Source organism: Marinobacter sp. MBR-99 (genome assembly GCF_040547575.1).
Classification (GTDB): Bacteria; Pseudomonadota; Gammaproteobacteria; order Pseudomonadales; family Oleiphilaceae; genus Marinobacter.
This window is the reverse complement of sequence record NZ_JBEPPY010000005.1, coordinates 1-57,671: the sequence shown is the minus strand read 5'-3', so window position 1 is coordinate 57,671 and position 57,671 is coordinate 1. Positions and strand designations below refer to the sequence as shown.

At 57.8% G+C, this 57,671-nt stretch carries 49 protein-coding genes, 1 pseudogene and 1 riboswitch (1 of these 51 running past the window's edge); of the genes and pseudogenes, 25 read left to right on the top strand and 25 right to left on the bottom strand.

The genetic code is table 11. The features are described from left to right. A protein-coding gene (locus ABIE59_RS05695) for a VIT1/CCC1 transporter family protein (RefSeq protein ID WP_354445071.1) crosses the window boundary here: on the top strand, window positions 1-30 show its end. Its footprint begins 654 nt before the window's first position; 30 of the gene's 684 nt are visible here — the last part of the coding sequence; the start codon falls outside the window, past its left edge; it ends in the stop codon at window positions 28-30. 11 nt (window positions 31-41) lie between these two features. On the opposite strand, the gene ABIE59_RS05690 is transcribed toward ABIE59_RS05695, so the two are convergent. Genes ABIE59_RS05690 through ABIE59_RS05670 form a run of 5 tightly spaced genes read right to left on the bottom strand, consistent with a single transcriptional unit; the run spans window position 42 to window position 5,237 of the window. After that, window positions 42-710 carry a DNA-3-methyladenine glycosylase I gene (locus tag ABIE59_RS05690; RefSeq protein ID WP_354445069.1) on the bottom strand — a complete coding sequence of 223 codons (669 nt, stop codon included), beginning with the start codon at window positions 708-710 and terminating at the stop codon, window positions 42-44. A 2-nt stretch (window positions 711-712) separates the two neighbouring features. Beyond that, a complete protein-coding gene (locus ABIE59_RS05685; protein WP_354445067.1) occupies window positions 713-1,498 on the bottom strand; it encodes an ABC transporter ATP-binding protein in 786 nt (261 codons plus the stop codon). After that, window positions 1,498-2,472: a FecCD family ABC transporter permease gene (locus tag ABIE59_RS05680; RefSeq protein WP_502915333.1), complete on the bottom strand. Its 975-nt coding sequence runs from the start codon at window positions 2,470-2,472 to the stop codon at window positions 1,498-1,500. Before ABIE59_RS05680 ends, ABIE59_RS05685 begins: the two co-directional genes overlap by 1 nt. Further along, window positions 2,459-3,340 carry a cobalamin-binding protein gene (locus ABIE59_RS05675; protein WP_354445320.1) on the bottom strand — a complete coding sequence of 294 codons (882 nt, stop codon included), beginning with the start codon at window positions 3,338-3,340 and terminating at the stop codon, window positions 2,459-2,461. The genes ABIE59_RS05680 and ABIE59_RS05675 overlap by 14 nt, the downstream gene beginning before the upstream one ends. A gap of 34 nt (window positions 3,341-3,374) precedes the next feature. Beyond that, a complete protein-coding gene (locus ABIE59_RS05670; protein WP_354445065.1) occupies window positions 3,375-5,237 on the bottom strand; it encodes a TonB-dependent receptor plug domain-containing protein in 1,863 nt (620 codons plus the stop codon). 139 nt (window positions 5,238-5,376) lie between these two features. After that, window positions 5,377-5,593: riboswitch (cobalamin riboswitch) on the bottom strand. A 120-nt stretch (window positions 5,594-5,713) separates the two neighbouring features. Here ABIE59_RS05670 and ABIE59_RS05665 point away from each other — a divergent pair. From ABIE59_RS05665 to ABIE59_RS05650, 4 genes are all read left to right on the top strand, one after another. After that, complete coding sequence (locus ABIE59_RS05665) at window positions 5,714-7,591, top strand: putative nucleotidyltransferase substrate binding domain-containing protein (RefSeq protein ID WP_354445063.1); 1,878 nt, start codon at window positions 5,714-5,716, stop codon at window positions 7,589-7,591. After that, on the top strand, window positions 7,584-8,306 hold the full coding sequence (locus tag ABIE59_RS05660; protein ID WP_354445061.1) for a 3'-5' exonuclease: 723 nt from the start codon (window positions 7,584-7,586) through the stop codon (window positions 8,304-8,306). The genes ABIE59_RS05665 and ABIE59_RS05660 overlap by 8 nt, the downstream gene beginning before the upstream one ends. A 62-nt stretch (window positions 8,307-8,368) precedes the next feature. Further along, complete coding sequence (locus ABIE59_RS05655) at window positions 8,369-8,947, top strand: QsdR family transcriptional regulator (protein WP_354445059.1); 579 nt, start codon at window positions 8,369-8,371, stop codon at window positions 8,945-8,947. Window positions 8,948-9,067: 120 nt separating this feature from the next. After that, window positions 9,068-9,670 (top strand): hypothetical protein, encoded by a 603-nt coding sequence (locus tag ABIE59_RS05650; RefSeq protein ID WP_354445057.1) that lies wholly within the window; start codon window positions 9,068-9,070, stop codon window positions 9,668-9,670. Between the two features lie 81 nt (window positions 9,671-9,751). Here the strand turns inward: ABIE59_RS05650 and ABIE59_RS05645 are convergent, their stop codons facing one another. From ABIE59_RS05645 to ABIE59_RS05635, 3 genes are all read right to left on the bottom strand, one after another. Then, the gene (locus ABIE59_RS05645) at window positions 9,752-11,146 is read right to left on the bottom strand and encodes a sodium-dependent transporter (RefSeq protein ID WP_354445055.1); all 1,395 of its coding nucleotides are present in this window, start codon (window positions 11,144-11,146) and stop codon (window positions 9,752-9,754) included. Window positions 11,147-11,317: 171 nt separating this feature from the next. Then, entirely contained in the window at window positions 11,318-12,892 is a 1,575-nt protein-coding gene (locus tag ABIE59_RS05640) for a methyl-accepting chemotaxis protein (protein WP_354445053.1), read from the bottom strand. A 143-nt stretch (window positions 12,893-13,035) separates the two neighbouring features. After that, window positions 13,036-13,908, bottom strand: coding sequence for a carboxylate/amino acid/amine transporter (locus ABIE59_RS05635; protein ID WP_354445051.1), 873 nt, complete (start codon window positions 13,906-13,908; stop codon window positions 13,036-13,038). Between the two features lie 163 nt (window positions 13,909-14,071). Here ABIE59_RS05635 and ABIE59_RS05630 point away from each other — a divergent pair, with 163 nt between their 5' ends. Further along, window positions 14,072-15,511, top strand: a complete 1,440-nt coding sequence (locus tag ABIE59_RS05630; RefSeq protein WP_354445049.1) for an MATE family efflux transporter — start codon at window positions 14,072-14,074, stop codon at window positions 15,509-15,511. On the opposite strand, the gene ABIE59_RS05625 is transcribed toward ABIE59_RS05630, so the two are convergent. Continuing rightward, window positions 15,487-16,491 (bottom strand): GGDEF domain-containing protein, encoded by a 1,005-nt coding sequence (locus tag ABIE59_RS05625; RefSeq protein WP_354445047.1) that lies wholly within the window; start codon window positions 16,489-16,491, stop codon window positions 15,487-15,489. The genes ABIE59_RS05630 and ABIE59_RS05625 overlap by 25 nt on opposite strands. Window positions 16,492-16,735: 244 nt before the next feature. Here ABIE59_RS05625 and ABIE59_RS05620 point away from each other — a divergent pair, with 244 nt between their 5' ends. Then, a complete protein-coding gene (locus ABIE59_RS05620; RefSeq protein WP_354445045.1) occupies window positions 16,736-17,860 on the top strand; it encodes an HD-GYP domain-containing protein in 1,125 nt (374 codons plus the stop codon). Window positions 17,861-17,880: 20 nt separating this feature from the next. Here ABIE59_RS05620 and fghA read toward each other — a convergent pair whose 3' ends face one another. Continuing rightward, window positions 17,881-18,726, bottom strand: coding sequence for an S-formylglutathione hydrolase (gene fghA / locus ABIE59_RS05615; protein WP_354445043.1), 846 nt, complete (start codon window positions 18,724-18,726; stop codon window positions 17,881-17,883). 29 nt (window positions 18,727-18,755) lie between these two features. Continuing rightward, window positions 18,756-19,187, bottom strand: coding sequence for a CBS domain-containing protein (locus ABIE59_RS05610; protein ID WP_354445041.1), 432 nt, complete (start codon window positions 19,185-19,187; stop codon window positions 18,756-18,758). A gap of 198 nt (window positions 19,188-19,385) precedes the next feature. Here ABIE59_RS05610 and ABIE59_RS05605 point away from each other — a divergent pair, with 198 nt between their 5' ends. Both ABIE59_RS05605 and ABIE59_RS05600 read left to right on the top strand, forming a co-directional pair. After that, entirely contained in the window at window positions 19,386-20,747 is a 1,362-nt protein-coding gene (locus ABIE59_RS05605) for an alanine/glycine:cation symporter family protein (protein WP_354445039.1), read from the top strand. A 155-nt stretch (window positions 20,748-20,902) separates the two neighbouring features. Next, window positions 20,903-21,556: a peroxiredoxin gene (locus ABIE59_RS05600; RefSeq protein ID WP_354445037.1), complete on the top strand. Its 654-nt coding sequence runs from the start codon at window positions 20,903-20,905 to the stop codon at window positions 21,554-21,556. Window positions 21,557-21,641: 85 nt separating this feature from the next. Here the strand turns inward: ABIE59_RS05600 and ABIE59_RS05595 are convergent, their stop codons facing one another. The 3 genes from ABIE59_RS05595 to ABIE59_RS05585 all read right to left on the bottom strand — a co-directional run bounded on the left by ABIE59_RS05595 (window position 21,642) and on the right by ABIE59_RS05585 (window position 24,300). Continuing rightward, on the bottom strand, window positions 21,642-22,424 hold the full coding sequence (locus ABIE59_RS05595) for a MetQ/NlpA family ABC transporter substrate-binding protein (RefSeq protein ID WP_354445035.1): 783 nt from the start codon (window positions 22,422-22,424) through the stop codon (window positions 21,642-21,644). A 191-nt stretch (window positions 22,425-22,615) separates the two neighbouring features. Beyond that, window positions 22,616-23,293, bottom strand: coding sequence for a methionine ABC transporter permease (locus ABIE59_RS05590; RefSeq protein ID WP_354445033.1), 678 nt, complete (start codon window positions 23,291-23,293; stop codon window positions 22,616-22,618). Then, window positions 23,293-24,300, bottom strand: a complete 1,008-nt coding sequence (locus tag ABIE59_RS05585) for a methionine ABC transporter ATP-binding protein (protein ID WP_354445031.1) — start codon at window positions 24,298-24,300, stop codon at window positions 23,293-23,295. Before ABIE59_RS05585 ends, ABIE59_RS05590 begins: the two co-directional genes overlap by 1 nt. Before the next feature lie 210 nt (window positions 24,301-24,510). On the opposite strand from ABIE59_RS05585, the gene ABIE59_RS05580 reads away from it, so the two are divergent. Continuing rightward, window positions 24,511-25,932 carry an HDOD domain-containing protein gene (locus ABIE59_RS05580; protein WP_354445029.1) on the top strand — a complete coding sequence of 474 codons (1,422 nt, stop codon included), beginning with the start codon at window positions 24,511-24,513 and terminating at the stop codon, window positions 25,930-25,932. A gap of 27 nt (window positions 25,933-25,959) precedes the next feature. Here the strand turns inward: ABIE59_RS05580 and ABIE59_RS05575 are convergent, their stop codons facing one another. Continuing rightward, window positions 25,960-26,568 (bottom strand): hypothetical protein, encoded by a 609-nt coding sequence (locus ABIE59_RS05575; protein WP_354445027.1) that lies wholly within the window; start codon window positions 26,566-26,568, stop codon window positions 25,960-25,962. A gap of 142 nt (window positions 26,569-26,710) precedes the next feature. Further along, window positions 26,711-28,198, bottom strand: coding sequence for an amidase (locus ABIE59_RS05570; protein ID WP_354445025.1), 1,488 nt, complete (start codon window positions 28,196-28,198; stop codon window positions 26,711-26,713). Between the two features lie 95 nt (window positions 28,199-28,293). Here ABIE59_RS05570 and ABIE59_RS05565 point away from each other — a divergent pair, with 95 nt between their 5' ends. Then, the gene (locus ABIE59_RS05565) at window positions 28,294-29,061 is read left to right on the top strand and encodes a sulfite exporter TauE/SafE family protein (protein WP_354445023.1); all 768 of its coding nucleotides are present in this window, start codon (window positions 28,294-28,296) and stop codon (window positions 29,059-29,061) included. Here ABIE59_RS05565 and ABIE59_RS05560 read toward each other — a convergent pair. Further along, window positions 29,058-31,412 (bottom strand): diguanylate cyclase domain-containing protein, encoded by a 2,355-nt coding sequence (locus ABIE59_RS05560; RefSeq protein ID WP_354445021.1) that lies wholly within the window; start codon window positions 31,410-31,412, stop codon window positions 29,058-29,060. The two genes, ABIE59_RS05565 and ABIE59_RS05560, sit on opposite strands and share 4 nt — an antisense overlap. Window positions 31,413-31,566: 154 nt before the next feature. On the opposite strand from ABIE59_RS05560, the gene ABIE59_RS05555 reads away from it, so the two are divergent. From ABIE59_RS05555 to ABIE59_RS05525, 7 genes and pseudogenes are all read left to right on the top strand, one after another. Beyond that, on the top strand, window positions 31,567-32,352 hold the full coding sequence (locus ABIE59_RS05555; RefSeq protein ID WP_354445019.1) for a MotA/TolQ/ExbB proton channel family protein: 786 nt from the start codon (window positions 31,567-31,569) through the stop codon (window positions 32,350-32,352). Beyond that, complete coding sequence (locus tag ABIE59_RS05550; protein WP_354445017.1) at window positions 32,339-32,734, top strand: ExbD/TolR family protein; 396 nt, start codon at window positions 32,339-32,341, stop codon at window positions 32,732-32,734. Before ABIE59_RS05555 ends, ABIE59_RS05550 begins: the two co-directional genes overlap by 14 nt. After that, complete coding sequence (locus tag ABIE59_RS05545) at window positions 32,731-33,141, top strand: ExbD/TolR family protein (RefSeq protein WP_354445015.1); 411 nt, start codon at window positions 32,731-32,733, stop codon at window positions 33,139-33,141. The genes ABIE59_RS05550 and ABIE59_RS05545 overlap by 4 nt, the downstream gene beginning before the upstream one ends. Then, window positions 33,138-33,866, top strand: a complete 729-nt coding sequence (locus tag ABIE59_RS05540) for an energy transducer TonB (RefSeq protein ID WP_354445013.1) — start codon at window positions 33,138-33,140, stop codon at window positions 33,864-33,866. The genes ABIE59_RS05545 and ABIE59_RS05540 overlap by 4 nt, the downstream gene beginning before the upstream one ends. 296 nt (window positions 33,867-34,162) lie before the next feature. Beyond that, entirely contained in the window at window positions 34,163-35,011 is an 849-nt protein-coding gene (locus ABIE59_RS05535) for a formate/nitrite transporter family protein (RefSeq protein WP_354445011.1), read from the top strand. 30 nt (window positions 35,012-35,041) lie between these two features. After that, window positions 35,042-35,578 (top strand): annotated as a pseudogene (locus ABIE59_RS05530) (PP2C family protein-serine/threonine phosphatase); the annotation flags it as partial. Between the two features lie 378 nt (window positions 35,579-35,956). Continuing rightward, on the top strand, window positions 35,957-36,475 hold the full coding sequence (locus tag ABIE59_RS05525; protein WP_058092827.1) for an Hcp family type VI secretion system effector: 519 nt from the start codon (window positions 35,957-35,959) through the stop codon (window positions 36,473-36,475). A gap of 114 nt (window positions 36,476-36,589) precedes the next feature. Here the strand turns inward: ABIE59_RS05525 and ABIE59_RS05520 are convergent, their stop codons facing one another. From ABIE59_RS05520 to ABIE59_RS05510, 3 genes are read right to left on the bottom strand one after another with little or no spacing between them, the layout of a single operon-like run. Beyond that, window positions 36,590-37,006, bottom strand: coding sequence for a hypothetical protein (locus tag ABIE59_RS05520; protein ID WP_354445009.1), 417 nt, complete (start codon window positions 37,004-37,006; stop codon window positions 36,590-36,592). Between the two features lie 55 nt (window positions 37,007-37,061). Then, window positions 37,062-37,331 carry a type II toxin-antitoxin system BrnA family antitoxin gene (brnA, locus tag ABIE59_RS05515; protein ID WP_354445007.1) on the bottom strand — a complete coding sequence of 90 codons (270 nt, stop codon included), beginning with the start codon at window positions 37,329-37,331 and terminating at the stop codon, window positions 37,062-37,064. Beyond that, the gene (locus ABIE59_RS05510; RefSeq protein WP_354445005.1) at window positions 37,321-37,584 is read right to left on the bottom strand and encodes a BrnT family toxin; all 264 of its coding nucleotides are present in this window, start codon (window positions 37,582-37,584) and stop codon (window positions 37,321-37,323) included. The genes brnA and ABIE59_RS05510 overlap by 11 nt, the downstream gene beginning before the upstream one ends. Before the next feature lie 175 nt (window positions 37,585-37,759). Here ABIE59_RS05510 and ABIE59_RS05505 point away from each other — a divergent pair, with 175 nt between their 5' ends. Then, window positions 37,760-38,458 (top strand): hypothetical protein, encoded by a 699-nt coding sequence (locus ABIE59_RS05505; protein ID WP_354445003.1) that lies wholly within the window; start codon window positions 37,760-37,762, stop codon window positions 38,456-38,458. 7 nt (window positions 38,459-38,465) lie between these two features. Here the strand turns inward: ABIE59_RS05505 and ABIE59_RS05500 are convergent, their stop codons facing one another. Then, window positions 38,466-41,141, bottom strand: a complete 2,676-nt coding sequence (locus ABIE59_RS05500) for a nitrate reductase (RefSeq protein ID WP_354445001.1) — start codon at window positions 41,139-41,141, stop codon at window positions 38,466-38,468. 486 nt (window positions 41,142-41,627) lie between these two features. Between ABIE59_RS05500 and ABIE59_RS05495 the strand changes: the two genes are divergently transcribed. The 3 genes from ABIE59_RS05495 to ABIE59_RS05485 all read left to right on the top strand — a co-directional run bounded on the left by ABIE59_RS05495 (window position 41,628) and on the right by ABIE59_RS05485 (window position 45,052). Further along, window positions 41,628-42,992 carry a CmpA/NrtA family ABC transporter substrate-binding protein gene (locus ABIE59_RS05495; RefSeq protein WP_354444999.1) on the top strand — a complete coding sequence of 455 codons (1,365 nt, stop codon included), beginning with the start codon at window positions 41,628-41,630 and terminating at the stop codon, window positions 42,990-42,992. An 11-nt stretch (window positions 42,993-43,003) separates the two neighbouring features. Further along, window positions 43,004-43,996 (top strand): ABC transporter permease, encoded by a 993-nt coding sequence (locus tag ABIE59_RS05490; protein ID WP_354444997.1) that lies wholly within the window; start codon window positions 43,004-43,006, stop codon window positions 43,994-43,996. 192 nt (window positions 43,997-44,188) lie between these two features. Further along, window positions 44,189-45,052 carry an ABC transporter ATP-binding protein gene (locus ABIE59_RS05485; protein WP_354444995.1) on the top strand — a complete coding sequence of 288 codons (864 nt, stop codon included), beginning with the start codon at window positions 44,189-44,191 and terminating at the stop codon, window positions 45,050-45,052. A gap of 49 nt (window positions 45,053-45,101) precedes the next feature. Here ABIE59_RS05485 and ABIE59_RS05480 read toward each other — a convergent pair whose 3' ends face one another. Beyond that, a complete protein-coding gene (locus ABIE59_RS05480; RefSeq protein WP_354444993.1) occupies window positions 45,102-46,400 on the bottom strand; it encodes a nitrate- and nitrite sensing domain-containing protein in 1,299 nt (432 codons plus the stop codon). Between the two features lie 364 nt (window positions 46,401-46,764). Between ABIE59_RS05480 and ABIE59_RS05475 the strand changes: the two genes are divergently transcribed. The 3 genes from ABIE59_RS05475 (at window position 46,765) to nirD (ending at window position 51,073) form a co-directional block, all read left to right on the top strand. Beyond that, a complete protein-coding gene (locus ABIE59_RS05475; protein WP_354444991.1) occupies window positions 46,765-47,994 on the top strand; it encodes an NAD(P)/FAD-dependent oxidoreductase in 1,230 nt (409 codons plus the stop codon). A 27-nt stretch (window positions 47,995-48,021) separates the two neighbouring features. Next, complete coding sequence (gene nirB, locus ABIE59_RS05470; RefSeq protein ID WP_354444989.1) at window positions 48,022-50,535, top strand: nitrite reductase large subunit NirB; 2,514 nt, start codon at window positions 48,022-48,024, stop codon at window positions 50,533-50,535. Window positions 50,536-50,704: 169 nt separating this feature from the next. Beyond that, window positions 50,705-51,073 (top strand): nitrite reductase small subunit NirD, encoded by a 369-nt coding sequence (gene nirD, locus ABIE59_RS05465; protein ID WP_354444987.1) that lies wholly within the window; start codon window positions 50,705-50,707, stop codon window positions 51,071-51,073. 12 nt (window positions 51,074-51,085) lie between these two features. Here nirD and ABIE59_RS05460 read toward each other — a convergent pair whose 3' ends face one another. From ABIE59_RS05460 to ABIE59_RS05450, 3 genes are all read right to left on the bottom strand, one after another. Next, a complete protein-coding gene (locus tag ABIE59_RS05460) occupies window positions 51,086-51,751 on the bottom strand; it encodes a nitroreductase (RefSeq protein WP_354444985.1) in 666 nt (221 codons plus the stop codon). A gap of 176 nt (window positions 51,752-51,927) precedes the next feature. Next, the gene (locus ABIE59_RS05455; RefSeq protein WP_354444983.1) at window positions 51,928-52,392 is read right to left on the bottom strand and encodes a hypothetical protein; all 465 of its coding nucleotides are present in this window, start codon (window positions 52,390-52,392) and stop codon (window positions 51,928-51,930) included. A 3-nt stretch (window positions 52,393-52,395) separates the two neighbouring features. Then, a complete protein-coding gene (locus ABIE59_RS05450) occupies window positions 52,396-57,543 on the bottom strand; it encodes an RHS repeat domain-containing protein (RefSeq protein ID WP_354444981.1) in 5,148 nt (1,715 codons plus the stop codon). Window positions 57,544-57,671: the final 128 nt, after the last annotated feature.

The following is a 57,671-nucleotide window of genomic DNA, read 5'->3' as shown; positions in this document are numbered from 1 at the left end:
GGTGCGCTCTTTGGGGTGGTTGCCGGCTAAAACCGGCGTCCTCAGTTATCCACCGTAAACGACACAATCCGCGAGAGGTGGCTCACCGGCAACCCGGTTTCCCGGTGCCATTCGTTGAACGCCAGCTGGGCCTGTGTAAGGCCCTTCTTGCTGGCTGGCGAGGCATCTAGGATACCGGCACGGGTGAGGGCGGTGACGACATCGTGTGACAGGATAAAGCCGTCCCAGCCCACACGGCGCAGAAAATACTGGGCCGAGTTGCCACCAAGGCGCTCACCATTGCGTTTCAGGTACAGGAGCAGCCCGACCTGGTCATCACTGGGCCAGTCGGCCAGAAACTGCCCGAAGCTGCCGTGGTCTTTCGCCACATCCATAATCATCCGGGCATTCTCCGGCACGGTGCGAATCTTCTGCATGTTGCGCACAATCCGCTCGTCCGCCGCCAGCCGCTCAAGCACCTCCGGTGGCACCTGTTGCCAGTAGGCAGGGACAAAGCCCTCGAAAGCAGCTTCAAAATCCGGCCATTTATTCTCGATCACCCGCCATACAAAACCGGCCTTGAATATGCAGCGGGTGATTTCCGACAAGTAGCGATCGTCTCCCACCTCCGCCAACCGGCTTTTCTCCACCACAGGAGGCAGCAGCGTTTGCAAGGCCTGCTCACCGCCTTTGCGGGCAAGCGCGACGTTGTAGAATTCGGAAAATTTCATGGTTACTCCCGGATAGATGGTCCGCGGCTGGGCACAAAGAACGGTGCTCCGTCTACCTCCACCGTTTCCAGCTTCTGGTTATACAGCTGTTCCAGCGCCGAAGGCACCAGCATGGTTTCGGCCGGGCCCCAACAGGCCTGGCCATCCGGGTAGAGCAGGAGCAGGTGGTCGCACCAGCGGGCGGCAAGATTCAGGTCATGCAGGCACATGAACACGGCCTTACCGCTTTGGGCCCTGGCGGTGAGCAGGTTCATCACTGCGACTTGATGATGCAGGTCGAGATGATTGGTGGGTTCGTCCAGCAGCCAGATGTCCGGGTTCTGGGTCATCAGAGTGGCGATGGCCACACGCTGACGCTCGCCACCAGACAGTGTGCTCACCAGCCGATCTCGCAGGTGCGCCACATCCAGCGCCTGAAGGGCCTGTTCGGCCACGGCGATATCCTCGGCCGTTTCCATCTGCCAGGCCGACAGCCAGGGGTGACGGCCAATCAGTGCGGTTTCCAGTACCGTGGCCGGGAAGCCATCCTGCCGATCCTGGAACACCAGGCCAATGCGCTGGGACACCTGCTTGCGCCTGAGCGAAATCTGGGGCTTGTGATCCAGCAAAACCTGGCCGCTGCGGGGTGGCCGGATACCTGCCAGCGTGTGCAGCAGAGTGGTTTTGCCCACACCATTGGGACCCAGCACACCCCAAAGCTGACCAGGATGAACATGGATCCCAAGCGGGGCCCCGGGCGCCCGGCCGGGGATATTCATCACAAGTTCATGGCTGGCCAGGGTCGTCATTATCGGCTCCGGTACAGCAGGTACAGAAAAGTAGGCACACCCAGGAGTGCGGTAATCACCCCTACCGGCAGTTGCTCCGGGGCAATGACCACCCGCGCCACGGTATCCGCCAGCACCAGCAGAATCCCGCCCGCCAGGGCACAAGCCGGCAAGATAAGACGCTGGTCATTACCCAGCAAAAGCCTGAGCATGTGCGGCACCACCAGCCCTACAAACCCGACGGCGCCGGCCATGGTGACAGCGGTGGCGGTCAGCACACTGGCCAGCAAGTATACCAGCCATTCCAGGGGCCTTACCGACACCCCCAGAGCGGCCGCCTGCATGGAACCCCGGGCCAGCACATTCAGGCTGCGGCCCAGGGGCAACACCAGCAGGCACACCAGCAACAGCACTAACAGCCCTGGCCAGGGCTGGCCGGAGTGAGACAGATCCCCCATCAGCCAATAGAGCATGCCCGGCAACCGGGCTGCCGGGGTCATCGCCAGAATCAGCGTGATCAAGGCTCCCCAACCAGCCGCCACCACTACCCCGGTCAGCAATAATCGCGACGGGGTCCAGCTGCCACTGCCGTGGGCCAGGCCAAACACCAGCAGGGTGGCCAGCATGGCGCCGGCGAACGCGGAACCGGAAACCACCAAACCCGCCAGGCCCGCCAACATGGCCAGCAGGGCGCCGACAGCTGCCCCGCCAGATAAGCCCAATACGTAGGGGTCTGCCAACGGATTGCGCAACAACACCTGCATCAGGGCACCAGCCACGGCTAACAAGCCACCTACTGCGAAGGCGCTGAGCACTCTGGGCAGGCGCAGGTCCAGAATCAGGGTGCGGTCCAGTTCAGTGCCGCCACCGGCAAACACCCACAATACCTTGCCAACACCCACCTGGGCACTGCCGACAGCAATGGCAAGGGTAACGGCCAGAATACCGAGCAGTATCAGGGCTACCAGCGGCCGGAGAATGCTAGAGCCGGCCACGGGCAGTCTCCAGGGTCTGGCACAGATGACTCACACCTTCGAGCATCCTTACGGTTGGACGGGCGAGCAGATCTGGCGGTTCAAGAAAGAGATTTCCGGCAGCCACCGCCGGCAGGCTCGGGTAGGCCTGCCAGTCCGCCAGCCATTGCCGGTCATTACGCTCACGGCCGGAAGTCACAATCACCTCCGGTGCCGCTTCCAGAACCGCCTCAGTACCTATTCGCGGGACCAGCCGCGACAGGTGACCGAACACATTTACCCCGCCACAAAGCTCAATGGCCTTGCCAATCAGTTCCTCCCGGTTGATGGTCATCAACGGCTGATCCCAGATCTGGTAGAACACCCGGATGGGCTCGGCGTGCTGATATTCCGCTTTCAGTTCGCCGATACCCTGCCGGAATAAGTGCACCTCAGATTGCGCAACATCGCTAGTTCCGGCCAGGTCAGCAAGGTGCTCTATGGCCAGTGGAATATCCTCAAACTCTCTGGGTGCCAACCAGAATGCTGTGATGCCCAACTGTTCCAGCCGTTCCACCTGCTGCCGGGAGTTTCCATCCACCCAGGCCACCACAAGGTCTGGCTGCAACGACAGAATCGCTTCCAGATCCAGCCGGCTGCTGTCGCCCACCCGGGGCAACGGTTCCGCCTGCGGCGGATAGTCACTCCAGGCAACGGCCCCCACCACTTTATCGCCGGCGCCAGCCGAGAACAGCAGCTCGGTGGCGCCTGGTGACAGGGAAACGATGCGAGCGGCGGGTTCCGGCAGGCAGATATCACGATCCAGCGCGTCGCGGGCGCACAGGGGCTCTGCCAGCACCGGAAGGGATGCCAGCAGAAAAGCGACCAGAAGGGTGAGCCGATGCAACATCACGAAATTGAATCACACCTCGCCTTGAGAGGAATTACCGGCCGAAGTCGTAACGTACCGATGCCATGTAGGTTCTGCCTGCAGCCAGATAATCAAACGTTTCAAAAAACGGAGGCGCGTCAATCGACCGACCACCCTGACTGGTAGAGTAGCGTCGATCCAGCACGTTATCGATTTTGACACTGGCCGACCAGCCCGGCAGGAAGTTCCAGGCGGCCCGCAGATCCAAGGTACCAAAGCCCGGTAACAAACTGGTGTTCGCCGCATCGTTGTAGCGATTGCCTTCTGCTACAAGGCTTCCACCCACTGACCACTGGGCGAACAGGCGATCAACATCCAGACGCAGGGTCTTGCTCGCCCTGCGTGGCAGGCGTGCACCGGTATCCCGGTTTTCGGTATCAGCGTAGGTCACCGCCGCCCCGATATCCCAGTCATCGGTCTGAAAGCCGGATGCCAATTCCACGCCGCGAATCCGGGCAGTCTCAACGTTCTCCATGGTGCCATCGAATGTTGCGGGGTCGAACACATAGGTGATCAACTCGTCGACGTCATTCTGGTACAACGCCACATCCCAGAACCAGGTGTCATATCGGCCGGAAAAACCAGCTTCAACCATCTGACCTTTCTCGGGATTCAGGTCTGGATTGCCGAAGTAACTGCCAAAATCGGACGGAATCTGGAGGTACAGGTCATTGAAGGTAGGGGCGCGGAACGAGGTCGCATAACTCAACCGAACCCGGTGCGAGCGGTCAAACTGGTGACCAAACGCAATACCACCCGTCTCTTCTTTACCGTAAGCCTCATTATCATCGAGGCGAAGACTGAGCATCAAATCACTGGCGCCGAAATTCAGTCGCCCCTGGCCGAACACCGCTGCGTTGGTTCGACTGTTCTCAGCGAATTCGTCACTGCCATCCACCTCATCAACCATCACCTCAGAGCCCAGGACCAGCTCATGTACGCCGGCTGTCAGGGTATTGTCCCAACGGGCGGATCGGGACAGGGTATTGTAGACACTGGGGAAGGAACCAAAGGTCTCCTGCTCATCTCTGGCTTCTGAGAACTGGATGCGGGTTCGCCAATAGTCACTGGCCACCGCTTCAACATAGAGACCCGCCGCACGGATCATGTAATCGGTATCACCGCCCTCAAACTCGGTGTTTCCCTCAGACTGAAACACCGTCACTCCGGCGCGGCCACCCTGCTCAAAACGATGGCTGACCTTGGCTAGACCACCAGCATTACGGAAACCTTTGTCATCGCCGCCAGCGCGAAGATTGGTGCCATCTGTATCCGAGTAAACCCCACTGGCAAGCAACGAGGTTTGCCCCGACCGGGCAGCAACGCCGGCAAAGGTTTCACGGGTGTTGTGGGAGCCACCAGAGAGTTCCGCCCAAGCCTGCTGGTTAGCCTTTGGCTCCAGCGTAAACGCCTGAACCACACCCCCGACCGCATCAGCACCATAGAGGGAGCTCTTGGCACCACGAACCAACTCAACACGCTCCATCAGTTCGGGCGGCATAAACTGCCAGGGTGGAATGCCGGCAGTGCCTGAACGCAGACGAATGCCATCCAATAGCAGAACCGTTCCGGAACTGCCCGCGCCGCGCAAAAACAGACTGGTGGTCTTGCCATAACTGCCATCGGACACCACGTTCACGCCAGGTTGGCCGCGCAACAGATCCCGGAACTCGGCCGGTTTTTGCCGCTCGATATCGGCTTGTTCAATCACCGTTACCGATGACAGGCTTTCGCCCACGGTTTTCGGCCCGAGCGTGGCCGTCACCACAATTGGATCAAGCTGTTCGGTTTGGTCAGAAGACTGGGCAGCCACCGCGAGGGGCAGGGCCATCATGGAAATGCCGGCAATAACGGCAGGAAACTTCAGGGTATGCATCGCTCTACTCCGACAACCGCGCGCACCCGCACGGGCTGACTCTTAAGGTTCAGGCTTAAGTTGCGGAACAGAAGGAAGGGCAGGCGGATGCGGTGTCAGGCTGGCCGAAATTCGCCCACCCAAGCAGCCCACCGCAACTCCGGGTGTTTTTTTCCAGGCCGGTCTCCGGGCTTGCAGGCAGAACGAATTCCGGGGCAATCACCTTCCCATGCCGTGGCACAGTGGCGCATCAGATTGCCGTTAACCTGCTTACCGTTGCGGGGGCAGCATCGGCCTTGCCTGATTGGGTCAGGCGCACCGATTTCCCGTTTCACCCATCGCGCTTTGCGACAGGCACCTGAAAAAGAGCCGCAAGGCTAACAACACCAGCCAAAGTGGTCAACGAGATCTAGCAAAAGGTTGCGTGGCCCCGGTGGATACACACTGCTATATTCATTCACTATCACATTTTTTTCGCTGACGGATCAGGGAGTTTTATGCAGGCCGAACTGTTGGACATCCGCAACCACATTGCCCAATACCCCCCGTTCAATGACATGCCTGAAGAACTGCTTGATCGAGTTGTCAGCAGTATCGAGGTCGTTTACTACCGAGCCGGCACTCAGATACTCGAACTCGGCGAGGCCAATCACTGGCTTCACTACATCCGAAGCGGCGCCGTGGAGATTTTTCGCCGCTCCGGTGAGCTGTACAACCGCGTGGGCGAAGGCGAGATCTTTGGCCAGTTCGGACTGATGATGAACAAGAAAGTCCGGTTCCCTGCCAAAGCTATCGAAGATTGCCTGATCTACAGGATTCCGGATACCACCTTTCAACATCTGTGGGAAACCGACGAAAACTTTGCCGACTTTGTTGAGATTGAAGACCGCAGCCGGCTGCGTTCGGCGGTATCGCGCAGAGAGAAATCCAACGAACTGATGACCGCCAAGGTTACCCGCCTGATCTCCCGGGAACCGGTTTCCGCTCCGACCACCGTTCGCCTGCAGGAAGCCGCCAGAATCATGACAGACAATGGCGTTTCAGCGCTCCTGTTGATGGATGAAAGCGGCGACCGCCCGAAATTGCAGGGCATCATCACCGACCGGGACCTCCGCACCCGGGCAGTCACACATGCCCTGGCCTCGGAAACCCCGATCAGCGACATCATGTCGGAAGGGCTGATCACCATCAGCGCCCGCTCCTTCATCTTCGAAGCCATGCTCACCATGCTTCACAACAACGTGCACCACCTGCCGGTGATGGAAGGCGACGAAGTGCGCGGCGTGATCGCGCTATCAGATATCGTCAAGTATGAAAGCCAGAGCAGCCTGTACCTGGTGAGCAACATCTACCACCAGAACGACGTCAAAGGCCTGAAGAGAATCAGTCTGGAAGTGCGCGACAGCTTTGTTCGCATGGTCAACGAAGACGCCAACTCCCACATGATCGGCAGCGCCATGGCCGGTATCGGTCGCAGCTTCAGCCAACGCCTGCTGGAACTGGGTGAGCAAAAACTCGGGCCGCCCCCCGTTCCCTACTGTTTCATGGCCCTGGGCTCCATGGCCCGGGATGAACAGCTGGTCGTTACCGACCAGGACAACGCCATGGTGCTGGACGACAGTTTCATCCCGGAAGAACACGACGAATACTTCCTGGCGCTGGCCAAGTTCGTGTCTGATGGCCTGGCCGAGTGCGGCTACAGCTACTGCACCGGCGACATCATGGCCACCAACCCGAAATGGCGGCAACCGCTGAGTGTCTGGAAAGGCTACTTCACCGACTGGATCGACAACCCCAAAGCCGAAGCCCTGCTCAACAGCAACATTTTCTTCGACCTGGACGGCATCTACGGGCAAACCGACTTCACCGAACAGTTGAAAACCCTGATTGTACAGAAAGCCAGCGGCAGCCAGCGCTTCCTTACCTTCCTGGCCAGGAATGCCCTGAACCGAACACCACCGCTCGGCTTCTTCCGCACCTTCGTGCTCGAGGAAGACGGCAAGCAACAGAAAACGTTCAACCTCAAGCGTCGGGGCACAGCGCCATTATCGGATTTGATCCGCGTACATGCCCTGGGTTGTGGCAGCCGCTCCCAGAATTCCTTTGAACGACTAAAAGACATCGCCAAAACCAAGCTGTTGCTGGAAGACGATGCCGGCAACCTGCGAGACGCCCTGGAATTCATCTCCATCGTACGCATCCGCCACCAGGCCCTGGCCATTGAAGAGGGGCGAGAGCCCGACAACAACGTACGCCCGGAAGACTTGTCCCCGTTTGAACGCAGCCACCTGAAAGACGCCTTCCAGATCGTCAGCAATGCCCAGAAATTCCTGCGATTCCGTTACAACGCCGGAGGAGCCACCCGGAATGTCTGACAGCATCAAAAGCGGAAACCGCCAACAGAACTGGCCAGACAACTACCAAAACGCCGCCGAAAAAGCCAAGGATGCCCGAATCCGAGCCTTCTACGAAGCCGGCTGCCCTGACCCACAGACCCCGGTTAACGAGGTGCCCCTGGTTGCCCTCGATTTCGAAACCACAGGACTGGATGCCGACCGCCACTCTATTATCAGCATCGGCCTGGTCCCCTTTACGCTGGGCGGCATTCAACTGGGCAAAGCCTGGCACCAGATCGTCCGGCCGCAACTGCCATTGCAGCAAGACACCATCACCATCCACGGCATCACCCACAGCGAAATCGAACATGCCCCGGACCTAGCCGATGTGCTAGACACCCTGTTCCAACACCTGAACGGCCGCATACCCGTGGTCCACTACCGGAACATCGAACGCCCGTTCCTGAACCGCGCCCTGCAGTGGCGCCTGAAAGAACAACTCCGCTTCCCGGTCATAGACACCATGGCAATCGAAGCCCACCTGCACCCCAACCGAAATCCCAGCCGTTGGCAAAAACTCATGGGCAAACAGCCCATCTCCATTCGCCTCGCCGACAGCCGAACCCGCTACGGCTTACCCCACTACGCCGGCCACAACGCCCTGATAGACGCCATCGCCACCGCCGAACTGTTCCAGGCCCAGGTGCAGCACCATTTCGGCACTGATACGCCTATTGGAGATCTCTGGGTCTGACCGCCATAGCCCCAAAGCTCTGCAACCGCTAGAATGACCCCACACCAACCAAAGAGCCCAAAGTGACCGAACAAATCACCAAAACCACCCCCCTGGACGCCTTCCGCCGTGCCAGAAAAATGTGGTTAAAAGGGGAAAAAATCAGCCTCGCCGCCCTGGCAGATGACCTGCACATCGGCCGCGCCACCCTGTTCCGCTGGGTCGGCAACCGAGACCTCCTGATTGGTGAAATCCTCTGGTCCCTGTATGAGCCTCTGTACAAAGAAGCCCGGGCCCAAACCCCCGGCCATGGCGTCGATTACGTGGTGGGCGTATTCCGCCACATCAACATGACCATTCTGCACTTCAGCCCCCTGCGCAAATTCCTGCACCAGGATCCGGAATACGCCCTGAAAATGCTCACCTCGTCCCACTCCACCCTGCACGCCCGCACCGTGGAAGTGAACACCCGCTTACTCAAAGACGAAGTGCGCGCAGGCCACCTGAGCCCCCCCATGAACATCCAGAGCCTGTCCTACTTTATGGTTCGCATCGCCGAATCCTGCCTGTACAGTGACATCATCGGCGGCCGCGAGCCCAGGGACGAAGAACTCGAAGACGCCTGCACCGCTGTGCGCATCCTGCTGGGCGGGAAAGTCTGACAACATCTGCGCTGGCAGAACCGTGCAACGCAGGCTAATCTGACGCAATGGCGCCGGGCCCCGGCCCGTTCAAAAGCAGACCACAAACACCCGGAATCAACACCCGCAAAGGAGCGCGACATGCCGTTACACCAATCCATTAGCCAGAAGCTGTTTACGCCCATCATCATCGCACTCGCCCTGATTGCCCTCACACTCGCCCCCCAGGCGCAGGCTCGCGACCTGACAGAAAAAACCGTACGGTCATTCATCGACAGTCTCGGCGCCGCCGAGGCGCTGGCTGAGGACCATAAGGAGTTTTTGGATGCCCTCGAAGCCGAGCGAGAAGAAAACATGGATTTCTCCATCCTCTTCTCCGACAGCCTCAAAGATATAGAAGGGCACGCAATGCATGGACAACTGGAGAAGCTGGTCAAACGATATGGATTCTCCAGCCTTGAACAATGGGGCCAGACCGGGGACCGGGTTTACCAGGCCTGGGCCGCCCTGGAAATTGATGAGCAAGGAGGAGCGGCTGAATACGACATGCAGCAGGCACTGGCTGAAATCGAAAGCAATCCCCACATGACCGAAGAACAAAAAACCGAGGTGCGAGCTATGTTGCAATCCGCATCTTCGGCCATGAGTGCCGCAAGGAGCGCTCCAGAAAGCGACAAACGTGCGGTCCGACCATTCATCGATGAGTTGCGGGCCATGAGCGAAGATGACGAAAGCGACTGGTAAATAGTAACCGCTAGAACAAGAAAACCCGGCAGCCGTCTCCAGCGCCGGGTTTTTTTATTGCCTGATAATCAGACCGGCTGATTACGCCAGCAGGTTATAGACAAACACAATTGCCACAGCAATCGGCGTGACAAACCGGATCAGGTTGTACCACAAACCAAAGGTACCATCCTGCAAGGCCAGGTCGCTCTTCAGGGATTCCTTTGCCACGAACCAGCCCACAAAGATGGCGGTCAGCAGGCCGGAGAGCGGCAGCATGATGTTGGCTGTGAAGTAGTCCAGCAGATCGAAGATGGTCTTGCCTTCGAAGGCGGCAAACATACCCAACGGAGCCACATCAGACCATACGTTCAGGGACAGGATCGAGGCAATGCCCAGCAACCAGCAGGCACCACCGGCAACCACGGCACTGCCAACCCGCGCCAGGCTAGTCTTCTCTTCCACCCATTCAACCACCGGCTCCAGCAGTGAGATGCCGGATGTCCAGGCGGCGAACAGCAGCAGCACGAAGAACAGAGTGCCAAACAGGGTACCCATGGGCATGTTACCGAACGCCAGGGGCAGGGTCTGGAAAATCAGGCCAGGGCCAGCGCCGGCTTCAAGACCGTTGGCGAAGACCACCGGGAAAATGGCCAGGCCCGCCAGCAAGGCCACCACGGTATCCATGATCGCCACGGTAACTGCCGTGCGGCCAATTGAGACATCGCGGCTCAGGTAAGAGCCGTAAGCCATCATGATGGCCATACCCAGGCTCAGGGTGAAGAACGCATGGCCCAGGGCCACCAGTACACCGTTAACCGTCAGGGCGCTGAAATCCGGGTTGAACAGGAAGGAAACCGCTTCCCCGAAGTGACCGGTGGTGGTGGCATAACCTACCACCATCAGCAGCAGGACAAACAGGGCCGGCATCAGAATGGTGACCGCACGCTCCAGGCCGCCTTTCAGGCCGCGAGCAACAACCAGGACTACCAGGGCCATGAATACCGTGTGCCAGAGCAGGAGCTTGGCCGGGCTGGCCAGCAGGCCGCCGAACATTTCACCCACGGATTCGGCGGTACCACCGGTGAAATCACCCATGGCGGCGTGGCCAACGTAGGACGCCGCCCAGCCACCGATAACCGAGTAGAACGACAGAATGATGAAGGCCGCCAGCATGCCGATGATGGCGGAAATCCGCCAGCCGGACGATGCCAGGTTGCGCTCCGCCACCAGGCGGAAACTGGTGATCGGGTTATGGCGACCATTCCGACCGATAAACACCTCGGCCATCATGATGGGAATACCGATGATGAAGATGCAGAGCAGGTAAACCAGAACAAAGGCACCGCCGCCGTTCTCACCGGTGACATAAGGGAACTTCCAGACGTTACCGAGACCAACAGCGGAACCGGTCGCTGCCAGAATAAACGCGAACTTGGACGACCAGAGTCCGCGAGCCCCGATACCGCTGTCTGATGCGGAGTTGGACTGTGACATGAATTTTCTTCCTGTGCTTTTGGCTGTAGGAAACTACGAATTGTGAGGGCGCCAAACCAATGGTTCAGGCCATTGGTGCGGGATTCTGCCAGCACTGGCGCGGTGATGCCAGTGCTGAAATGTTGTTCGGTGGTTTCTGTAGTCCGCACAGATCCAACCGCGCAGAGCTAACTAGCCAGATTTACTGACAAACCGGGCAATCAGATCCTTCAGGCCGTGGGCCATACCACTGAGCTTGTCACTGCTGTCTTTGGCGGCCTCCGCCTGCTCATCGCTCTGGTCAGCAAGGCCGGCAATGTTAACGATCTGACGGTTGATCTCATCCGACACCTGGCTTTGCTCCTCGAAAGCGGCTGACATGGTGATGAAGCTGTCGGAAATTGAATCCACCGAGCCCACAATGGTCTGCAGGGAGTCTGCAGCCCCCTGCACCCGGGCCAGACCCTGACTGGCGATTTCCTCACCAGAACGCACCGCCTGGATGGTCTCCTCCACCTGCTCCCGAAATTGCTCTATTACCTCATGAATCTTGACGGTCGACTGCCGGGTTCTCTGGGCCAGGGAGCGAACTTCATCGGCCACCACTGCAAATCCGCGACCCTGCTCACCCGCGCGTGCGGCCTCAATGGCCGCATTCAGGGCCAACAAATTGGTCTGTTCGGCAATGTCCGAGATCAGATCGGCCGCTTCCCCAATGGTCCGGGTGGATTCCCCCAAGCGACCCACAGACTCACCGATCCCATTCACCCTGTGAACCAGTTGCTCGATAGCCGCCGTTGCCTCTCCACTGCGCTGGCTGCCCTCGTGGGCCAGCCGGTTTGCCTGCTCCGCCTCTTTCGCATTATGGGTGACGGCTTCCGCCACTTCCTGAATGGAAGCTGTCATTTCATTGATGGCAGAGGCGGTCTGGTCTGTCTCCGCCCGCTGGCGGGCAATGGCCGTTGCCCCCTCTGAAATGAAGCCATGGGAGGCCCGGGCCTGCTGCAGTAAATGCTCTGCCTGATCTTCAATTCGCGCCAATGCGGTGCGGATCCGCGCCTCTTCACTGACCAGCACCAGCGCCAACCGCGACATCAGCCCACGCTCGTTACTGTAGGTACGGGCAACGATGGGGTCCTGGAAAGCATCGGGGCGCAGCGCGAGCAAACCTTTCAAACGATTGGAAATAGACCCGAACACCAGGCTGAACGCCAGACCATGACCGGCCAACACAATCAGCGCTGCCAGCCAGAGTGGTTCGAGCTGCATGGCACCCAAGGTAATCGCCAGGGATAACAGAAACGGCCAGCCGGAACGTCCCATCGACAGGGCCCGGTTGCTGAACGATGACGATAACTTGCCCGCAGAGATACCGGCATAGAGTTTTTCAGCCCGCGCAATCTGCTCCCGCGTGGCGGCGACCCGCACGGATTCATAGCCCACCATCTGGCCATTTTCCCAGATGGGCGTGGCGTAGGCGCTGACCCAGTAATGATCTCCGTTTTTTGCCCGGTTCTTGACCACGCCCATCCAGGCCTTGCCCGCTTTCAGATACTCCCACATGTCGGCGAACACCGCCGGCGGCATGTCCGGGTGGCGAATCAGATTATGCGCCTGGCCAATAAGTTCATCCCGGGTGTAACCACTGATGGTTTCAAAATCGTCGTTGCAATAGGTAATCACGCCTTTGAGGGAGGTGGTACTGATCAGGCGCATACCTTCCGGTACAGTGATTTCGCGCTGGGTAACAGGCAGATTCTTGCGCATAGGGTATCGATATCCGTTAAACCGGGGAAATTATTTTTCGGCGACAGGGTAAGTCTGGATGAATATCAAGGAAATACCTAATGAGTTACGCTCGGTCACCTTTGTGTAACGGCCTACAAGCCAAACTCTTGAGCACAAAACAGTCAGGACTGGGCCAGAACCCTTGCCCGGGGATGGAAACGGGCATTCACCCACAGTGAAAACGCGATGACCGCACCGCCTATCAACAGGCGCATCAGGTCTGCATCCCGGTTCCAGATCAGCAGGTTCACCAGCAGACCGGCCGGCACCAGAGCATTGTTCATGATGGCCAGGGTACCGGCATCCACCTCGCAGGCACCGCGATTCCACAGGTACAGCCCCAGCCCCGAGGCCGCCAGCCCCAGCCAGCCAAGAATGCCCCACTGCACAACCGTGGTCGGCAGCTTGTCCGGATTACCGAAAATCAGGAACGACGGCAGGGCGATGATCAGTGCCCCGAAAAAGAAATAGCCAAAGGTTCGATAGCCCGGCAAGGCCAGGGCGTAATGTCGCATCACATGTTTGTAGCCTACCTGGCCGGCGGCAAAGGTGAAATTAGCCACTTGTAATAACAGGAAGCCGGTGATGAAGTCTTCGCTCAGGCCATCGTAGCGGATAATCCCGGCCCCCAGCGTGGCGATGGCCGCTGCCAGCAAGGCCACCGGTGAAAACCGGCGAAACAGGGCATCGTCAATCAGGGTCACATAGAGAGGTGTAAAGATAGTGAACAGCAAGACCTCGGGCACCGTCAGGTAACTGAACGAACGGTACAAACACAGGTAGGTAATCCCGAACTGCAGCATGCCGGTGATCAAAATGCCCAACTTCATGCCACCGGGCACGCCGCGCCAGCGGGTGAACGGCAGAAACACCAGCGCTGCCAGCAACACCCGGGTAAGCACGGCAAAATCGCTGTCTACCCGGCCAGCCAGGAACTCGCCAATCAAACTGAACGAAAACGCCCACAGCGCTGTTACCAGAACCAGAAGAACCATACCGCCACACCAGAGGAAACCGGACCGCTACTTTACCGGTTTTGCCGGCATTATCCACCACGGTAGCCGGTGCAAACCCGTATAAGCTCAGCGACCACCAATCGGGTACCATGTCGGATTCTGACTGGTACAACCCTGACGACCCAACATCGAAACCAGCACCATGGACGAAAACCACCAGCCGTTACCCGAAGTCCGACAGCCCCTGGTTCGCCGCACGCTGGCGGAATGGAAAACCCTGGCCATACTGGGCGGGCCAATCCTGATTGCCCAGGTGGCACAGATGGCCAACGGGGTGATCGATACCGTTATGGCAGGGCACGCCAGCGCTCAGGATTTGGCCGCAGTAGGCATCGGCAGCAGCCTGTGGATGCCGCTTTTCCTGTTTTTCATGGGCATGCTGGGGGCTCTGCAACCGATCATTTCCGGCTACAACGGTGCCCGGCAGCACTCGAAGATCATGCCGGCCACCTGGCAGGGCATATACATCGCAGCCGGCGGTACCGTCATCATGGCGCTGTTGCTGACCAACGTGCACCCGATATTGGCAATGCTGAAGATGGATACCGAAACCGCCGGCATTACTCAGGGTTACCTGAATGCGTTTGCCTGGGGCATACCGGCCCTGCTATTAATGAACGCGCTGCGGGGGCTGACCGACGGGCTTGGGCACACACGGGTGATCATGGCCTTCTCAGTACTTAGCACGCTGATCAACCTGCCGCTCAACTACATCTTCATCTACGGCAAACTGGGGCTGCCGGCCATGGGCGGTGTGGGCTGCGGCTGGGCCACCTCGCTGTCCAACGGCACCGCGGCCATTGCCTTGCTGATCTACCTGAACCGCAGCCGAACCTTCCGCCAGTTTCACCTGCTGGCCGACTGGGTGAAGCCCAACTGGCAGGGCATTCGTTATATCCTGGGCATAGGCGTGCCCATTGGCTTCACCATTTTTGTCGAAGCCAGTATGTTTTCGGTCATTGCCCTGTTCCTGGCCCCACTCGGGCCGGTGATTGTGGCCGGGCATCAGATTGCATTGAACGTGGTATCGCTGCTGTTCATGCTGCCGCTGAGCATCGGCATGGCACTGACGTTGAGGGTGAGTTTTCTGGTGGGTGCCCGGGCGCCAGACACAGCCCGCTTGATCTCACGAAGCTCGCTCATTCTGGCCTCGGCGGTTGCTCTGCTCTTTGCCACCTTACTGTTCGTGTTCTCCGCGCAAATTGCTGCGCTCTACACCGGCGACCAGGCCGTGCGAGACGTCACCATTCGCCTGTTGGCGTTTGCCGCCATGTTCCAGATTGCCGATGTCATTCAGGTTACCTGCATCAGCGCACTCCGGGGCTACAAAGACACTCGCATACCCATGTTTATTATGCTGTTTTCGTTCTGGGGAGTGGGCCTGCCGCTGGGTTATGTTCTGACCTTTACAGACCTGCTGTGGCCCGCATTGGGCGCGGCCGGATTCTGGGTGGGGCTGACCGCCGGCCTGACTTCCGCCAGCGTGCTGCTAGGCTGGCGTTTATTTCGCTACCGACCCGGCAACCACGACACAGAGGCGAATAGCCCGTCTTCGATTCAGGCGGGCTCGGCCACGAACTGAGCGGATTCATCGGCGAACACGATACGGTCCCGGCCAGTCTCCTTGGCCTGATACAGCGCTTCGTCAGCCCGCGCCAGCCAACTCTCAACACGCTCGCCGTGACCCAGCAGCGCAACCCCAAACGAGGACGTAACAGAGCCACCGGGGTACTTCAGGTTCCTGCGCAAAACCTGTTGCAGGTTGTTCATCACCGTCTGCAGGCTGGAGCCATCCACGCCGGGCAGCAATAACACAAATTCCTCGCCGCCATAGCGGAACAGTTGATCGGACTTGCGGGTGTTGTGCTCGATCAATGCTACCAGATCTGTCAGTACGCTATCCCCGACACCGTGACCATACACGTCGTTGATTTTCTTGAAGTGGTCAATGTCCAGCATCACCAGGGCGTAGGGCAGCCCGGACCGTTCCGCGTTAGCAGCCGCTGCATCCAGCTCTTCATCCATGGAGCGACGGTTCTTGACTCCGGTGAGCGGGTCGATTGTGGCCAGGTGTTCCAGTCGTTCACGCTGATCCTGATTTCTGTAGGCGAAGACGTAGGCGCAGGCACTGACCACCGTCGCCGTGGTCGCAAACGTCCACATCTGCACCGTTGAGCTGAACGCCGTCTCAATCGACATCAGCGCCAGCACAGACAGAAGATTTAAAACTGCCGCAAGCCGGCTCGATACCAGAAAGAAGGTGGTCACCAGGCACGGGAAGAGCCAGAACAATCCGGCTTCGCCCATGACCGCCCCAACGGTAACAGCGCCGGCACAGATGACAAAGGCCAGAAACATGCCACTTCGCCGCGTATCACCGGTTAGCCAGGCATAAGCGAGGCTGCCAACGATGCCAGTCAAAATCCCGAGGTCAACAAAACCGGCGAGCGGATTGCCCTCGACAAAACGCAGAATCACAAAGGGTGTGATGCCAATGATGGCACTGATGCCAAGCAAGGTGATGATCGATAATCTGAAATCGTTTTTCAGCCGATGAAACATTCAGAGCGCGTCCGACTATGGTGCCAGTTAGTGCACAAGCTTAGCGTATGCTATGAAAGGGAGCGCTACCGAGCTACGATTTTTAACAATTCTGTCTCTGAACAAGACACAAAGTGACATGCATCACAAAAATGTGTCGGTTAGTATTCTAAATGCTCAAGCTCGCGCAGGTTTTGACGTCAGAATACTGAGAGACGTATTTCGAAAAACAAAAACCGCTCTATGACACCTTGGGATATTCAAATTGGATTCACTCATTCGCATCGCCCCAGGGGCACTCACTATTGGCCGGCCGCTACCCTGGGATGTTTTCGACGCCGACGGTAACGTGTTGTTGCGTCAGGGCTATGTTATCCAGACCAACACCCAGCTGGAGCAGTTGTTTGAGCGGGGCCGGTTCAAGCCCCGGAAAATCGAGCGGAAAAAAGAGAAAATTCAGGAAGACCAGCGTCAACGTAACCCCTTTGCCGACTACGCTGACCTGCTGGCCACTCTGGAAGCAACCCTCAACGCCATCACCAGCGAAGATCCGTCTGCCCAAAAGCGTTTGTTGGGGCTGGCGCGAATGCTGGAGCGCACCTGTCAGGAAGCCCCGGAAGCCAGCCTGGCTCTGGTGCATTTGTACTCCATCGGCCCCACCATTCACGAACAGATTCTTTTCTACGGCATCCTGTGCCACTTTACCGCCAGGGCATTTGGGCTTGATGACAAGCGCACCAGTGTGCTGACCGCCGCAGCTCTGACCGCCAACCTGGCACTTGTGCCGGTGGCCGACCAGCTAAATGCGTCTACCCGGGTGCTCACCGACGACCAGCGGGCGGTTATCCGCAAACACCCTCAACGCAGTATTCAGGCCCTGATGTCTGCCGGCATCACCAATAAATTGTTGCTGAAAATTATCGCCCAGCATCACGAGCAGGCCGATGGTTCCGGCTACCCAGAGGGTTTGAGCGGCACCGACATTTTTCCGGAAGCGGAAATTCTGGCCCTGGCAGAGCGGTATGTGGCGATGATCACCAAGCGAGCCTATCGCAACCGAATGACCATCACGGCTGCCCGCAAATTGATTGCTACCCTCGGTGATGGCAAGGTCCGCCCGGCCATTCCAAGGTCACTGTTGCAGGTGCTCGGGGAATACCCGCCGGGCATGCTGGTGCGGCTCGACAATAACGAAGTCGGTGTGGTGACCGGGCGCGCCGTCCGGACCAGGGGACCGTTTGTCAAAGCTATTTTCGGCCCCCGGGGCAACCGCTACAGCGGCACTTTTGAGCGCGACACCAGCATTCCCGAATACAACATCCAGGGCGCCGAAGAGCCGGAGGAAATGCCCTCCATGGATTTCAGCCTGCTCTGGGGCTTTCGTAACTGATACTGCGGCACCGGGCCGGCTTACGCCAGCCCCAACGCCCGGGCATGGTGATTCAGGTGATCCTCGATAAACGAGGCAATGAAGAAATAACTGTGATCGTAACCGCGGTGCATACGCAGGTTGATGTGGTGATGGAACTTCTCACAGACATCCGCCAGCGTTTCCGGGTTCAGTTGGGTCTCCAGAAACTCATCCGCCGTGCCCTGATCCACCAATAACGGCAAGCGCTCCTTTGCGGTCGGAATCAAACAGGTGGCGTCCCAGTCTTCCCAACCACGCTCATCATCCCCCAGGTAACCCTTGAAGGCTTTTTGACCCCAGGGGCACGCCGTCGGGTTGGCGATGGGCGCGAACGCCGACACAGACCTGTAATAGCCCGGATTCTTCAGGGCACAGATCAGCGCTCCGTGGCCGCCCATGGAGTGGCCGCTGACCGAACGTTCACCGCTGAGTGGCAACTCACTTTCAACCAGTTGCGGCAATTCCTTTACCACATAGTCATACATGCGGTAGTGGGGCGCCCAGGGCTGTTCTGTGGCATTCACGTAAAAGCCGGCACCACTGCCGAAATCGTAACTGTCGTGCTCGCCGGGCAGGTCCAGACCCCGTGGGCTGGTATCCGGGCATACAATCGCCAGCCCTAGCTTGGCCGCCAGTTTCTGGGCACCGGCTTTCTGCATGAAGTTCTGGTCGGTACAGGTCAGGCCGGACAACCAGTACAGTACCGGTACCGCCTTAGCTTTCTCTCCCACAGCCGACGGTGGCAGAAACACCGCAAACTCCATGTTGCATTGGAGCGTGGCGGAAAAGTGGCGATAACGGCGGTGCTCACCGTCAAAGCAGACATTGGTGGCTAACAGTTCCATAGCATTCCTGGTAATGGTGGGTGGACAAGTTAGTCCTCAGCGTTGGCAAATCGCTGTTTCTCAATGGTATTACCGGATTTGGCCAACTGGGACAAAATAGCTGTACGGGTGACAATACCAACCAGTTTGCCATGATCAACCACCGGGTACACTTTCGGCTTGCCCGCTCCCAGATTCTGCGCCAGGTCAATCACCGACATCTCCGGTGATACCGTTAACGGCTTGTGAAACATCACGTCATCCACAATTGGCTCACCCTCGCTGTGATAGTTACTCACCAACAGGGAATGAATGCAGTCCTGCTCCGACACAAAACCCAGAACCTGGCGTTTATCATCCACCACCGGCAAACCGGTGACATGGTTATCCAGTAACGCTTTCACCACCTTGGTCAGGGGTGTGCCACAACGAATGGGCTCAATGTGATTCCACATGACTTCCGAGATTTTCAGTGAGCGCATAGGCTGACCCTTTTCTGTTCCAATCAAGGCGCCGGAATTGGCACCACAGTTACACTAAACATAGGCAATGGTGGGCAAAATGGACAACCCTCTGTTGCAGAACGGTTTACATAAGAAAATAGTCGTCTAAACTCAACAGGTTATGCCCGTTGGGGCGCTATAAACATGACCCACCAGTGGTGAACAGAGAGAGAACTCATGGAAGCCATTTCTGATTTTGTCAGTCAAATCAACAGCCTGGTCTGGGGGCCACCCATGCTGGTGATGATCCTCGGGGTCGGGCTGTTTCTGAGTATCGGCCTGAAACTGATGCCGATCCTGAAACTGGGGGCCGGTTTCCGGCTGATGTGGAGCGGTCGTGCCCGCGGTGACGAGGACGATGGTGATATCCCGCCGTTCCAGGCCCTGATGACCGCCCTGTCGGCCACCGTCGGCACCGGTAACATCGCCGGTGTTGCCACCGCCGTGTTCCTGGGCGGCCCCGGCGCCCTGTTCTGGATGTGGCTGACCGCCCTGGTGGGTATGGCCACCAAATACGGCGAGGCGGTACTGGCGGTGCGTTATCGTGAAGTGGACGAGCGCGGCGCCCATGTCGGTGGCCCCATGTATTACATCCGCAACGGTCTGGGCAAAAAATGGGCTTGGCTTGGTGTGCTGTTTGCGGTGTTTGCGTCCATTGCCGCCTTTGGTATCGGCAACACCGTGCAGGCCAACTCGGTGGCGGACGTGTTGTCTGCCAACTTTGGCCTGCCACATTGGGTGACCGGCGCGCTGCTGATGATTCTGGTGGGGCTGGTGCTGATTGGTGGCATCAAGCGTATTGGCCAGGTGGCCAGTGCCCTGGTACCGTTCATGGCGGTGTCTTATGTGCTGGTTGGCCTTATTGTACTGGCCATCAACGCCAATGAAATTCCCGCCGCCGTGAGCATGGTGTTCAGCTATGCCTTCAGCCCGGCCGCGGCCGAGGGTGGTTTCGCCGGCGCCGCCGTCTGGGCTGCTATCCGCTTTGGTGTGGCCCGGGGCATCTTCTCCAACGAAGCAGGTCTGGGCTCCGCACCCATCGCCCACGCTGCCGCCCAGACCAAGAACCCGGTCAAACAGGGCATGGTAGCGATGCTCGGCACCTTCATCGATACCATCATTGTGTGCAGCATCACCGGCCTGGTGATTATCACCTCCGGCGCCTGGACATCCGGCGAGACCGGTGCGGCGCTGACATCACTGGCCTTCGAGACCGGTCTGCCCGGCTTCGGCAACTATGTGGTGGCCATTGCCCTGGCTATCTTTGCCTTTACCACCATCATCGGCTGGTCGTTCTACGGCGAACGCTGCATCGAGTTCCTGTTCGGTGTGAAGGCCATCGTGCCGTACCGGGTGTTGTGGATTATCGCCATTCCCGTGGGTGCCACCATCAACCTGGGCTTTATCTGGCTGGTGGCCGATACCCTCAACGCGATGATGGCATTGCCCAACCTGATTGCCCTGCTGTTGCTCAGTCCGGTGGTGTTCAAGCTCACCCGGGAGCACTTTGAGAAGCAGAAGGCGTTGGGCGTAAAATAGTCGACGTCTATGTCTGGTGCTCATAAGGATGTGAGCAAACCGTTGGATGTTCTGGATCAAGCACCCCTTGCATTCAGGCCATCCATCGCCACAGTGGTTAACGTACACAAAATATAACAGCGTGTTTGCCAACAACCTGTCTGAGGAGAACGATCATGAGTCTGCGTCTTGGAGATACTGCACCGGACTTCGAACAGGATTCCAGCGAAGGCACCATCCGTTTCTATGACTGGCTCGGTGACAGCTGGGGGGTCCTGTTCTCGCACCCGGCCGACTTCACGCCGGTCTGCACCACCGAACTGGGTCTGACCGCCAAACTGAAAGACGAGTTCGCCAAGCGCGGCGTCAAGGCCATTGCCCTGAGTGTCGACCCGGTCGATTCCCACAAGGAATGGATCAAGGACATCAACGAAACCCAGGGCTGCACCGTTAACTTCCCGATCATTGCCGATCATGACAGCAAGGTGGCCAAGCTGTACGACATGATCCATCCGAACGCCGACAGCACCCTGACCGTGCGTTCGCTGTTTATCATTGATCCGAACAAGAAGGTGCGCCTGATCATTACCTACCCGGCGTCCACCGGCCGTAACTTCAACGAAGTGTTGCGTGTTATCGATTCGCTGCAACTGACCGATGACCATAAGGTGGCCACGCCGGGCAACTGGGAGAAAGGTGGTGATGTGGTGATTGTGCCGTCGCTGCAGGATGAAGACGAGATCAAACAACGCTTCCCGAAGGGCTACAAGGCGGTGAAATCCTATCTGCGGATGACGCCAGACCCGTCCTCCAACTGGAGCGGTGATTGATTGGAACCTTGCAGTCGATATTGCACTCAATAAAAAGCCGGGCAGCTCACACTGCCCGGCTTTTTCATGTCTGGCTTCCCGGAGGTCAGAACGCGGGAACCACGGCTCCTTCGTACTTTTCTTTGATGAACTCGCGAACGGCATCTGATTTCAACGCGTTGGCCAGTTTCTGCATGGCTTCACTGTCTTTGTTGTCCGGGCGGGCAACCAGGATGTTCACGTAAGGAGACTCGGCACCTTCAATGACCAGAGCATCTTCAGACGGGTTCAGGCCAGCTTCCAGCGCGTAGTTGGTGTTGATCAGGGCCATGTCGACCTGGTTCAGGATGCGCGGCAGGGTAGCGGCTTCCAGTTCGCGGAAGTTCAGGCGCTTGGGGTTGTCGGCGATGTCACGGGGTGTCGCGGTGATCTTGCTCTCGTCCTTGAGGGTAATCAGGCCGGCGTCCTGGAGCAGCAACAGGGCACGGCCGCCGTTGGTGGGGTCGTTGGGAATGGCTACTACGGCGCGGTCTTTCAGTTCGTCGAGGGAGCTGATTTTGCTGGAGTAGGCGCCGAAGGGCTCAACGTGGATACCGGCAACGGTGACCAGGTTGGTGCCACGACCGCTGTTGAATTCGTCCAGGTACGGCTGGTGCTGGAAGAAGTTGGCGTCCATGCGTTTCTGGTCAACCTGGATGTTGGGCTGCACGTAGTCGGTGAAGACTTTCACATCCAGCTCGACACCTTGCTCAGCCAGTGCCGGCTTCACAAATTCCAGCAACTCAGCATGGGGGACCGGAGTGGCAGCTACGGACAGTTTCTCTGCAACAGCAGCAGAGGAGAAAGTTGCTACGGCAGCGATGGCTACCAGAGTTTTCTTCAAGTTCATCTAATCTCTCCTTAAAGCATTAATTAATGCATGCATCATGTTCGGGAATACGGCCGGTGGCCGGATAGTCCTGCCGAAAAACGCCCGTGAATACATCCCTGTAGGGCTCCGTCGCGCCGTCCATGGCGCTCCAGGTTTTCGTCAGGACTATCCGGCCCCCGGCCTATATCAGACTCCGCAGGTGAGTCCGGTTACTTTCTGCTGAAATAAAGCACCAGACGATCACCAACCATCTGGAGTACTTGTACGAAAATCACCAGCAATGCGACGGTGATCACCATCACGTCGGTCTGGAAGCGCTGGTAACCGAAGCGGATGGCCAGGTCGCCCAGGCCGCCGCCGCCGATGACGCCAGACATGGCCGCGTAGGAGACCAGAGTGATGGCCGTCACGGTAATACCGGCGATGATGCCCGGAAGCGCTTCCGGCAGCAAGGCGCCGAAGATGATCTGCCTTACGTTCGCACCCATCGCCTGGGTGGCTTCGATGATGCCGCGGTCGACTTCCCGCAGGGAGGTTTCCACCAAGCGTGCGAAGAAGGGTGCGCCGCCGGCCACCAATGGCGGGATGGCGCCGGCCACGCCCAGGGAGGTGCCGATAAGCAATACGGTGAACGGGATCATCACGATCAGCAGGATGATGAAAGGCACCGATCGTAATACATTGACCACGAACGACAACACGGCATAGGCCACCGGTTGTTCCAGTAGCTGGCGTTTGCCGAACAGGAACAGTAACACGCCAATAGGCAGGCCGATCAGTACGCTGAACAGCAGGGACATGCCCACCATCACCAGGGTGTCCCAGCTGGCCCAGCCGATTTCCAGCCAGTCGACGTTGCCCATGAGGGATTCCATTAAAGCTTCCATCAGCGCACTACCTCCACGTGAACATCGGCAGCTTCCAGCGCCTGCATGGCGACGTCGAGATCGCCGCCCACCAGCGACAGGGTTAACTGTCCATAGGGGGTGTCTTTGATGTGATCGATTCGGCCGGAGAGGATGCTGAAGTCTACGCCGGATTCCCTCGCCACGCTGCCCAGCAGCGGTTTGTAGGTGGATTCGCCCTTGAAGGTCAGGCGCAGGATACGGCCTTGCGCTTTTTGCAGGTCTTCCTGAAGTTCATTGCGGTCGATGTTTTCGCTTTCGAACACAAAATCCCGGGTGGTGGGGTGCTGGGGGTGCAGGAAGACGTCGCTCACCGGGCCCATTTCCACCACGCGACCAGCGTCCATAACGGCTACCCGGTCGCACACGCGGCGCACCACGTCCATTTCGTGAGTGATCAATACAATGGTCAGGCCCAGTTCTTTGTTGATGTCACCCAGCAGTTTCAACACCGACTGGGTGGTTTGCGGGTCCAGGGCGCTGGTGGCTTCGTCGCACAGCAGAATGGTGGGGCGGCAGGCCAGGGCGCGGGCGATACCAACGCGCTGTTTCTGGCCGCCGGACAGCTGAGACGGATACTTGTCGGCGTGGTCGGTCAGGCTCACCCGGGCCAGCAGTTCCTGTACCCGTTCGCGTATTTCGGTTTTGCTGTAGATACCGGCCAGTTTCATGGGAAACGCGATGTTATCCGCCACGGTTTTGGACGACAGCAGGTTGAAGTGCTGGAAGATCATGCCCACTTTGCGGCGGAAAGCTCTCAGTTCCGCGGAGTTGTACCGGGTAATGTCTTCGTCATCGATCAGGATGCGGCCGCCGGTGGGCGGTTCCAGCAGGTTGATCAGCCGTACGAGGGTGGACTTACCCGCACCGGAATGGCCGACGATGCCGAACACCTCGCCGGTTTCAATGGTCATACTGGTGGGATGCAGCGCGGGGATCGCCCGGCCGGCCACCTGGTATGACTTCTGTACCTGGTCAAATACAATCACGATCAGTGCCTTGGTCTTTGCCTTTGGAGTGCGTAGGGCGCACAGCCGAAAACCGGCGATTATAGCCTATTCGATGACCAAACCCGAATCCGGGTGGTGTGTAGTTGCCCTTACACAAAAAGCTACCTGACACATCCGCCCGCCCTCAGCTAAACTGCTATTTGAAAAGAACATTAATAAACCTCCACCTATCCGAGGCGCGCCGTACCTGTGACCACACCGTCCGAGAATACGCCCTCAAGGATGAATTCCACCCAGGCATGGGTTTCCTACCTCAGCAAGGTAGAGCTGCCGGTATTGGCCAACACCCTCCGGCAGATCAACGAACTGACCGACAGCCGCAACAGCACCGTCAACGAGCTGGCCAATGTCATTCTGAATGATGCCCAGCTGACCTCGCAGGTGCTTCGGCTATCCAACACGGTGTTCTACAACCAGACCCGCACCCAGGTGAGCACGGTCAGCCGGGCCATCACGCTAATCGGTTTCGATGCGGTGAAATCCATGGCGATTTCATCGCTGATTGTCGACTCGTTACTCAAACGCAACGACCGGCCCCATCTGCTACGCTGCCTCGCCCGGGCCATCCACGCGGCCGTTCAGGCCCGATGCCTGATGCCAAAACGCACCGAACATGCCCTGGAAGAGGTGTTCATCGGGGCCTTGCTGATGAATATCGGCGAGCTGGCCTTCTGGTCATGTGAAACCGATCAGGCGACCGAGCTGGAAGAGCGCCTGCGGCTGGACGAACCGGCCGTGGAGGCCCAGAAAGCCGTGCTGCACACCACCTTTACCGAGATCACCCGGGGCCTGGTGGAAGCCTGGTCTTTAGGGCCGTTTATCCGTGAAGTGGTGGCTCCCGGCAAGGCCAATTCCATGGCCAGCAGCCTGGTGCGCAACACCGTGGAAATGGCCACGGTGTCCGAGCAGGGCTGGAGCGGGCCGGAGATGGACAAGGTGCTGGAACGCTTGTCCGCCGATGTGGGGGAAAGCCCCGCCGCCATTCGGGATCAGTTGAAAGTGAATGCTCAGGAAGCCACCAAGGTGGCGGTGTCTCTGGGCATCCCCCAGGTGACGGCATTACTGCCCGGCAATCAGGATAGCGCCGCCGGTCAGGGCGCCGAAGCCCCGGTCATGGACCCCGCCTTGCAGCTACAGATCCTTCGGGATCTGACCCAGACACTGGCGGAGAAGCCGGATATCAACGAGGTATGCCAGCTGGTCATTGAAGGCATTCACCGGGCCATCGGAATGCAACGGGTAGCCCTGCTGATGAGCGACCGCACCGGACAAGACCTGATTCCCAGAAAGGTAGGAGGTCGTGGTACCGAAGAGTGGCGCGAACACCTGATCATCCACAAGGATGGCACCGGGCCACTGGGAGAACTTTTGCCCCACGGCACGTGTTCCATCTATAAGCCGGGCAAACACGCCAACGGCGTGCCCTTTGATCGTTGGCTGGGCAAGGTGCCTGCCCTGGTGGGATCGCTCACCGCCAAGGGGCGACTGGTGGGGTTGTTCTATGCCGATAATGCGGCGGCGGGCTATGTGCCGTCAGAGCAGCAGCTGGCAGCCTTTTCGCACTTTATCCAGAACGCACAATTGTGCCTGACCCTGATCTCCACTCGCTGAGATCGGGCCAGGCCATGTTTTCGGAGCTCAGTGCAACGCCCGCATTTGCCGCGGGTAGAGTGCCGCGCTGACCTCGGGCTCTTCCAGCAAATCCGCAAGCTCGCGGTCGATATCGGTTTCCTCGCCTTCGTCTGGCAAAGGTTCGAACAGGGTGCTCAACCAGGCTGTCACGCTTGGCGCGCTGTCTCTGTCGTAGTCGGTGGACAACGCTTTGATCCGGCGGAAGCCGATAATGCGCTGATGTTTGGGATCGCGGATTTGCTCAAATCCCCGCCAATAGATTCTGTCACGGGTGTGCAGCTGCACAAACAGGGTGTCGATGGGGCCGTTGTCATCATCGGCGCTGTCGTCGTCCTCTGCCTCGGACTGGGGCGCCTCGGCATCGGTCGGTTTGCGGCGGATGGTGGTCCAGGCCGGGTAGAGCACCGCTACGGCATCGGCTTCCACATGTTCGCGGGCCGCCCGCAGAATCAGACCCCAGCGGGCCTTGTCGGCATCGGTTTCCAGAGAGTTGATGGGCAGGTCGTAGCTCTGCTCACTGGACAGAACTATCGCCATCATCGGGGCGTCCAGTTCCCCCATGGCTTCGGCCTGTGCTACGGATACCAGATCGTCGATTGCCATCGATTGGTTCATAAGATGCTCGCCTCCTCGATGCCATCAGGGTAGTCAGGGAATCAGATCCCTGTGTTACAGCATAGCCTGTTCCACCAGTAAAGATAAACGTGGAGTTTGCCGGCGCGGATCACAAACCCGCACCGGAAGTTGTGTCAACGCATCAGAACGCGTTTTCCAGGCGTTCGTAATTGGCGAACCAGGGGTTTGCTTCCTCCAGCTGGGCAGCCAGCTGCAACAGGCGATCCTCGCGGCCATGGGCGGCGCCGAACTGGACGCCTACCGGTAAACCATCGCGGGTCCAGTGCATGGGTACCGACATCGCCGGCGTGCCGGTCAGGTTCGCGAGCTGGGTAAAGGGCGTTCGGGCCAGGCTTTCCAGCGCCATCTGGTCCACCTGGCCGCTGCGGTGCACCAGTTTGCCCGCTTTCAGGGTTAGCATCAGCCTGGCGATCAGTTTGAGGTGGGCCGGCGTATCCATTTCACCGATTCTTGCCGGCAACTGGCCGGTGGTCGGCGACAGGTACAGGTCAAAACGCTCGAAGAATGCACCCAGGGCACGGGCGAAGTCATTCCATTGCTGCCGGCGACGAACATAATCCGGCAACGGCATAGTACGCCCCAACATACCCAGTAACCGGGTCTCCAGCTCAAAATCCTTGTCCTCTGCACCGAATTGCTCGCGTGCCCGGTCCATCATTGAGGATACTTCACCGAAGTACAGGGCCAGATAACAGCGGGCCAGGGCCATGCCGTCAAATTCCGGCCGGGCATATTCAACATGGTGCCCAAGGCCTTCCAGCATACGGGCAGTTTCTTCTACGGCGGCTACACACTCTGGCGCCACCTCGGTGTCGTAGGGAGAAGATGTGAACACACCAATTCTCAGCCGCCCCGGCGATTGCTGCATCAAGTCCAACCAGGAGCCCTCCGGTTCTGGAATCCGGAACGGGTCACCGCTGGCAGCTCCAGCTAGCACATCCAGCATGCTGGCGCTGTCTCTCACCGTACGGGACACCACATGATCAGTCGAAGCACCGGTCCAGGCCTCTCCGGCGTGGGGCCCTACTGAGATCCGGCCGCGGGATGGTTTTAGTCCAAACAGCCCGTTGTAAGCTGCCGGAATGCGGATGGAACCACCGCCATCGTTGGCTCCGGCCATGGGAACAACACCGACGGCTACCGCGGCACCGGAGCCACCGCTGGAACCCCCGGGCGTCAGTTCCGTGTTCCAGGGGTTGCGACAAGGGCCCCAAAGGGCAGACTCGGTGACGGCCTTGAGCCCGAACTCCGGCGTTGCCGTGCGACCGATAAACACCAAGCCAGCCTTACGGGCACGTTGTACGAACTGTGAGTCCCGGCTCGGGATATTGGTGCGCAAGGCCCGGCTACCGCATGTACAGGGCTGCCCGGCCTGCTCCTGGGCCAGGTCTTTCAGTAACAGGGGCACGCCGGCAAACGGTCCGTCAGACACTGGCGCCTGGCCCATGGCCTCTGCATATTGTGGGTGGCAGATGGCATTCAGGGCCCCGTTTACTTGATTGGCCCGCTCCACCGCCGCATCGGTCACTTCCCGGGGTGTCACATCGCCCCGGCGGATAAGATCAGCCAGCGCTGTTGCATCGTATCTCAGGTATTCGGACTGTTTCATCGGCCACCCTGCTTGTTGTTATTTAACCGCCCCACTGGACTTTCGGGGCATAAACCGGAAACTCAGGAGCTTACGCCAATCCCAAAGTGAGTTCCATGGACCTGACCCTGTTTCCAGAGGCCATTAGCCCGGGCGTCGCTCTTTTCCTGCTATTGGCCTCGGCGATAACCTCAATGCTGACCGCTGTGCTCGGTGCCGGTGGTGGCGTTCTGCTGCTGGTGTTGATGGCATCCTGGATGCCACCGGCGGCGATTATTCCGGTGCATGGCATGATTCAGCTGGGCTCCAACACCGGCCGGGCAGTGCTGACCCGGAACCACATCGACTGGAAAGTTATTGCTGCCTTCGCGCCCGGCGTGATTGCAGGGGCGGCGCTTGGCGCCTGGCTGTTGGTTAATTTACCCGCGCACCTCTGGCAGCTATCCATCGCTCTGTTCGTGCTGTATCTGTGTTGGGGGCCGAAACTGCCAAAGGCATCGTTCGGGCCCATCGGCATTTTTATAGCGTCCGCCGTCACCAGTTTTGTCAGCCTGTTCGTGGGCGCCACGGGCCCCCTGGTCGCCGCCTTTATCAAGCAGATTCACCGGGATCGCTTTAAAACCGTGGCCACGTTTGCCACTGCCATGACCCTGCAACATGCACCCAAAGCACTGGTCTTCGGAGTTGCCGGATTCGTGTTCTCGGACTGGTTGCTGTTCATTCTCGCCATGATTGCCTGCGGCTTCACCGGCACCTGGCTGGGGCTGCACGTTCTGAAATCCATGACCAACCGGTGGTTCAGCCTCGCCTTCAATCTAGTTCTGACACTCCTGGCGCTGCGTCTTTTATGGCAGGCGGGAGCCTCAGCCGGCTGGCTCGGCTAGTGTGACGTATCATCGGGCGGGGCCGGCACTGAAACCACCGCATTACGCCCCTGTGACTTGGCGACGTAGCAGCCCTCATCAGCACGTGCCATGACCTCCCTCGGGCCACTATCACCGGGAGACACCGGCGTGAGGCCGATGCACACTGTGACGCCGAAGAATCGGCCATCGTGCTGGACCTTCAGCGCCTCGACCCGGCTGCGCAGGTTTTCTGCCAGGGCTTCGGCCCGGTCCAGACCACATCCGGGCAACAGAATCGCAAATTCATCACCCCCCAACCGTGCGACGGTATCCGATTGGCGAACCGCGCTCTGGAACAGATCCGCCAGGCGTTTCAACAGGTCGTCGCCCACCAGGTGGCCGCCCTGGTCATTGACCGGTTTGAAATGATCCAGATCGATCATCATCAAAACAGCGGGCGTTGCCTGGTGTGGCGCCTCAGCCAGCGCTTTCAGCAACGCGGCAGTGAAAGCCCGGCGATTCACCAGTTGGGTAAGCGCATCGTGGGTAGCCTCCCAGGAGAGCCTTTCTTCTTCCCGACGCCGTTCGCTGTCGTCCCTCAGCACAAAGACGAGGCGTTCCTCATGCTCACCCCTGCGCAAGTGCAACATGGTGAGATCAATGTCGTAGACCTGACCCTGCGAGTTTTCCAGAGTGACGTACCGGTTATCGATTTCGTCGCCTTCCTGAAACTCCTCCGGCTCCATCTTGTGGTTGTCATAACGAAAGACCACCGTCTCGAAGAAGTTCTCGCCAATGCAATCATCCCCCAACGCAAGAAACTCGCCGGCTGCGTCGTTGGCGTACCGGATCAGGCCCGCCTTGTCGACCATCAGAACGCCTTCCTGCAAAACATCCAGTATCGAATCGGCCCTCTGCTGCTCTTCCCGGAGCGCCTGCTCAAAGCGCATTTCTCGGGTGACATCCCGCACAATAGTGATGGTGCCAAGAGCCTGGTCAGGCAGTTCAATAACCGACGTCATGGTATCTACCCAGACATACCCCGGTGAACGGGTGGTCAGCAACCGCAGTCGTCCACGATAAAACCTGCGCCGGGTCAATGCCCGGCGCCAGCCTGCCAATGCCGCGTCGCGATCTTCAACGGCCACTTTCGAGCTAAGGTAGCGCTGGGTAACCTGTTCCGTCGTTTCACCGAGAATGTTCAACAGTGCCGGGTTAACAAATTCAATCCGGCCGAGAATATTGGAGTGGACAATGCCAATGGGGGCATCCTGGGTCAGAGAACGGAAGAACGCCTCCCGCTCAGCCAATGACCGAAGAATCTCGTCGCGCTCATGGCGAACCATGTTGAAAACCCGGGCCACATTCCGGATTTCCCGCCCCCCGGTTTCCGAGACCGGCATCTGGCGTTCGCCGGTATGGCGCTGATAGATCTGAATGCTCAGATCGCGCAGTGGCCGCAACAAGCGATGGAAGAACCAGAATGCCAGGGGGATCAACACAACCAGTACTGACAACAGGGTCCAACTGAAAGCGTCACGCATACGGTTGACCGACGCGAAGGCATCCGTCTCGGGCCAGACCGCCGCCACAAACCAGGGCACTTGGGCCATTTGCCCATAGGCAGTGATGGTCGGCATTTTCTGGTCAGACTCATCGCGAAGTGTACCTTCAAATCCCTCCATGGCACGTGCAATAGAGCTCTGCCGGGCATCCACCGGTACCATAACCCGACCGTCACGGCCATCAGCCAGTACCACCCCCTGGCGGGTTATCAGGCGCAGATAGCCCGCATCCCCCACACGAATCCCGGAGATATCGCTCATGAAGTTGTCACCATTGAGCAGAATCAACCCGCCAATCATGCCAGTGAAACGTTTACGGTGATCGAAAAGGGGTGCAGCCAGCATCACGCCTGGCCGCCCCTCAAGAGCGGTAACGTACGGTTCACTGATAATCGGCACCAGCTGGCTGGAAACGGCTTTGAAGTATGGCCGTTCCGAGGCATTGAAGCTGGGGACCAGATAATCAAGGGGATTGGCGGCCAGTAGCTCACCCTCGGCATCCATTATAAACAGAGCATCAAACAGCCTGAGCAGCGAGGCCTGCTGACGCAACATCACTCGCGCCCGATTCTGGAGCAGGGCTTCCGAGGCCGGGATTTCACTGGCAACGTGAGAGAGAACGTCACGCCGCAGGGCAAGTTTCTGGTCGAGGTCACGAGTCACCATTCCGACAATCATTTCAACTTGGCGGTGCGCCTGATATTCCAGCTCTGACCGGCTCAGCGCAGAACCAATGCTGGCCACCACAACCGCGGTCACCAACACAAAAGCCACTACCAGGGCAACTGCCCGATTCGCCAGACTCGCAAACCACAACTTTATCAAATAACCAACCTCATGCTGTCCAAACCATACACGCCGCATTCTACGAACTTTATGAAAGTGTAGCAAAGACAGGTTTTCCAATCAGATTCCCGCTTGTAATTTCAGTGATAATCGTTATTATTTAGATCTATTTTCATTTTCCGAGCGATTCTGTATGGATTCCATCAGCCCTGCATCCGCCGCACTGGCCCAGCACGGCCCCCTTGCCCAACTGATCGACATGGGCGGACCGGTGATGATTGTGCTTATCGCCATTGCCGTTATTGGCCTCGTCACCTTCGTTTATCTGATGCTTTTCGGCGCCTTGTACGCACCCCGATACACCCGCAAGCTGAAGCACCTTATCCAGCAGTGGCAGTCCTCCCCGGCAGATACCCGGCCCGAAAAGGTGCGGGAGCAGGCGGGCTTTTTGGGCCGTTGTAATCCTCTGATGCATTTGATGGTGAATACCATGTCGGCCTGCAAAGGCACGGCAAACACCACAGCGGTTCGGGAGACCGCCGTGCGGGACGCCCAACACGCTCTGGAACCCTTTGAAGCGCCGCTCAAGATCATTGAAGTGATCGCAGCCCTGGCGCCACTGCTTGGTCTGCTGGGCACGGTTATGGGCATGATGGAAGCCTTCAGCGCCATGGCGGCAACCGATGGCCGTGCCAATGCCAGCCAGCTCAGTGGCGGTATCTACGAAGCCCTGACCACCACTGCCGCAGGCCTGGTCATTGCGATTCCATTTGCGGCACTAGCGGCCTGGGTGGAGTTTCGCCTGAGACGCATTCACAAGGTTATTAACAGCACCCTGGTAAGCGTGTTCAACGTACTGCCGGCCACAGAGCCGCAGCCTGTTACCGAGCAACCCACAGTTGCTGCGGAGCAGGCCGCTCAAGCCAGCCACAGCTACGACACCGCAGACAACCCGCGTTTTGCCCATGCAGCTGGTTGAGCCCCGACCAAACAGGCCCATACCGATCCGGATTACACCACTGATTGATGTGGTGTTTATCCTGCTGGTGTTTTTCATGCTCACCACCAGGCTGTTACCTGTGGATTACCTGGAACTGGGCAACGACACTAGCCAGCGCAGCACCACCGAAGGCGACCCACGCCCGGAACTCCGGGTAGAGGTAGATGGCCGCATCCTTTGGCAGGACACCCGCTACAGCCTGCAGGAGCTGGTACCGGCCCTGACCGCCGCCGGCGTTTCCGAAGCAAACCTCGAGACGGCTCCAGAGGCTAGCCTGGCCAGCTTTACCGGTACGCTGAGCACGCTGGATAACGCCGGCATCACCCCCCACTGGAAACGTAGCGGCACACCTGAATCATGACCGACCTGGTTCCACCCCCCGCCACCTCCGGAAAAGGTCTGCTGGAACGTGTTGAAGATGCGTTGCTGCCGCTGATCAATCTGGTGTTCCTGCTATTGATGTTCTTTATTGTTGCCGGCCAGCTCACTGAAGACCCATTGCCGGAACTGCCGGGAAGCTCGCAGCTAAAAGAAGAGCGCGCTCCAGAGGCAGACCTGATGGTCAAGGCCGATGGCAGCTGGACCGTGGGTGGAGAAACGGTCAGCCGGGACAGGCTGCTGGCAAGTTTGCCCGAACCTGACGATCAGGCGTCTTTGCGCATTGCCGCCCACCAAAGCCTCACCATGGCGGACCTGGAAGACCTGTTGAGTGTTCTGGAAGCCGGCGGCTACACCGACGTGCTGCTGCTGACGGAGCCCGGGGCATGACAACCGCAGGACGGGGCCCGAAAGCACTGATTCTGGCCGCCGCCATTGTGGCGACGCTAGCCACGCTGGCACTGATGGCGCCGGACAACCCCATGGAACTTCCGGTGCTGGGCGACAGCGCTGTCAACACCGCTCCGGCCATCCGGATCAGCCTTGCTGGCCGACAATCGCCAGAACCTCAACAGGAACCCGTGGCGGAACCGGAACCCACCCCGGAACCCGAGCCGACACCGGAACCTGAGCCCGAACCTGAGCCCGAACCTGAGCCCGAACCTGAGCCAGAACCGGCTCCGGAGCCAGAGCCCGTTGCCGAGCCAGTCAGCGAGCCCAGCACGCCAGCACCCACGGATACAGCGGCGGTAGAAGAAGTCGGGGAGGAAGCAGATGCCGATAACAGCCAGGATGCGATACCCCTCCAGAACGCCGGGAACTCCAGCGATGTCGACAGCTACCTGAGCAAACTCAGCCGCCACCTGGCCCGTTATTACGAATACCCCCGGCGGGCCCGACGCCTCGGGCAGGAAGGCACCCCGGTGATCGTCTTCGAATTTGCCCGTGACGGCTCTCTGGTCAGCCATTCGCTGCGGGACAGCTCCGGGCATCAACTGCTTGATGACTCAGCCATGCAGATGCTCGCCCAGGCAGCGCCCCTGCCCAAGGTTCCGGACACCATGCGCGGCCAGACGTTTACCTACGCGCTACCCGTTCGCTTCAGCTTGCGCTGAACCCGCACCACAGAAGCGCAGATCGCACTGAGCCGGTGCAGGCCAGCAAACACCGCCCCGGGCACACAGCCCGCTGCCCTTTTATTACTTACTGAATTAAAAGCCTTTTCCCCGAAAAACCCAGAGCTGGCACGGTGCCTGCTGAGTCCTGGTCAGCAGATCGAGTTTGTCTGCCCAAACAGCAATCTTTCAGACGACGGCGTCTGCTCATGCCTGCCATTCACGGCAGCCCATGGGCGTCGTCGTTTTTTTTCGCCCACGGAAAAGCGGGCAAAGAAGGAACCAGGGGATAACCTATGTCTTACATCATGCCGTCGGAATTCGTCACCAAAATGGTGGACACCGGTGAATCAAAAATCTACATGGCTACCCGGGATGTTCTGATCCGAGCGTTCATGGCCGGCGCCATTCTGTCCCTGGCAGCGGTATTCGCGGTCACCGTTGCCGTTCAGACAGGCAGCCCACTGATCGGCGCCATGCTGTTCCCGGTTGGCTTCTGCATGCTTTACCTGATGGGCTTTGACCTGCTCACCGGGGTGTTCATGCTCACCCCCCTGGCCCTGCTGGACAAACGCCCGGGGGTGGATACCCGCGGCATTCTTCGCAACTGGGGCTGGGTATTCCTTGGCAACTTTGCCGGCGCTTTAACCGTCGCTGTCATCATGGCCTTTGTCTTCACCTACGGCTTTAATACCGAACCCGGCGTGGTCGGCGACCGCATTGCCGCGATCGGCAAGGAGCGCACTCTGGGTTACGCGGAACACGGCGTGGCCGGCTGGTTTACCATTTTTCTGCGGGGCGTACTCTGCAACTGGATGGTATCTATGGGCGTGGTCGGGGCGATGATCTCAACCACGGTACAGGGCAAGGTGCTGGCCATGTGGATGCCGATCATGCTGTTCTTCTACATGGGTTTTGAGCATTCCATCGTCAACATGTTCCTGTTCCCGTTTGCCCTGTTGATGGGCGGCGAGTTCGGCATCATGGATTATTTCGTCTGGAACGAAATCCCCACCGTACTGGGCAACCTGGTCGGCGGCCTGTCGTTTACCGGCCTGACTCTCTATGCCACTCATGTGCGCACGGCCCCCAAGCTTGCCCTGCCAGAGCGTTTTAACACCGGCGAACCGGTTCGCAGCAACTGAGCATGGGAGACGTTCGGGGCGCCACAAATTATGACCTCACAGCTCACGGTTTCGACCGGCCAACACACCGACAAGGGCGCCAAGCCGGTCAATCAGGATTTCCATGGACTGGTGATCCCGGACAGCCCTCAGTCGGGCATCAAAGGCATTGCGGTAGCGATTGCCGATGGCATCAGCTCCAGCAACGTCAGCCAGATTGCCAGTGAATCTGCCGTCGCGGGCTTTCTCAATGACTATTACGCCACACCAAACAGCTGGTCAGTAAAGCAGTCTGCCCAGCGGGTGCTTCGGGCTACTAACGCCTGGCTGCACGCCCAGACCCGGCAAAGCCGCTACCGCTATGATCAGGACAGAGGCTACGTCTGCACCCTCAGTGTGCTGGTGCTGAAATCGGCGACGGCCCATCTGTTCCATGTTGGCGATGCCCGTATCTATCGTTTGCAGGGGAACTCGCTGGAACAGCTGACCACCGATCATCGGGTATGGTTGTCCCGGGAAGACAGCTGTCTGAACCGGGCCATGGGTCTGAGCCAGCAAGTGGATATCGACTACCTGGCGGCGGGTGACGACCTGGACCACCCGGCGCTGTCAGAGTTCCTGTTCGACCTGCGCCAACCGAATCCGCAGTGGCAGCGGCATCACCAGAAACCCCTGATGGAGCGCCACCCGGTGGCCTTCTGGCAGGGAATGTCTGCGCTGTTGTTACTCGCCTTGCTGGCATCATTCGCCTGGCACCCCTGAGCGGGCAACTTCTTGCCCGGCCAGCAAAAGCTCGCCCAGAGGGCAAGCAACGGTTTGCTCACGACAAATTTCAGTGTCGCCAGAAATTACTTAGGCAATTGTATTCAATCGTTTTTTTAGAGTTGGCACAGCGCTTGTAACCAGTAAGCGCGTCCAGGGAACAGCCCGGGGACAAACATTCACTTAAACGTCATGGAGCAGACTATGCCAACTCCTTGTTATATCAGCATCGAAGGTAAAACTCAGGGTAACATCACCGCTGGCGCATTCACTTCCGACTCCGTAGGCAACATCTACGTTGAAGGTCACGAAGACGAAGTGCTGGTTCAGGAATTCAGCCACGTTGTCACCGTTCCGACTGACCCGCAGTCTGGTCAGCCTTCCGGCCAGCGTGTACACAAGCCGTTCAAGTTCACTTCTGCCCTGAACAAAGCCACCCCGCTGATGTACAACGCCCTGGCTTCCGGCGAAATGCTGCCGAAGGTAGAGCTCAAGTGGTACCGCACTTCCGTAGAAGGTAAGCAGGAGCACTTCTTCTCCACCATCCTGGAAGATGCCACCATCATCGACATCAACTGCAACATGCCCCACTGCCAGGACGCCGCCAACGCTGACTTCACCCAGCTGGTGACTGTTTCCCTGTCCTACCGCAAGGTCACCTGGGAGCATGCCGTTGCCGGTACTTCCGGTGCAGACGACTGGCGTACGCCGATCGAGGCGTAAGTTACGCTTTGATGTCAAAAAGAGGGGCCACGGCCCCTCTTTTGTCATTTAATCTACCAAAAGGAAATTGGTAATGAGCAACGTTAATGTAACTGAGGAAGAAGTTGCTGCAGTTTAGGAGCCCGCCGGAAGCTTCACTGAAATAAGATAAGGACACATAAAACCAATATCATTTTCACCCAGCCAAGACTCTGCAGTGTCAGTGCAATCATCCTTGTTCGATACTTTGCGCATCGACAGCAACGACACAACCCTTTTTCGCGACGGGACGTTCGTCGGATTCATTCGAGTCGAACCCGTACCCAAGGAAATATCTTCAACCCCAGACTTTCTGAGCAAACTCAGATCCGACTCGGGATCGATATCGACCGGTATCTGACGAGCCACATCACGCTTGTCGGCACGGCGGGAGCCATCGTTCAGGTCTTCCGGCTTTGCGGTATAGCAATCCAACACATTGAAGCCGTGAATGTGCTGAAGGCGCTGCAATAGCGCCTGCTCGATATTGCCTTCCGAAATAAAACTAGCCATGGGCCTGCCGACTCCATGGACCGGATGGGTTCTTCTCCTGAGTTACACCGCTCCCTTAGTGAGCACCGCCTGAATTGTCCTGATTAAGCGGCTTGTTGGCAGCCTCCGCCTGCAAACGTTCAACCAGCCAGACCTTGATGATGGATTGACGGGTAACGCCAATACGCGCGGCCTCACGATCCAGAGACTCCACGACCCAGGCCGGAAAATCAACATTGATTCGCTTTTGTTCCTGATTCACCCGCCTTGCAGAAGACAGATCAAGATCTCCAACAACATCTTTCTGGCTCTCATCAAACTTCTTGTCAAAATCTTTAGCTTTCATAAAGCTCAACCTCTTTCTTGCGGGAACGTCTGACCGAAATCAGGCGAATACGCCCTTCCCGGTAGGTCACAACGGCCGACCAGTGCTTGTCCCCAATCTTTCCAATCAGCAGATATCGAGGCTCATCCACGCACTTTGCCTTTACTTCCAGCAAAGACGGGTCTTCCCACAACTGCTGGGCAGCCAGGAAATCAATGCCGTGCTTGTCCAGATTGGCCTGGCTTTTGGTTCCGTCAAATTCAAACACATCCATGAGTACAAACTATTCCTTTTTTACTCACCCGACAAGAGAATACTACCACGGTACAAAACGTCAAAGAGACTCTGAACAATTCTGCCAACACGGGCCATAGCAATTTGTAAATTCCATGGTTACGCTTGCACGACCATTACCACTCTGTGCTCTTCAATCCAGATATCCAACGAGTATGCCAGTACCAATATCAACCACCCGAGCCATCGGCACTCTCATGTGCCAAGCCACGCGCCACATCCTGTGGACGCCCGTCGAAGCCCGGGTTCGGGAGCAAAACCCGGGCGCAGGGCTGGCGTTGCGGGTGGGGTCTGGCCAGGCCACGTATCACCGTTATGATCCGGCGCGTAAACAGCATCTGATTAACTACGGGGTCAGGATGATTGCCGCCAAGCATCAGCCGGAAACCGCCCAGGGCTGGTTATCGACGCGGGAGATCCGGGGCCGGGGCTATTTTGGGGGTGAGGTGAGTGTGTTGAACCTGCTGGCCCATACCTGCTGTCATGAGTTTGCCCATTTGCTGCAATACAGTGCGGGCCAGCGGCACTATGGTTCAGTGCACAACCGGCATTTCTATGACGCGCTGGACGGGTTATATACCAGCGGTGCGGCAGTCGCCACCCGGCAGTATCTTGAGGAGACTGCAGGAAAAACCGGAGTGGCGCTTTCCAGCACACCCTTTGAATTCCCCAACCCCGTCCGGGCACTCCAACAGTGGCAAATAGGCGATGCGGTCTGTTTTGGCGAAGGCCGGCACGAAAAACGGGGCCAGGTCATCCGGGTGAACCGAAAGACCTGCACGGTTGCGGTCACCCTCAATGCCCGCGGTTTGCGGTACCGGGTGCCGGTTTCTCTGCTACGCAGCCCGGACTAATTCGGCTTCAAGCCGGCTCCCGATCCGCCGATTTCGCCAGCAAGCCACGAATTTCAGGTATACAAGACCCACAGTTGCTGCCGCACTGCAGCCGCTGGCCCAAGGCTTCAACGCTGGCGGCCCCATCTTCGATTGCCTGGTTGATCTGGCGCTCGCCTACCTGGAAACAGCTGCAGACCAGCGGTCCGGTGGGTTCTGCATCAATCGAGCCTGCGGCCAACAAGGATCGTCGCTGCTCCGGCGTCAGGTTCTCGGAGCCAAAACAGTCATCCAACCAGCCGAGGTCCGGCATGGATTGCACACAGGGTTCTACCAGCAATACGCCATCCAACCGGTTGCCGGTGAGCCAAGCCGCACGAAAACGACGCCGGGCACCATCTTGCATAACCAGCTCCGGTTCCCTGGCGAACACCTGCTGGGCCCATTCACGCCAGTCCATTGACCGGCGACCGGCCAGCCACCAGGACCGGCTATGAGGCAGTGCCTGGTGGCTCCAGTAGTCCAGTGACGTGGCGTCCAACGCGGTGCCCCCGGCCGCGGGCAGCATGAGCCGGGCTTGCCATCGGGTGATGAGTGGCCGAAGGGTGGCTACGCCAAATTTGGCTTCCGGCTGCCCCGAAATCGGGTCGACGATGGGGGCGATCAGGTTGGAGGCCAGGGCTGAGGATGCAAACTGCCGGTTCCAGTGAATTGGAACGAAGACCTCTCCGGGTCTCTGTGCGGCGCTGGCCCGGACCCGGCCGGTAAACCCCTTTCGGGCGGGCCCTGTCAGCGTGGCCAGTGCGCCTTCAATCAAACCAAAGGTGGCGATGTCCTTCGGGTGAACCTCGATAAAAGGCTCACTGCGATGGGCAAACAGTCTGGGCGCCCGCGCCGTACGCGTCATGGTATGCCATTGGTCCCGAATACGGCCGGTATTCACGATCAGAGGATACCGGGCATCCGGCTGCTGTCCGGGCGGCAGGGTCGAAACCGGTACTAGGCGGGCGCGGCCATCGGGCGTGGGGAAACGACCATCGGAGAACAGCCGGCGGGTCTGTAGCCAGGCGCCGGGACTGCCCCCGGTAAGCGGCCACTGCACGGGCTGGAGCCGGTCGTAATCCGCGGAGCTCAGATTGGCTAGGGCGGAAATATCAAACACTCTCTCACCGCCGTTACCGTAACCGGACAGTGCCGCATGTTCCCTGAAAATCTCCGCAGGGTCCTGGTAATCAAAGGCGTGACCATAACCGAGCGCCTGGGCGACATCCCGGATGATTCGCCAATCCGGCCAGACACCCTCTGGGACTGGCAAAAATCGACGCTGGCGTGAAATGCACCGTTCGGAGTTGGTCACGGTGCCGTCCTTCTCGCCCCAACCGGCGGCAGGCAGCAGGATATCGGCAAACGCCGTGGTATCGGTCTGGGCCACGCAGTCTGAGACTATAAGGGTCTCGCACCGCGCCAGGGCCTCCCGCACCCGGGCGCTGTCGGGCAGGCTGACTGCCGGATTGGTGCCCATCACCCAGAGCACCCGGATGTCGCCCCGGTGAACGGCTTCAAACAGATCCACCGCCTTATAGCCTGGTCCCGCTGCCAGTTTCTCGCTGTGCCAGAAGTCGGCAACCCGTTGCACCGCGCCGGGCGTGTCGTAATCCATATGGGCCGCCAGGGTATTGGCCAGACCGCCCACTTCCCTCCCACCCATGGCATTGGGTTGACCGGTGAGCGAAAACGGACCGGCGCCGGGCCGGCCAACACGCCCCGTGGCCAGGTGGCAGTTGATAATGGCGTTGGCCTTGTCGGTGCCAGCCACCGACTGATTGATACCCTGGGAAAAGGCGGAGACTGTTCGATCGGTCTCGGCGAACCACCGATAGAAGCGTTCCACATCCGCAGCCCGAAGGTCACATCCACGGGCGACTGCCGGTACCGAAGGAGCGCAGGCGCGGGCCACGCTCAGGGTTTCCTCGAAACCGTTGCAATGCTGCTCCAGGTATTGTGTGGCCAGGGCTCCGTGGTCATTCAGCCAAACCAGTAAACCATTGAACAGCAGGGTGTCGGTTCCCGGCCGCAGTTGCAGGTGCAGGTCGGCCATCTCTGTGGTTGCAGTTTGCCTTGGGTCAATGGCAACCACTTTGCGCCCGGACCGGTGGGACGCTTTTATCCGCTGATAAAGAACGGGATGCGTCCAGGCGGCATTACTGCCCGCCAGCACCAGTAAGTCTGCCAGCTCGAGGTCCTCATAACAGCCGGGCACGCAGTCCTCACCAAACGCCCTCTTGTGGGCTGCCACGGCGGACGACATGCACAATCGGGAATTGGTATCCACGTGCGGGGTTCCAATAAAGCCCTTGGCCAGCTTGTTGGCGATGTAATAGTCCTCGGTGAGCAATTGGCCAGACAGGTAAAAGGCCACAGACTCCGGGCCATGGTCTCTGACCGAAACACGGATGGCCTCAGCGACCCGGTCAATAGCTTCCGACCACTCAACGTTATGCCCTGCCACACGAGGGGCCAGCAACCGGTTGTGTCCGGTCACGGTTTCATGCAACGCAGAGCCTTTGACACAAAGGCGACCATTGTTGGCCGGATGCCCTGCATCGCCCTGAACGGCGTCAGGTTTCGCCATAACACCACAGCCCACACCGCAATAAGGGCAAGTGGTGGCGGTACTTTCAGGAGTGGTTCGGCGGTTTTTCATGATCAATCCTCTGCTTTACCCATAAAAAAAGCCCGCCATCCGGGGCCTGTTTCCAGATCCGGGGCGGGCTTCTTTGCCTAAGTTGTCTGTTGTAGAGAAAGCAATTACGGGGCCAGAGATCGTTATGTCAGCATCCACTGGGCCCGCCTTGTGACGGGGACCGGGCTGCAGCCTTATTCCACAGGTCAAAGACTCAGGCACGGGGAGCAACAACCCTCCAGGAGCGTTTCACGTTGGTGCGAAATTGCTCAGATTGCACCAAAAACAGACCGGGCTACGCTGACATTTTCCTCACTAAGCACTGAAGTAAACATCAAACCATTGAAATGTATAAATATTAAAAAATGGCACGGCTTATGCTCAGGTATTAGCGAACCATCAAGACATCACATCTCTCGTTCAAAGGCATTGGCGCCTGCTCTCCGGAAACGGAGGGTGGGCGTTTTTTTTGCGCGCCAGAAAAGAGAGACACAGAGAGGTAACAGCATGAACACACGCCGTCATCAACTCAGAGGCTTGCTCACAGCCGCGCTGATCGGGCTGAGCACACTGGCCCAGGCGAGCATCGGGCCAGCCGAGAAACCAGACCTGAAGCTGGGCTTCATCAAACTCACCGATATGGCGCCCCTGGCGGTTGCCTGGGAGCAAGGCTACTTCCTGGACGAAGGCCTGTTCGTGGAACTGGAGGCGCAGGCCAACTGGAAAGTGCTGCTGGACCGGGTGATCACCGGCGAGCTGGACGGTGCCCACATGCTGGCCGGCCAGCCTCTGGGCGCATCCATTGGCTATGGCACTCAGGCCAACATTATTACCGCCTTCAGCATGGACCTCAACGGCAACGCGATTACCGTGTCCAACGCGGTGTGGGACACCATGAAGCCCCACCTGGAAATGGATGGCGACAAACCCGCCCACCCGATCTCCGCGAGCGCACTGAAACCGGCGGTGGAGCAATCCCTGAGCAAAGGCGAGCGGTTCCGGATGGGCATGGTGTTCCCGGTGTCCACCCATAACTACGAACTCCGCTACTGGCTGGCGGCCGGTGGCCTGAATCCCGGCTTCTACGCCCCACAACGGGGTGATACCAGTGGCACCTTGCAGGCCGATGTTCATCTGTCCGTTACCCCGCCGCCGCAAATGCCGGCGACCATGGAAGCCGGCACCATTCAAGGCTACTGCGTGGGCGAACCCTGGAACCAGCAGGCGGTATTCAAGGGTATCGGGGTGCCGGTCATCACCGATTATGAGATCTGGCCAAACAACCCTGAGAAAGTCTTTGGTGTGACCGAGACCTGGGCAGAGAAGCATCCCAATACCCACCTTCGGTTGTTACGGGCACTGATCCGCGCGGCTTACTGGCTGGATGAAAACGACAACGCAAACCGCCAGGAAGCGGTAGAGCTGCTTTCACGCTCCAGCTACGTGGGCGCAGACAAAGACGTGATTGCCAACTCTATGACCGGCACGTTCGAATACGAGAAAGGGGATGTACGGGAGGTTCCGGACTTCAACGTGTTCTTCCGCTATCACGCCACTTACCCCTATCCCTCGGATGCCATCTGGTACCTGACCCAGATGCGCCGGTGGGGCCAGATTCCGAACGCCAAGCCAGACGACTGGTACATGCAGACCGCAGCCAGGGTATACCGGGGTGATCTGTATGCCCAGGCCGCACAGTCACTGATCGATGATGGCGTGATGAATGCCAGTGACTTCCCGGACTTTGACGCCGAGAACTTCGAACGCCCCTACCAGGGCGAGCTGATTGACGGTGTGCCTTTCACACCTCGCGAACCGAACGCTTACATAGAACGCTTTGATATCGGGCTGAAAGGCACCGAGACACCGTAAGGGGGCACAACATGAGCACATTAAGCATAAGGATTGGTCAGTCGATGGCCACCAGGAGCCGCAACCTGCTCGCCCGGCTGGGCCCGAATGAATTGTTGGCGGCCGGCAAACAGACTTTGCTGCCCTTGATCGGAATTCTCGTGTTTCTGGGATTCTGGCATCTGGCAGCGCCTCAGGTGCAGACGTCCCTTGGCGCCTTTCCGGGGCCGGCTCAGGTCTGGGAGCAGGCGGGGCAACTCTGGCAAGAGCACGCCAACCAGCGGGAACGCGCCAGCCAGTTCATCGCCATGCAGGAGCAGCGTAATGCCAGGATTCTGGCTGACAACCCGGAGGCGGAGGTGCGGATCCGGTCTTACCCTGGCGCACCCACTTTTATCGATCAGATCGGTACCAGCCTGGTCACGGTATTGTCTGGATTTGCCCTGGCCACGCTGATTGCGGTGCCCCTGGGAATTGTGTTCGGTCTTAACCGGTATTTTCAGGCGGCGGTCAATCCGCTGATCCAGATCTTCAAGCCGGTGTCGCCCCTGGCCTGGCTGCCACTGGTGACCATGGTGGTGTCAGCCACGTACGTCAGCGATGACCCGATGTTCCAGAAGTCGTTTCTGACGTCGATGATCACGGTCACCCTATGCAGTTTGTGGCCGACGCTTATCAATACCAGCGTTGGGGTGGCGGCGGTGAATCCGGACCTGCTGAATGTGTCGAAGGTGCTGAAGCTGTCGTTCTGGACCCACGTTCGCAAGGTGGTGCTGCCTTCATCGGTACCGATGATTTTTACCGGGTTGAGGGTGTCTTTGGGTATTGCCTGGATGGTGCTGATTGCGGCGGAGATGCTGGCGCAGAGTCCCGGGCTTGGGAAGTTTGTGTGGGATGAGTTTCAGAATGGCAGCAGTCAGTCGTTGAGCCGGATCATGGTGGCGGTGCTGGCCATCGGGTTTATCGGGTTTTTGCTGGATCGGGTGATGCTGTTGATTCAGAAGAAGGTGGCCTGGAATGAATAGCCAACACTCACCCATTGCCGCGTTTAACCCTGAAATCTCTGACGGCGGAGCATGCCGCACCGGGTGGGTAGTGCCTCCCGGGACACGCGGTGAATACGTCCCTGTACGCTCCGCAAAAACATCCATGTTTTTGAGGGTCCCGGGAGGCACTACCCACCCGGCGCTCGTCTGACCTGTTTAGGGGATTCTGTTATGGCTAAATCACATTTAGAGTTAACTGGCGTTGAAATGGCGTTTGATACGCCGAAAGGGCCGTTCGTTGCCCTGGACAATGTGAACCTGAAGATCCAGAAAGGGGAGTTTGTTTCACTGATCGGCCACTCCGGCTGTGGTAAATCGACCGTGCTTAATATCGTCGCCGGCTTGCTGCAGGCCTCCAAGGGTGGCTGTGTGCTGGACGGGCATGAGGTGAACTCACCAGGGCCGGAGCGGGCGGTGGTGTTTCAGAATCATGCGCTGATGCCCTGGTTAACGGTGTATGAGAATGTCGAGCTGGCTGTTCGGCAGGTGTTTCGTAAGTCGATGAACCGTAAGGAGCGCCGGGACTGGATTACCCACAACCTGGAGCTGGTGAATATGGCCCATGCCGCCAATAAGCGGCCGGGGGAGATTTCCGGGGGTATGGCACAGCGGGTGGGGATTGCCCGGGCGTTGGCGATGAAACCGAGCGTGCTGCTGATGGATGAGCCGTTCGGGGCCCTGGATGCGCTAACCCGGGCACATCTGCAGGATTCGCTGATGGAGATTCAGCAGGAGCTGAACAACACGGTGATCATGATCACCCACGATGTGGACGAGGCGGTGCTGTTGTCGGACCGCATCATCATGATGACCAACGGGCCGGCGGCGACGGTGGGGGAGGATCTGCACATTGATTTGCCTCGGCCGCGTAATCGGGTGGCGTTGGCGGATGATGCCAAGTACGTGCATTACCGGCAGGAGGTGTTGTCGTTCCTGTATGAGAAGCAGCGCAAGCTGGAAACGCTGAGTAGTCGGCGAGGCGCCAGTTCAGCAAAGCGGGAATCGGAGGGTGAGAAGCAGACTGCAACAGCCTGAGTCGGTACCGGGGCGGCGGTAGAACGCCCGCCCCGGTACACCTTGGCGTTCAGCCCAGCACGCCGGCCATGGAGACCAGGGCTCTAGCCACGTCAGGTAGGCGTTTGCCCTGATCCATGGCCAGTTTTCGCAGTAATCGATGGGCTTCGTCGTTACTGATGTCACGATGTTCCATCAGCAGCAACACGGCCTTTTCCTGGGTGCGTCGATCTTCCAGAGCTTCTTTTGCACTTTGCAGTTCTTCAGACATCTGGCGCAACCGGCGGGTTTGCTCCTGAACCAGATCAAAGATGGACCTGCCTGACTGTTGCCCGACACCGTCACCGGCCCAGGCATCTGCCGTACTCGCATCTACACCATTATCGCAGACCACCAGCACCGGCATTGTCGAGGCGTTCCGCTGTTCCAGCGAGGCTAACAGGGTTTCCTGATGAGCCAGGGAGTGGCGCGCCTCGGTGTAGCGCTCCACGCAACGGTGGTGGAAGGCGTTCTCTACAGAGTCTTCGATTTTCTTGAGGTCATCCATGCGGTCGGTCATCAGGTTAAACCAGCGGTCGGCCATTTCCCTGTCCAGGGACTTATAGGGTCCCACCGACACCGCCTTCTGGCGCATCCGTTCTATTTCCAGTTCCCGCGGGTGAGACCGCAGGGTTTGCCAGAGGGCCAGGCTGTCTTCGTTGGCAAAGGCCACAAATACCTCGAAACACCGTTCCTGCGCTTCAACCAGGTGCATCATGCGCCGTGACAGTGCGTTTTCGAATTGGCCGCTGGAGAATCCCGCGGAGCCTGCCGCCCGCTCCTGGCCACAGTATTCCTTGCCATTCATTACATGCACCATGGCCACCAACAGGCCGGCGATGGAGGGTTCAGCGACGGTTTCGGCGGCTTCAAAAACCACCGTAATCAGCTGATGGATGGCGTCGCAGAACCAGTCCGTGGCATCCGCCACGCTGGCTTCCTGCCCGACCACTTTCTGCCTGAACTCGGCCAGCTGATCGAGGCTATGAAGGGCGCTGGCAATATGACCTAGCAGCGGGCTGCTGACCGGATGGGTCGTCAGGTCTTCCTGTATGTCAGTCAGCGCCTTACGGAAGATTGCGGCCAGTTGGTCGTTCTCTTTCAGGATGACCGAACGCTCCCGGGCGAAACGCTGGCAACCGGACCCCAGATACAGATTGGTAGCCCCCCGCTCCCGTTGCAGTCCGTGCACCAGGTTAGCCACGCTCTGCACCAGCCGGCCCATCTGCAGAAAGTACTCCAGGTTACGGATTTCGCACTGCCGGGAGGCCATCAGAAAGTCTGCGGCTGTCGCGGTCGCGGTCGTGTTGGGCTGGCGTTTGCTGTTCATGGTGCAACTCCTGGTATCGGTACACAGCGGGTTCCTGTCTGCCTGGACTGCAGCAATTAACAGGCCAGAACCACCGGCATCATCTTCGTGCGCTTCGCCCCATCCCGGGGCATCTTTTTTGGCCGGCACAGGTGAAATCCAGCAGCGATATCATCTAAGCAACTGAATTAAATGGAGTTAAAAAGTTGGCATGGAGATCGCTAAGTACTAACCAAGGACGACTGTCCCGGCCATGGAATCAGGCCGGACCATCAGATCATTGTTGTTGGCATTGGTGCCGGACCATCTGTTCTCTTCGGAGAGCATGATGCTCCGGCTTTTTTCGTTTGGTTTTCGGCTATTCGTTGAGTAAGGGAGCGCACCTATGGAACACACACAGACCCCTGCGCTGGTGATCTGCGGCCACGGCATGGTTGCGCAGCGATTGCTGGAGCAACTGGTGGCCACAGGGCACCCGTTCAGCCGCATTGTGGTGTTCAACGGCGAGCCCTTCGCTGCCTATAACCGAATCCAGCTGTCGTCCTTGCTGGCGAATCAGGTCCGGGAGTCGGAGCTGGAACTGAAACCCCGGTCCTGGTTCCGCCAGCACAAAATCGAGGTCTATAACCGTGAGCCGGTCACGGCCATCGAACCGCATCAGCGCCGGGTAACGACCGCAAGCGGGCGCACGCTGGCTTACCACACCCTTGTGTTGGCCACTGGCGCCAGCCCTTCACGTCTTGGCCTGCCCGGCGAGGATCTGGATGGCGTGATGACCTTCCGGGATCTGACCGATACCCGCACCCTGATTCACCAGGCGCAGACACATCGCCGTGCGGTCGTCATCGGCGGCGGTTTTCTTGGCCTGGAAGCGGCCGAGGGGCTCAGGGCCCGGGGTATGGACGTCACAATTCTGCATCGCAGCGGGCACCTTCTGAACCGCCAGCTCAATCCAGCCGCCGGCGAATTACTGAAGCACCAGTTACAGCAACGGGGCCTCACCGTTCTGACCGGTACAGAACCTGCGGCGCTGCTGGGCAAACACCAGGTCCAGGCGGTACAACTGAGCGACGGCACCGTGCTGGCTACTGACCTGGTGGTGCTGGCAACCGGTATTCATCCGAACAAAGCACTGGCAGAAGCAGCCGGCCTGGCTTGCGACCGGGGTGTACAAGTGGATTCGCAGATGACCACTTCCAATCCTCATATCCACGCCCTCGGTGAATGCTGCCAGTTTCAGGAACACACGTTTGGCCTGGTGGAGCCCGGCTACGAGCAGGCGGCCGTGTTGGCCCGGCATCTCTGCCAGGTGTCCGGAAGCCCGAGTTTCACACCAGGAGAAATCGCCACCCGCCTGAAAATCAGTGACCTCCCCATTTTTTCCTGCGGGCCGATCACTCCGGGCCCGCACACCGAAACCATTGAGTGGCAGGACTACGCCCAAGCGGTCTACGGCCAACTGCTGGTGGAACACAACCGCCTGACCGGCGCCATTCTGCTCGGCGACACCAGCAGTGGCCCCTGGTACAGCGGGTTGATTCGTTCAGGCACGGATATATCCCGCTACCGGGACACCATCGCTTTCGGCAAACCCTATTGCGACGCAGCGGCCTGATCCGCTGCTATGAGAGAGGACAAGACTATGAGCAAACAGACCCTGATCGTGATCGGCAACGGCATGGTTGGCCATCACTTCCTGGAACAGTTCAGCCAGTCTCCGGCCGCTGACGCCTATAACATCGTGGTTTTCGGCGAAGAAAAGCAACTGGCCTACGACCGGGTGCACCTGTCGGAGTACTTCAGCGGCTCAAGCCATGCAGATCTGGCAATGGGCACCGCGGACTGGTACGCCGACCAGGGCATTGATCTGCACCTGAATGAGCCGGTGACCGGCATAGATCGGGACGCCCGGATGATCACCACACCCAAGGGCGAGTACCCCTACGATCAGCTGGTGCTGGCCACCGGCTCTTACCCGTTTGTCCCGCCCATTGACGGTAACGATCAGGAAGGCTGCTTTGTGTACCGTACCCTGGATGACCTGGACGCCATTCAGGCCAGCGCCCAGAAGGCGAAGACCGGCGTGGTGGTCGGCGGCGGCTTGCTGGGGCTGGAAGCGGCAAACGCGCTGAAAAGCCTTGGTTTACAGGCCCACGTGGTGGAGTTTGCCCCGCGCCTGATGCCGGTTCAGCTGGACGATCAGGGCGGCGCCCTGTTACGCCAGAAAATTGAAGACCTCGGTGTGCAGGTGCACACCGAGAAAGCCACCACCGCCATCGTGCCGGGCAGCAGCGCGCGGCTACGGATGAATTTCTCGGATGAGAGCCATCTGGAAACCGACCTGATTGTGTTTTCCGCCGGCATACGCCCCCAGGACGCCCTGGCCCGGGCCTGCGGACTTGAAGTGGGCGAACGCGGCGGGATTGTGATCAACAACCAGTGCACCACGTCCGACCCGCACATCCACGCCATCGGTGAATGCGCGCTCTGGAACAACTTTGTCTTCGGCCTGGTGGCGCCCGGTTACACCATGGCCCGCACTCTGTCAGCGGCGCTGAACAACGACGCCAGTGCGGCCTTCACCGGCGCCGACATGAGCACCAAACTCAAGCTGCTGGGGGTGGATGTGGGCTCCATCGGCGACGCCCATGCCAAGACTCCCGGCGCCCGCAACATCCGCTATAACGATGAGCAGGCCGGCCACTACCGGCGCATGGTGGTGAGCCAGGACGGCAAGACCCTGCTGGGCGCCATTCTGGTGGGCGATAACGGCCCCTATGACACCCTGCTGCAATACGCCCTCAATGGCATTGAGTTGCCGGCGAACCCGGAAGCACTGATTCTTCCGGAGAGCGAAGGCGGTGCCCCGGCCCTGGGGGCCGATGCCCTGCCAGACACCGCCTCCATCTGTTCCTGCCACAACGTCACCAAGGGCGACATCTGCTGCGCGATTGACGCCGGCTGCACCGATCTGGGCGGCGTGAAGGCTGAAACCAAGGCCAGCAGCGGCTGTGGCGGCTGTGCCGCTTTGCTCAAAAAGGTGGTGGACAGCGAGCTGGAAAAGCGCGGCGTGGAGGTATGCACGGATTTGTGCGAACACTTCCCCTACACCCGCCAGGAGCTGTTCCATCTGGTGAAGGTAAACGGCATCCGCACCTTCCGGGGCCTGCTCAAGCAATACGGCAAGGGCCAGGGCTGCGATATCTGCAAACCCACGGTGGGCTCGATTCTGGCTACCTGCTGGAACGAGCACATCCTGGCCACGGACCACGTGCCGCTGCAGGACACCAACGACACCTTCATGGCCAATATGCAGAAGAACGGCACTTACTCGATTGTGCCGCGAATTCCCGGCGGCGAGATCACCCCGGACAAGCTGATCGTTCTGGGCGAGGTGGCCAAGGAGTACAACCTGTACACCAAGATTACCGGCGGCCAGCGGGTGGATCTGTTCGGTGCCACCCTGAGTGAGCTGCCGGAGATCTGGGAGAAGCTGATCGCCGCCGGTTTCGAGACCGGCCACGCTTACGGTAAATCCCTGCGTACGGTGAAATCCTGCGTGGGTAGCACCTGGTGCCGCTACGGCGTGCAGGACAGTGTGGGCATGGCGATCACCCTGGAGAATCGCTACAAGGGCCTGCGGGCGCCCCACAAGGTGAAGATGGCGGTGTCTGGCTGCACCCGCGAATGCGCGGAGGCACAGAGCAAGGACTTCGGGGTGATTGCCACGGAGAAGGGCTGGAACCTGTACGTGTGCGGCAACGGCGGCATGCGGCCCCGGCATGCGGATCTGTTTGCCACCGATCTGTCGGATGAGGAGCTGATCCGCACGATTGACCGGGTGGTGATGTTCTATGTGCGCACGGCGGACCGGCTGCAGCGGACATCGGTCTGGATGGAGAATCTGGAGGGTGGCCTGGAGTATCTGAAGCAGGTGGTGTTGGAGGACAGCCTGGGTATTGGCGAGGAGCTGGAGCAGCATATGGCGGATCTGGTGGACACCTATCAGTGCGAGTGGAAGACCGCCGTTGAGGATCCGGAGAAGCGCAAGCGGTTCCGGGAGTTTGTGAATGCGCCGGAGCAGAAGGACCCTGTGCAGCAGTGGACTTCAGAGCGGGGGCAGCGTCGGCCGGTTTTGGAGGTGGTTTCTTCGTAGCCTTCTGTTTAGGGGCGGAGCGCGGGGGCCGGATTCATTTTCTTCTGGAAAAAACAACTCGCTTTGCTCAGACATCTTTTTTCCTGCCAGAAAATGAATCCGGCCCCCACGCTCACAAACACTAGTGGGATAGGAAACTGACATACATTTGGATTTTGGAGACTTTGCTATGAAAGCTCGGACTTGTTGGGAAGCGGTTTGTACTGTGGACGATCTGGTAGCCGATTGCGGTGTGGCGGTGTGGACCGAAGATGGCCCTGTCGCCGTGTTCTACCTGCCACACCGGTTGCCGGCGTTGTTTGCCATCAGCCATACCGATCCGTTCAGTGGCTCGAACGTGCTGGCCCGGGGGATTACCGGCGATATCAACGGGGAGCCGGTGGTGGCGTCGCCGTTGTATAAGCAGCATTTCAGTTTGCGCACCGGTGTCTGTCTGGAGGATGACAGTACCCGGGTGAAGGTGTATCCGGTATTGTTGGACGGTGATCGCATCCGGCTGGAAGTGCCGGTAAATCAGGCGGCGTCGGTGGCCGCCTGATGTCAGTTCACTTCAGCTGATGAACTCGACGTTTTCTTCCAGCGGTGCCCTCGGGCTGGTGATCTGGTTCACCGGGCTGTCCGGGTTGGCGTAGCCGATGGCCATGCCGGCGAAGACTTTGCGGTGTTCGGGCAAGCTCAGGAATTCGCTGATAGTTTTCGGGTACACCGACCAGGATTCCTGGGCGCAGCTGTCGAGGCCTTCGGCGCGCAGCAGGAGCATGATGGTTTGCAGGATCATGCCCAGGTCGGACCACTGGGGCGGGCCCATGTTGTCGTCGACGGTGCAGAACAGGCCCACGGGGGCGCCGAAGAATTCGAAGTTGCGTTTAAACCACTCAAAGCGGGCGGCTTTGTCTTCCCTGGGGATGTCGAGCTGTCGGTACATGAGCTCGCCAATCTCGAAGCGGCGGTCGCGGTAGGGTGACTGCAGTTTGGGTGGGTAGATTTCGTATTCCGGCACTTCGTTAAAGCCTTTGCTGACTTTCTCCTGCATCAGGGTTTTCAGCCTGGCCAGGGCATCGCCGGTCACTACGTGCAGGTGCCAGGGTTGCAGGTTGCCGCCGGAAGGCGCCCGGGTGGCGGTTTCGATCACTTTGCGAAGGGTCGCCTCGGAGACCGGGGTGTCCAGGAAATCCCGAACGGATTTACGGGACTGGACGGCATGGTTTATGTTCACTCACCGAGCTCCAATATAAAAACCTACCTTAGTTTTTAGACAAAACAGCGTCTACTGTAACTTTTCAACGGGTTAACAGCGAGTAGGCCTCGATAGAGGCACAAGGATAGTTCATTCATAGCGTACCCGCTTCTGAATATCCCAGCAAAGCGGGTGCTAGACATTCTTTTTACTACTCACGCAACAGGGTAGTTACTCGGTTTCAGCCAGATACACCCAAATTCGCCACCTTTCGTCAACTGAACAACAGCACCACTAAAGATCTCCACCAGCGCACCCTCCTCTGCTTCTTGGCCAATTCGTATCCATCCTGAAGTCGAATCTCCAAACACCGCTTGCCTTTCCTTACACAGACGAATACCAACACCAGGCACCAACTCGCTAGGCTCAGAAACTCTTAGAGTGCCTGATGTAGCATTGCTCGGCGCAGTCACAACCGAATCTATCCACATTAAATATGGACAGAGCCCCCAAACAGCTGCAACTACTCCATCACTATCAACCTCAAGCTGCACATCATTTATTAAAAGCGAAGTAAACCCATCGGAAGCTGATGGCTCGGTGTCAAAGGAGAATTCTTCAGGCCTATATACGAGTTCTTTCTCAGTGCGGCACGAACCAGCCTCAATAGTAAATTTCACAATTCAATGCCCAAAAAGAAAATGATAGATAGTGTTATTCTTTGGATCTACAACCAACTCCCAATTGCCCTGAGATTTTCGAAACTGACCAGGCACATCATACCTCAATGCACCCGGAAGGCCACCCGGATCAGGCACCCCCTTTCCTGAGGACATAATCTCACGAATAGTAAGTGGTGAATTCATATATGGCCGAGACAACTCCCCTTTAAATGCCCCCCGACTCACAATGTCATTAATATGATTGCCGGCCGTCCTTGTGTACGTGAACTCACCCGCTCTGAGGACATCATCCACCATAGCTCCACTATTCGCTGGTATATTTGGAGTAAAATGAACGTTTACAGAGCTGCCTTGCCAATTACTTCCACCAACAAGTTTTGCAGCAGTAAAAGCCATCCCCAAGTTCACGGCTTCCCGGCCAACCTGCGAGTAATTGTGATCAACCAAAGCCAACGTCGCTCGGTATGACGAATTACCAACTTCCACAATGCCTTGGTTAATGAAACCTACCGGTACCCCCACAGTCGTCCAGAAACCTGCTTTCAAGCCGCTAAAAAAGGAATCTGCATATCTCCCCTCAGCCCAGGCACGATCGCTCTCGACAATGTGAAACTCCCTAAGGTCAAGAGCGTAACCCAGGCAATCTCCACCCTCGGCCAATGAGTAGCTACAGTAACCCGTGGGATCCGTGAACGACAGTGGGTTGTTCAACACGTAGCTGTACCGGTTGTAGTTCTGCGATCCGTAAACATTCTGAACCACAATATCCGGCGTGGTGAACCGCCCGATCACTGCATCGTATAGCCGACCATTCATGTGGATCAGCTCAGACCCCGCCAAATGTTCATGGTCGGTAAACCCTCGGTGGTTCAAGCCAATGTCTCCGGAGCGCTTACCAAAGGGCTCGTAAGCAATGCTTCCTAACGGCGAGCCCGTTGCGTCCGACATAGCAATAATAGATCCCAGATGGTCGCGGTGCAGGTACTCGTATGTGTGTCCACTTCCCTCGTTTACGACCTGAAGGAAGTCACCCACGTATGCTATTTCACGGGTACGAGAACCTTCCTGGACGACCTCATACTGACCACCTCCCACATAAACCGCATTGCGGGCTGCTGAAGCTTGCGAGTAGCGACTTCGATCTGGACCGTATCGGAACTGCGTTTCGCCGGATGGCCCTCGAATAACCAGCGGTTTGTTAATTGTGTTGTAGGCTATCGTCTCATCGCCACGGCGAACAACATTCCCATTTTCGTCATACTGATAGGTGATAATTTGATCGATATCAGGGTGATCCGGCTCTGAATTAACCAATTCCTCCTTATAGCAGGCTTTTGCGTCCTGCCATTCGGACGTCGGATTAATTCCTTCCGACCACTGATAGCCGGCAGGACACACTGGGTCTATGTCTTTAACAATATACCAACAGCTTCCATTATGGACCGCAGTATTTGGATCATGAAGGCTCCCATGCGATTCCCCGGATGCCACACACTTTTCCGACAATACTGCATCTTGTACCGGAGGAGATTTATAACAAGTTCCCTTTCTTTTATCTGGCGCCTGAAAACTTCCTGATGGGCATACAACGTATCGATCAGTTGTATCAAAACATTGAACCGTAGTGCCTGAGTACATATTGAATGACTCTAGCCTAGTGGGGAGATCAACGGGACAGTTCGGGGCGGGAACAAATGACATCAGTGGAATAGAGTATATGGCTCCACACCTAGAACGACTATAGATACCAGTGGAAACAGATTGATATTTAGAGCATACAAATGAAACTCGCTCATAACATTTTCCGTCATATTCATGTGTGAATATTGAGCACATCATTTGTGAAACAAAATTATGGTTAACAGCTTCAATCTCGCCGGGATCGACGTGGCAGCGCCCCCCCACAATCTCTCCCCCCTCCTGACAAGGAATCGCGGGCGCATAAACGGCTATTGGCGTAGGTTCCGGACTAAAGGAATGCTGTCCAAGCTTGACCTCACGAACGGCATGGGGCCTTTCAGTATCATAGTAAGCCGCCTCAACCACGCCAGGCTTGCTAAGCACGTTACCAAGTGCATCATAGGTGTAGGCCTCATGGATCACATCACCAGAATCACTATCAAGGCCTGAGACCATAGAAAGCCTGTTCAATGGATCATAGGAGTAGGTAACCGAAATTCCATTTCTGGCCCTTTTATAAAGTGACCCATTGCCAAACCAGGTATATTCCTCTTGCTGTATACCTGAGGCGGATACCGACGCCAAAGTGCCAAGTGCTTTGGAGTAAGTTTTATGTACTTCGACCCCGTTGCCTAACGTGTAGCTAAGTTCATTACCCTCAGCATCCCTCGTCAGAACTTCTTTTAGGGTTTCACCATTGTCATTATCGATGGTGTCAAGATAACCGAATGCGTTATAGGAGAAGAAGGCGGAAAATCCATTTGGGTAGGACCTCGCAACTTCTCGGCCAAATTCATCATGCACTCTTGCAAATGATAATCCGGAATTGAACGTTGTATTTGGCAGGAAAGTAACTGTGGTCTCCAGATTACCCAGTGCATCGTAACTGTACGACTCCTCGAACCCTGACGATTGCCTCGTCAGGCACAGAGCGCCCACAAACTTACCCGAGGCTTCACATTCAGTTGAAAGATCGTAAAACCATTCGGATATTTCCTCATTACCATCTGAATCTGTATCAGTCCTCATGATTTGACGATCAAGCGTGTCGTAGGCCCAGCCAATCAGGTTGCCGTTCGCATCGACCGTTGCGATGAGATTGCCTAACGCATCGTATTCATAGAATTTTGAGCCAGCATCAGGGTCATTTTCTCGAATCAAGTTACCACCCGCATCATATTCTCGGGTGAGTGTCGTGCGGTAGTCCGAATTAACCTGCACCCAACTGACCGCACCTAGAGCATTGTGTTCGTATTCGGTAACGATGCTCTGGGGAGTACCCACAGCTTCTTCGATAGAAACAATCTTTCCACGGCTATCTGTGACGGAAGTAGTCAAAGACTCCCAGCTCTCATCTCCTCCACCTTCCGAAACGGTTAGCAAGGACAACGATGTCTCAACACCCGGGTTTCGATAGCTGTAAGTCCGCTGCTCTCGTTTTATCACCCCGTCAACACGGTTGTGTAACACCGACTCTTGCGCCCTGCCCGCATAATCGAAGTTCGAATGGGTGGTGTACGCATCGGGTTCAGTCCCGCGGTAGGGGCGCGACTCGAATACCAGTCGTCCTGCAGAATCATACTTCCAGATTTGATAAACAGGCTGGCCATCAGAGCCTAGCTCGGAAGTACCAATTCTCCTTCCCAGTTGATCAAAAAACTCCGTTCTGGTTGGTGAACCCAACCCTGTGCCGTCCGGATGCGTTACTCTTTTTGTAACTCGATATGAGGCCTCATGATCACTTTGGCCTGGCAGGGTGCAGCTACTTTTACATAGAGCATATTCATAGTCTGTAACTACACCTAAAGCCGAAACTGTTGTTACGTGCCGACCAAAGGCATCAAATCGATAGTGCGTTGACAGGCCATTTGGCCCGATCTCTTTAATCGGCTCTCCAAACCTCAAATCATACTCAATGCCAGAGGAACCGGAGTTCAATGGAGCTGTTACAAGCTGCGGATACAGGCCGTGAATAAAATCATTATAGGTCCACTCCCTGGCGGTGAAATTTACATTGCCCTCCAATCGCCTTGACGTCCTATTCCCAGCAGCATCGTACTGCACGCGCTCGGTATAAGTGAGTGTTGGATCCCCGGGGAAAGCTGTCTTTGTGTGAACATCTAAGGTGCCCGGCCACTGGGTAAACCGGGTTTCACGGACTGTCTCGTCTATTCCGGACGAGTTGAAAGCTGTTGAGGTCTCACGAAGACTGCCCACGAACCCCAGCAGCCAGCTGGAGAGATCTGTGGAGATTTCAGCTTTCTCTACAATGCGTTGGTGCTGAACTTGGGCAATTGAGGGATGACCCTGAACAATGGTCCCACTTCCAACCTTCGTCGTAGTTTTATTGTACGTTCCAGACGCAACGTCAATCTGATATTGCTTTTCCGTGACATGAGCGACTGCATAGTTTCCATCCAGCTCAGCCGTCACTTCTCTTTCTTTATTTGGAAATTCGGTCCCTGCCGACGTTTGGGTTACGACCCAATCTATATTGGAGATTTGAACCGGGCCTGCGTGACCTCCTAGATTCCAGTGCATCTCAGTACGCTTCGGTCTGCCATTCAGAACCCACGCTATGTCGGCGTGGTCTTGTTCATATTCGGTAAGCTCTGACAATTCCGTCGCGCTATCAGTCTGCGAAATGCTCTCAAACCCGGTGAAGCCCAGATCTTTATAGTGCACTCGTGCACCTTTGTAGAGGTACGCAGTTGTGCGTTCACCGCCCCGACCGTCTGAACCTTCAACACGTTCCACAACACTGAGATTCAGAGGTGCTTCCCTAAACTCAGGGTGATCCGGTTTCACCGGGTCGTAAATATCGGGCTGTGCCAAAGTTGACCTTATAATACTAGTTTGATACCCGAGATGATTGCGAAGTGATTGGATGCCATAAAACCGATCTCGGGAAGAACTATATAGGTCCCACCTGTTCGTGGCGGCGTTGGCCTGCACTGCATCAGGCACACCATTTCCAGTAAAGTCACCAAACTGAACGGCCTGATTTCGCCGATCGATTCCATCGAGAATGATGTTGATAAAGTCGGTGTAAGGGCTGTCGGGAGGCTCAATGTCGGTTACTTTCAACGTGTGCGGTAAACCAGTATCTGAGAGAGTGTAATCGCCATCATTCCAAACTGTCACAGCCTGCCAGTTACCACCGTCATTAATCGGCGGAACGAGAAGCTTTTGCTTGCCACTACCATCAATATCCCCTATCTGAGCGCCACCTTTTCCCGTATTGAGAACAGAACCCAGTCCGGATATGTCATTGTTTACGCTGACCCACTCTGAACCATTGGAAATAAAGAGCTGCCCCGCTGAGCCGCACTCGAAAACAAGATCTGTTAAACGGTCGCCATGGATGTCCATAAAGTAAGGTTTGCATTCAGCGTCGACTGCTTGCTGAACGCTAGAAATACGACTTAGACCAGAGGAACCCTGATAAAGTTGCCAAGCCCTATTCACTAAATCATTACCTATGAACAGGATTTGATCAGTTTGAAGTGGACCCCAAATTTTGGACAGGTGCCTAAGCTCTGATTCATCATCTCCACAAGGAGGAGAATCATGAGCAAGAAACGCAAGCAATACAG

What these genes read in the sequence shown, in the direction of transcription:
- ABIE59_RS05690 (WP_354445069.1), bottom strand. Translation starts at nt 710, where the DNA reads ATGAAATTTTCCGAATTCTACAACGTCGCGCTTGCCCGCAAAGGCGGT.
- ABIE59_RS05685 (WP_354445067.1), bottom strand. Translation starts at nt 1,498, where the DNA reads ATGACGACCCTGGCCAGCCATGAACTTGTGATGAATATCCCCGGCCGG.
- ABIE59_RS05675 (WP_354445320.1), bottom strand. Translation starts at nt 3,340, where the DNA reads ATGTTGCATCGGCTCACCCTTCTGGTCGCTTTTCTGCTGGCATCCCTT.
- ABIE59_RS05670 (WP_354445065.1), bottom strand. Translation starts at nt 5,237, where the DNA reads ATGCATACCCTGAAGTTTCCTGCCGTTATTGCCGGCATTTCCATGATG.
- ABIE59_RS05665 (WP_354445063.1), top strand. Translation starts at nt 5,714, where the DNA reads ATGCAGGCCGAACTGTTGGACATCCGCAACCACATTGCCCAATACCCC.
- ABIE59_RS05660 (WP_354445061.1), top strand. Translation starts at nt 7,584, where the DNA reads ATGTCTGACAGCATCAAAAGCGGAAACCGCCAACAGAACTGGCCAGAC.
- ABIE59_RS05650 (WP_354445057.1), top strand. Translation starts at nt 9,068, where the DNA reads ATGCCGTTACACCAATCCATTAGCCAGAAGCTGTTTACGCCCATCATC.
- ABIE59_RS05645 (WP_354445055.1), bottom strand. Translation starts at nt 11,146, where the DNA reads ATGTCACAGTCCAACTCCGCATCAGACAGCGGTATCGGGGCTCGCGGA.
- ABIE59_RS05640 (WP_354445053.1), bottom strand. Translation starts at nt 12,892, where the DNA reads ATGCGCAAGAATCTGCCTGTTACCCAGCGCGAAATCACTGTACCGGAA.
- ABIE59_RS05635 (WP_354445051.1), bottom strand. Translation starts at nt 13,908, where the DNA reads ATGGTTCTTCTGGTTCTGGTAACAGCGCTGTGGGCGTTTTCGTTCAGT.
- ABIE59_RS05630 (WP_354445049.1), top strand. Translation starts at nt 14,072, where the DNA reads ATGGACGAAAACCACCAGCCGTTACCCGAAGTCCGACAGCCCCTGGTT.
- ABIE59_RS05625 (WP_354445047.1), bottom strand. Translation starts at nt 16,491, where the DNA reads ATGTTTCATCGGCTGAAAAACGATTTCAGATTATCGATCATCACCTTG.
- fghA (WP_354445043.1), bottom strand. Translation starts at nt 18,726, where the DNA reads ATGGAACTGTTAGCCACCAATGTCTGCTTTGACGGTGAGCACCGCCGT.
- ABIE59_RS05610 (WP_354445041.1), bottom strand. Translation starts at nt 19,187, where the DNA reads ATGCGCTCACTGAAAATCTCGGAAGTCATGTGGAATCACATTGAGCCC.
- ABIE59_RS05605 (WP_354445039.1), top strand. Translation starts at nt 19,386, where the DNA reads ATGGAAGCCATTTCTGATTTTGTCAGTCAAATCAACAGCCTGGTCTGG.
- ABIE59_RS05600 (WP_354445037.1), top strand. Translation starts at nt 20,903, where the DNA reads ATGAGTCTGCGTCTTGGAGATACTGCACCGGACTTCGAACAGGATTCC.
- ABIE59_RS05595 (WP_354445035.1), bottom strand. Translation starts at nt 22,424, where the DNA reads ATGAACTTGAAGAAAACTCTGGTAGCCATCGCTGCCGTAGCAACTTTC.
- ABIE59_RS05590 (WP_354445033.1), bottom strand. Translation starts at nt 23,293, where the DNA reads ATGGAAGCTTTAATGGAATCCCTCATGGGCAACGTCGACTGGCTGGAA.
- ABIE59_RS05575 (WP_354445027.1), bottom strand. Translation starts at nt 26,568, where the DNA reads ATGAACCAATCGATGGCAATCGACGATCTGGTATCCGTAGCACAGGCC.
- ABIE59_RS05570 (WP_354445025.1), bottom strand. Translation starts at nt 28,198, where the DNA reads ATGAAACAGTCCGAATACCTGAGATACGATGCAACAGCGCTGGCTGAT.
- ABIE59_RS05565 (WP_354445023.1), top strand. Translation starts at nt 28,294, where the DNA reads ATGGACCTGACCCTGTTTCCAGAGGCCATTAGCCCGGGCGTCGCTCTT.
- ABIE59_RS05555 (WP_354445019.1), top strand. Translation starts at nt 31,567, where the DNA reads ATGGATTCCATCAGCCCTGCATCCGCCGCACTGGCCCAGCACGGCCCC.
- ABIE59_RS05550 (WP_354445017.1), top strand. Translation starts at nt 32,339, where the DNA reads ATGCAGCTGGTTGAGCCCCGACCAAACAGGCCCATACCGATCCGGATT.
- ABIE59_RS05545 (WP_354445015.1), top strand. Translation starts at nt 32,731, where the DNA reads ATGACCGACCTGGTTCCACCCCCCGCCACCTCCGGAAAAGGTCTGCTG.
- ABIE59_RS05540 (WP_354445013.1), top strand. Translation starts at nt 33,138, where the DNA reads ATGACAACCGCAGGACGGGGCCCGAAAGCACTGATTCTGGCCGCCGCC.
- ABIE59_RS05535 (WP_354445011.1), top strand. Translation starts at nt 34,163, where the DNA reads ATGTCTTACATCATGCCGTCGGAATTCGTCACCAAAATGGTGGACACC.
- ABIE59_RS05525 (WP_058092827.1), top strand. Translation starts at nt 35,957, where the DNA reads ATGCCAACTCCTTGTTATATCAGCATCGAAGGTAAAACTCAGGGTAAC.
- ABIE59_RS05520 (WP_354445009.1), bottom strand. Translation starts at nt 37,006, where the DNA reads ATGGCTAGTTTTATTTCGGAAGGCAATATCGAGCAGGCGCTATTGCAG.
- brnA (WP_354445007.1), bottom strand. Translation starts at nt 37,331, where the DNA reads ATGAAAGCTAAAGATTTTGACAAGAAGTTTGATGAGAGCCAGAAAGAT.
- ABIE59_RS05510 (WP_354445005.1), bottom strand. Translation starts at nt 37,584, where the DNA reads ATGGATGTGTTTGAATTTGACGGAACCAAAAGCCAGGCCAATCTGGAC.
- ABIE59_RS05505 (WP_354445003.1), top strand. Translation starts at nt 37,760, where the DNA reads ATGCCAGTACCAATATCAACCACCCGAGCCATCGGCACTCTCATGTGC.
- ABIE59_RS05500 (WP_354445001.1), bottom strand. Translation starts at nt 41,141, where the DNA reads ATGAAAAACCGCCGAACCACTCCTGAAAGTACCGCCACCACTTGCCCT.
- ABIE59_RS05495 (WP_354444999.1), top strand. Translation starts at nt 41,628, where the DNA reads ATGAACACACGCCGTCATCAACTCAGAGGCTTGCTCACAGCCGCGCTG.
- ABIE59_RS05490 (WP_354444997.1), top strand. Translation starts at nt 43,004, where the DNA reads ATGAGCACATTAAGCATAAGGATTGGTCAGTCGATGGCCACCAGGAGC.
- ABIE59_RS05485 (WP_354444995.1), top strand. Translation starts at nt 44,189, where the DNA reads ATGGCTAAATCACATTTAGAGTTAACTGGCGTTGAAATGGCGTTTGAT.
- ABIE59_RS05480 (WP_354444993.1), bottom strand. Translation starts at nt 46,400, where the DNA reads ATGAACAGCAAACGCCAGCCCAACACGACCGCGACCGCGACAGCCGCA.
- ABIE59_RS05475 (WP_354444991.1), top strand. Translation starts at nt 46,765, where the DNA reads ATGGAACACACACAGACCCCTGCGCTGGTGATCTGCGGCCACGGCATG.
- nirB (WP_354444989.1), top strand. Translation starts at nt 48,022, where the DNA reads ATGAGCAAACAGACCCTGATCGTGATCGGCAACGGCATGGTTGGCCAT.
- nirD (WP_354444987.1), top strand. Translation starts at nt 50,705, where the DNA reads ATGAAAGCTCGGACTTGTTGGGAAGCGGTTTGTACTGTGGACGATCTG.